Origin of the sequence: Corynebacterium sp. MSK047 (genome assembly GCF_030232285.1) — a bacterium.
GTDB classification, from domain to species: Bacteria; Actinomycetota; Actinomycetes; order Mycobacteriales; family Mycobacteriaceae; genus Corynebacterium; species Corynebacterium jeikeium_D.
This window is the reverse complement of sequence record NZ_JASPJI010000016.1, coordinates 1-57,671: the sequence shown is the minus strand read 5'-3', so window position 1 is coordinate 57,671 and position 57,671 is coordinate 1. Positions and strand designations below refer to the sequence as shown.

Below are 57,671 nucleotides of genomic sequence, written 5' to 3'. Positions count from 1 at the left end.
ATCTGCAGGTATCGGCGGAACCGCATCCGACATCACCATTCAGGCTGAGCAGTTCGCTGCCACCAAGAAGGAGATGGCTCGCCTGATTGCGCAGCACACCGGTCAGCCGGTCGAGCGCATTGAGGAAGACTCGGACCGCGACCGCTGGTTCACCGCGGCTGAGGCTAAGGAATACGGCCTGGTTGACCACGTCGTAACCGCCCTCAAGGACACTGCACGCTAAAAGCGGACAGTAGCGAATAATTAGAGGCGATTTAATCAACATGGAGATGAACAATATGCAGATGCCGCAGTCGCGCTACGTGCTTCCTTCTTTCGTGGAGCACTCCAGCTTTGGTGCTAAGGAATCCAACCCATACAACAAGCTCTTCGAAGAGCGCATTATCTTCCTCGGCTCCCAGGTCGACGACACCGCCGCTAACGACATCATGGCGCAGCTGCTGGTGCTCGAGGGGCTGGACCCGGATCGTGACATCACGATGTACATCAACTCCCCAGGTGGCTCCTTCACGTCGCTGATGGCCATCTACGACACGATGCAGTACGTGCGTCCCGACGTGCAGACGGTGTGCCTGGGCCAGGCTGCTTCCGCGGCAGCCGTCCTGCTCGCTGCGGGTGCACCGGGTAAGCGTGCAGCTCTGCCGAATGCGCGCGTGCTCATTCACCAGCCGGCCACCCAGGGTATCCAGGGCCAGGTTTCCGACCTGGAGATTCAGGCGAACGAGATCGAGCGCATGCGCAAGCTGATGGAGGAGACTCTGGCTCGCCACTCCGGTCGCACTGCAGAGCAGATCCGCAAGGACACCGATCGTGACAAGATCCTGACCGCCGAAGAGGCCGTCGAGTACGGCATCATCGACCAGGTCTTCGAGTACCGCAAGCACAACGCTTAAAAGGGGACATGGTCTCTCTGGAGTGCTGTGCACTGGCCGTCGTAAAGCGCCGAGCGAGATTGCGTGAAATTCGCCTCGCCCTGGCGTGGAAGCCGGTAATTGCGCACTCTCACGGTAGGCTGGTCTGAAGCAATTATTGGCAACGAAGCGGAAAGGCGGCGGCGGGAGCCTCATGGCGCGTATGCAAGAAAGTGCGGATTTGCTGAAGTGCTCTTTCTGTGGAAAGAGTCAGAAGCAGGTCAAGAAGCTGATTGCCGGACCTGGTGTGTACATCTGTAATGAGTGCATCGAGCTCTGCAACGAGATCATCGAAGAGGAGCTCAACACCGGCGGCGAGGCAACTGGCAACGACGACCGCCTGCCGCGGCCGATGGAAATTCGAGACTTCCTCGATGAGTACGTCATCGGCCAGGACATGGCTAAGCGCACGCTGGCCGTCGCGGTCTACAACCACTACAAGCGCCTTCGTGCTGCGGAGACCAAGTCGGACAACGACGTCGAGCTGCAGAAGTCGAACATCCTCTTGCTGGGGCCGACTGGCTGCGGCAAGACTTACCTCGCGCAGACACTGGCTCGCAAGCTGGATGTGCCGTTCGCGATCGCTGACGCCACCAGCCTGACCGAGGCCGGCTATGTCGGTGAGGACGTGGAGAACATCCTGCTGAAGCTGCTGCAGGCTACTGATTTCGACGTCGAGAAGGCACAGCGCGGCATCATTTACGTCGATGAAATTGACAAGATTTCGCGCAAGTCCGAGAACACCTCCATCACCCGCGATGTCTCCGGTGAAGGTGTGCAGCAGGCGCTGCTGAAGATTCTCGAGGGAACCGTAGCCGCCGTGCCCCCGCAGGGTGGGCGCAAGCTGCCGAACCAGGAGTTCATTCAGTTCGACACCTCCAACGTCCTGTTCATCGTCGCGGGTGCGTTTGCCGGTCTGGAAAAGGTCGTTCAGGAGCGCGTCGGCAAGAAGGGCCTGGGCTTCGGCGCAGATGTCACCTCGGCTAACGACGAGGACATGAAAGATCCATTCCGCGACGTGCTGCCGGAGGACCTCGTTCGATTCGGCCTGATTCCTGAGTTCATTGGCCGCCTGCCCGTTATCGCATCGGTCACCAACCTCGATGAGGACGCGCTGGTTCGTGTGCTCACCGAGCCGAAGAACTCTCTGGTCCGCCAGTACCAGCACCTGTTCGACATGGACGGTGTGCGTCTCACCATCGACGATGAGGCACTGCGCGCCATTGCTGCCAAGGCGATTAGCCGCAATACCGGCGCCCGTGGTCTGCGCGGCATCATGGAAGAAATCTTGGTTCCCGTAATGTTCGAGGTACCAGAGCGTGACGACGTTGCGGAGGTCATTGTCCACAAGGAATGCATCACGGACGGTGCAGCGCCGGAACTCGTTGAACGCAGCGAGGATAAGAAGACTGCGTAAAGGTAGCTAAAACCCGGTTAGAGTAGCCGCTCTAACCGGGTTTTTGATGTCTGTATGGAGCCCTAGTCGTCCATGCCGTAGATGTCGCGGTAATCCGGGGCATCGTCAGTGGTCAAGTCCTGAGTCTCTGGGTTGGGCTGATCGCCGTAGACCTCTGCGCCAAGCGCGGACGAGTTCGCGCCATGGGAGGCCAGCAGGGAAGTGTACGAGCTGCCCGGTTCGTTGCGAGGCGAGGCCGTCAACAAGCTGGTCACAGTGTCCTGAGCAAACTCACGCAGCTTGTCCGACAGCACTGTCGATTGCATTTCAATGCCGTAGAGGTTTTCAAAAGTCCGCTGGTGCAGGGTGGGGAAGGTAGCCAGCGACAGCACGAGAATATAAAGATCAAGTGCGGAAATATCAGTGCGGAATGCACCGTAATCGCGGCCGAGCAACAAGATGCGGTCAAACTCCAACACAATAGGGCTCTGACCACCAAGCCCAGTCACGCCTTCTAGCGGCAGGACCGGATGTAGGTTTTCCTGGATGATAAACCGCACGGCGAGCGGGTTCGCCGAGAAGTAGTCGTAGATAACGCCGACCACATGCTGCAGGGCTTCCACCGGCACATTGGAGTGCGGACGCAGGTCGTCGTCGTCAGGCCTTACGGTCTCCAGCACATGTGCCCACGTCGCCCTGTAGAGTCCCAACTTGTCACCACAGTGGTAGTGAAGCATGCGCTTGGAGACACCAGAGGCGGCAGCAATGGCATCCAAACGGGCATCTGCATACCCCTTTGCGGTGAATTCTTGAAGTGCTGCCACCAAGACTGCATGGGGGATTGCATCAGAGGAGCCTGGAGACTTCATGAAAATCCTTTGCTTGGACTAGAGGGCGACTACGGGGTTTTGGCTATCTAACGGGGGTGAATTTGCTCGGTCGCGGACTTCTTTCTAGTGAAATGAGTACATGACCGTAAGTCATGCCTAATGCTATCCGTTTTTCAGAATTGGCCTGAGCCCGTCGCCCCCGTCTGCGCCAATTCTGTAGTCGCATTAGAGTGGGCAGCGAATTGATTCTCTCTCGAGAAAGGCCTGAAGTGAACAAGACTCCCGTAAAGGTTGCAGTTACCGGCGCCGCCGGACAGATCGCTTACTCCCTGCTCTTCCGCATTGCCAGCGGTTCGGTTTTCGGCCCTGAGACCCCGGTTGAGTTGAACCTGCTGGAGATCACTCCGGCGCTGCACGCCACCGAAGGCGTCGCCATGGAGCTGTTTGACTCCGCCTTCCCGCTTCTGACTGGCATCAACATCACCGATGATCCGGCCAAGGCATTCGACGGTGCTAACGCCGCCTTCCTGGTCGGTGCAAAGCCGCGCGGCAAGGGCGAGGAGCGCTCCGCACTGCTGGGCGCCAACGGCAAGATCTTCGGCCCGCAGGGTGCCGCACTGAACGATCATGCAGCAGACGACATCAAGGTCCTGGTTGTCGGCAACCCGGCCAACACCAACACCATGATTGCCGCGTCCCACGCTAAGGACATCCCGGCAGAGCGCTTCACCGCCATGATGCGCCTGGACCACAACCGTTCCCTGTCTCAGCTGTCGGAAAAGATTGGTGTTCCGACCACTGAGATCAAGAACATGATTGTCTGGGGTAACCACTCCGCAGACCAGTTCCCGGACATCACCTACGCCACCATTGCAGGCGAGAAGGTCTCCGACAAGGTGGACGCTGCATGGGTCGAGCAGGACTTCATTCCGCGTGTCGCCAAGCGTGGCGCAGAAATCATCGAGGTCCGTGGTTCCTCCTCCGCAGCTTCCGCTGCCGCTGCCGCAGTTGACCACATGCGTGACTGGGTCACGGGTACCCCAGAGGGCGAGTGGGTCTCTGTCGCCCTTCCGTCCGATGGCTCCTACGGCATCGACGAGGGCCTGGTCGCTGGTGTTCCGTGCTACGCCAAGGACGGCGAGTGGGTTCGCGTTGAGGGCCTGGATCTTTCCGAGGTTCAGCGCGCTGGCATCGAGCGCAACGTCAAGGCACTGCGCGAAGAGCGCGAGGCTGTTAAGGACCTGCTGGTCTAAGAGCTGTTCAACGGCCGTTTAGAGGCGCTCTCTTGTGATGATTTCACAAGAGAGCGCTTTTATTTTGCGCGGTAATCGCGGTTTGGCTTGGAGCGAGAGTAAGGCTTGAATTAGGCGGTGTATAAGTCGCCGATGGCAGATATGGGTGGGGCGCAAGGGCCGTCGTAAAGCCCCTGGAAAACCAAATCCGGGCAAGGCGCTAAGATGTGACGCGTGACTGAGAACAACGTGGACCTAAACAGAGCAGATAAGTTGCCCAAGTCGTGGAACCCGGCTGACGTGGAGTCGGACCTGTACCAGGGCTGGGTAGACGCCGGTTATTTCAAGGCTGATCCGTCTAGCTCCAAGCCGGCTTACTCTATTGTGCTGCCCCCGCCGAACGTGACGGGTCAGCTGCACATGGGCCACGCACTGGACCACACTTTGATGGATGCGCTGGTGCGACGTAAGCGCATGCAGGGCTACGAGGTGCTGTGGCTGCCGGGTATGGACCACGCGGGTATCGCAACGCAGACCAAGGTCGAGGCGATGCTGAAGGAGTCCGAAGGCAAGGACCGCTTTGATTACGGCCGCGAGGAATTCGTGGAGAAGGTCTGGGAGTGGAAGCACGATTACGGCGGACGCATCGGCAACCAGATGCGCCAGATTGGTGACTCCCTGGATTGGTCCCGTGAGCGCTTCACTCTGGACGAGGGCCTGTCCCGTGCGGTTCAGACGATTTTTAAGGAACTGTTTGACCGCGGCCTGATCTACCGCGCCAAGCGCATGGTCAACTGGTCACCGGTGCTGCAGACTGCAATCTCGGATATTGAGGTCAAGTACGAGGACGCTGAAGGCGAGCTCGTGTCCTTCCGCTACGGCGATGGGGAAGACTCCATTGTTGTGGCGACGACTCGTGTGGAGACGATGCTGGGTGACGTGGCAATTGCCGTGCACCCGGAGGATGAGCGCTACACGCACCTGGTGGGCAAGGTTCTGGACCACCCGTTCCGCGAGGACCTGAAGATTCAGGTCATCGCCGATGATTACGTGGATCGCGAGTTCGGTACTGGCGCGGTGAAGATCACGCCGGCGCACGATCCGAATGACTTCGCCATGGGCCAGCGCCACGACCTGGATATGCCGGAGGTCATCGACACCACTGGCCGTATCTTCAACACTGGCACGCGTTTCGACGGCATGGATCGCGCTGAAGCCCGTACTGCGCTGACGGAGGCGCTGCGTGAGCAGGGGCGCATCGTCAAGGAGGTCCGCCCGTACGTTCACTCCGTCGGTCACTCGGAACGCTCGGGTGAGCCGATTGAGCCGCTGCTGAGCCTGCAGTGGTTCGTTAAGGTCGATGAGCTGGCCAAGATGTCCGGCGATGCTGTTCGCGAGGGCGACACGGTTATTCACCCGGCTTCGCAGAAGCCGCGCTGGTTCGACTGGGTCGATGACATGCACGACTGGTGTATCTCCCGCCAGCTGTGGTGGGGCCACCGCATCCCGATCTGGTACGGCCCGAATGGCGAGGTCGTCTGTGTCGGCCCGGATGATGAGGTCCCGACGGGCGAGGGCTGGACGCAGGATCCGGACGTGCTGGATACCTGGTTCTCCTCTGCGCTGTGGCCGTTTTCCACGATGGGCTGGCCGGAAGCCACCCCAGAGCTGGAGAAGTTCTACCCGACATCCGTGCTGGTCACCGGCTACGACATTCTGTTCTTCTGGGTCGCGCGCATGATGATGTTCTCGACCTTTGCTGCCACCCTGCCTGATTCACCGCTGGGTAAGGGCCGTGACGGTCGTCCGCAGGTGCCGTTCAAGGATGTCTTCCTGCACGGTCTGGTCCGCGATGAGCAGGGCCGCAAGATGTCGAAGTCTCTCGGCAACGGCATTGACCCGCTGGACTGGGTCCGCGACTACGGTGCGGACGCACTTCGCTTCACGCTGGCTCGTGGCGCTAACCCGGGCTCTGACCTGCCGGTCGGTAACGACGCCGCACAGAGCTCCCGTAACTTCGCTACCAAGCTGTTCAACGCCACCCGCTTTGCGCTGATGAACGGTGCCCACGTGGGCGAGCTGCCGGACCGTGACCAGCTCACCGACACCGACCGCTGGATCTTGGACCGCCTGGAACAGGTCCGCGCCGAAGTCGACTCTGCGCTGGATAAGTACGAGTTCTCCAAGGCCAACGAGGCCCTCTACCACTTCGCATGGGACGAGGTCTGTGACTGGTACCTGGAGATGACCAAGGTTGACTTCCCACGCCTGGACGACGGCGAGACCATGACCGAGGAGCAGGCCGCCCGCGCCGCCTCCACTCGTCTGGTTCTAGGCCGCGTGCTGGATACGCTGCTGCGTCTGCTGCACCCGTCCATGCCGTTCGTCACGGAGACGCTGTGGAAGGCGCTTACCGACGGCGCGGAGGGCTTCGAGGACTCTCTGGTTATTTCCGCCTGGCCGGATGCCACCATGACCACCGACGGCGCTGCTGTCGACGAGGTTGCCGCACGTCGTATTGCCGATGCCCAGAAGTTGGTCACCGAGCTGCGTCGTTTCCGCAATGACCAGGGCGTGAAGCCGTCACAGCGCGTGCCGGCACGCATGAACCTGGCGGATGCTGATCTGACTGCGCAGGAAGAGATGATTCGTTCGCTGGCTCGTGCTGAGGCACCGGAGGATGGATTCACCGCTACCGCTTCCATTGAGGTGCGCCTGTCTCAGGCCACTGTCCTGATCGAGCTGGATACCTCCGGCACCGTTGACGTGGCCGCTGAACGCAAGCGCCTGGAAAAGGACCTGGCCAAGGCAGAGAAGGAACTGGCCGGCACCGAGAAGAAGCTCGGCAACGAGGCCTTCCTGTCCAAGGCTCCGGAGCAGGTCGTGGAGAAGATTAAGACTCGCCACCAGTTCGCACTGGAGGAGATTGACCGTATTAAGGCTCGTTTGGAGGGACTTCCGCAGGCATGACCGATCCACGGGATGCTGAACCACGTGATGAGGCCGCAGGCGAGATTCGTTTGAATCTTGGCGGCGAGGACGATTCGGTGACGCAGGAAGAGTCTGCGGTGCGAGAAGAGTTCACCGCAGCGCCTGAATTCGAATTCGATCCGGCTGACTCCCAGATCGTCGAGGACCTCGAACCTCGCGAAATCGCCGGTGTGATGGCTGATGACCGCATGCCCGATGACATGCGCCTCGGTGAGGTCTCCGTGTCCGAGGAAGGTCTGAGCCTGCCGGTGGATGTGGATCGCCCAGTCAACAAGCCGGCTCCGCTGGAGGCCACCGCAGAGGAGCTGCGCGAGCTCGCAGAGGTGGAAGCCGAGCTGGATCAGCGCTGGCCGGAGACCAAGATTGACCCGTCGCTCGAGCGGATCGAGCTGTTGATGGACATCCTTGGCCATCCCGAGCGTGCCACTCCGGTCATTCACGTTGCCGGCACGAATGGCAAGACTTCCACTGTGCGCATGATTGAGTCGCTGGTGCGCGCTCTCGGTCGCCGCACCGGCCGCACTACCAGTCCGCATCTGCAGCTGGTTACCGAGCGCATCGCCATCGATGGCCAGCCCATTCATCCACGCGATTACGTGCGCATCTGGCGCGAGATTCAGCCCTACGTGGAAATGGTTGACGCCAAGTCAGCCGAAAAGGGCGGCCCACAGATGAGCAAGTTCGAGGTTCTCACGGCGATGGCCTACGCTGCCTTCGCCGACGCTCCTGTCGATGTTGCCGTGGTGGAAGTCGGTATGGGCGGCACATGGGATGCGACCAACGTGGTGGAGGCCGACGTGGCAGTCATCTGCCCAATCGGTCTCGATCACACGGAGTACCTTGGCGATACCTTGGCTGAAATCGCTGCTGAGAAGGCCGGCATCATCAAGTCGCGGTGGAACAAGGACGACTTGCTCACGCCACCGGACAATGTCGCCATTGTCGGCGAGCAGGAACCGGAAGCAATGGACGTCGTTTTGCGACGTGCCGTGGAAATGGATGCCTCCGTTGCCCGCGCTGGGGTGGAGTACGGCGTTGTCAGTCATCAGCTGGCGGTCGGCGGGCAGAACCTGACGCTCAAGGGCCTGGCAGGCGAGTATGACGACATCCATCTGCCGCTGCACGGTCCGCATCAGGCGCGTAACGCAGCCACAGCACTGGCTGCGGTGGAGGCGTTCTTCGGCGCAGGCCCGGGGCGTCCGCTCAACATTGATGCGGTTCGCGAAGGCTTTGCGACGGTCGCATCGCCCGGCCGCCTGGAGCGCGTGCGCTCGACCCCGACGGTGTTCATCGATGCCGCCCACAATCCTCACGGTGCCCGTGCGTTGCGTGAAGCCCTCTCCGCTGAGTTCGACTTCCGCCGTGTCATCGGCGTGCTGTCGGTGCTGGGGGAGAAGGATGCTCGTGGGCTGCTGGTTGAGCTGGAGCCCTACTTCGAAGAAGTGGTTATTACCCAGAACACCTCGCCGCGTGCGCTGCACTACGACGACCTGGCTGACCTTGCGGAGGAGATTTTCGGCGAGGAGCGCGTGCATCGCGTTTCAACTCTGCCGTCCGCCGTTGAGCTGGCTGTCGCGCTGGCTGAGGAAACCGACACCGGAGACGGTATTGTCTCTGGTTCCGGTGTGATCGTCACTGGATCTGTTGTCACCGCGGGCGAGGCCCGGACACTATTTGGAAAGGACCCGCAATGAGCGAATCTCAGGCGAGCCAGTCACAGGGCAACGGCGCGGAGGATTACACCGCTGCCGACCGCGAGGCCCTGCGCGCTTACCGCGAGGGGCGTGACCTGAGTGAGGGCGGCAAGTATGGCCCGCTCGGTGCGGGACACGATCCGGCTAAGGACCCGCTGAAGGGTCTGCGCGGTGTTATGTCCGGCACGCTGATCATGCAGGCTATCTCGGTGCTGCTTGGTCTGACTGTGGTCACGCGCATTCCCGACGGTCAGATTAACCAGACCTTCTCGGTTACGTACATCACCATCCTGGGCCTGGCTCTGATTGCGATGGCTTTCCTGCAGAAGCAGCCCTGGGCGCTGAAGGCCAACATTGTACTGCAGGTCTTTGGTGTGCTGGCTATTTTCACACACGTGTCGATGGGCGTGGTGGGTATCTTCTTCGCACTAGTGTGGGCCTACATTCTGCACCTGCGGAAGAACCTCATCCAGCGTATGGAGCGCGGTCTGTTGACCACCCAGCACTCGTAGATCTCCCGCGCTCGTAGTCGCGACTTTCACCCCGCTGCACCACCACTCCGGTGCAGCGGGGTTTGTCATAGTATGATGCTCACCATGACTGAACGTACTCTTATTCTGATCAAGCCGGACGGCGTTTCCCGCGGTCTGGTCGGCGAAGTTATCTCCCGCATTGAGCGTAAGGGCCTGAAGCTGGTCGCGCTTGACCTCCGTGTTGCTGACGAGGCAACTGCGAAGGAGCACTACGCAGAGCACGTCGATAAGCCGTTCTTTGGTGAGCTGGTTGATTTCATCACCTCTGCACCGCTGGTCGCTGGTGTTATCGAGGGCCCGAACGCAATCGCTGCTTGGCGTCAGCTCGCTGGCGGCACTAACCCGGTTGAGGCCGCAACTCCGGGCTCCATCCGCGGTGACTTCGCACTTGAGGTTGCTAACAACGTTGTTCACGGTTCCGATTCCCCGGAGTCCGCTGAGCGCGAGATTGGTATTTGGTTCCCGAACCTCTAAACGTTGACGGTTCAGCATTGACCCGTGAGCGTTGAACTGGCGCCGAACTGAGCAAGCAATTGTTTGCCGGTTCGGCGCTTTTTGCTTGTCGACGACCGTGGGGCGGCCCTTCAGCGGGCTGCAAATGTGAATGCGGGCACGGGCTGCAAATGTGAAACTGTAGGAGTTTATGACACTTTCCGGCAATTTTTCAGGCCATTTTTGTCATAAACGCAGTCAGTAACTCGGATTGGCCCGCCGCCACCAATGTCGGTGCGCGCCACCTGCTCGATATGTGCGACAATGGACAGCAGCAGTAGTGCCCGGGAGTTCGCTCCGGTGGATGAAACATTCCGCATGTGATCGCTGAATCCCTGAGTCAGCCGGAAGGCCTGCCAATAAGACTTTCATAATTGTTCATCGTTTTCGGCCCTCTATCTGCGTATTTGGCGCAAATGAAGTGGCTGTCGCAACATCGTTGCTCCGCCTGGTTTCCAAGGCCACAACGGATGTAGGCGCACATGGAATGACAAAGAGTGTGCTTCCTGTTGTCGGGTTTTGCGTGGTGGGGTGTCAAGGAGAAACAAATACAGTGGCAAATTTCAGCCAGGATGTTGTCGCTAAGGCACGCGAATTTAATCGTGAGTCAGCGGCTCTGAAAACCCGAGTCCACCACCTGGCCAAGAGCTTGGGGTTGACCTCGAAGGAAACCATCGAAGCACTGGGGCACGCGGGGATCGTCGTAAAGTCCGCTGCGTCCACCATTAATCAAAATCAGCTCGACGCAGTGCTGAATTTCATCGGCGATCATCCAGAGGATGCCTCGCTTGACGACGGGGCTGCTGCGACCAAGCCAACCGGCGAAGAGCCGGCCGCGAAGGAAAAGCAGTCGGCAGGTAAGCCGAACGCGGCGGATGAGAAGTCGGACGAGCAAACCGCAGCTAAGTCCGAGAAGAAGCCAGCTGCTAAGAAGAACAGCAAGAAGTCGGCTGCGAAGAAGGACACCAAGAAGGCCTCGGCTAGAAAATCCTCGGCAAAGCAGAGCGCAGAGAAGCAGGCTGAAGAGAAGCAGAGCGCAGAGAAGAAGAGCACGACTAAGAAGCGAGCAACGCGTAAGCGGGCTGTGAAGAAGACCGCTGGCGCTCCGGAAGAAACCGCTGCGAAGGACGAGCAGAAGGACTCGAACTCGGTCGTCGAGGAAGCTGTTGAGGCTGTCGTTCAGTCGTCGCCGAAGAAGGCTGCAGATAAGAATGCTTCCGATAAGAATGCTGCCGACGCCGTAGCCGAGACCGACGAGAAAACCTCCGCTGAGGAAGCGCCTGCCGAAGCACCTGCTGCAAAGAGCGCTGCAGCGACCACACGTCGTGGTCGCCGAGTTCGCCGTGCGGTCCGCACGACCAGCGCTCCAGCAGCAGAGGAAATTCAGGAAGCGCAAGAGCCGCAGAAAACGCAAGAGCCGCAGGATACGCAGGCAACTCAGAGCGAAGCCCTGCAGGACATCGAGCCGCCGGTAGTCCCGGAGCCGCCGGTTGCGGAAGAGCAGACCGCGTTTGCGCCTATCTTCCTGGCGCCGCAGGCTGTCCCGGCTACGGCCAAGAATTCGGCCACCGAGGATGCAGCTTCAGCTGACAACGGGGCCTCCAACCAGGGCACCGATGACAACGCGGGGGAGGGGCAGGACGGCTCGTCGTCAAGCGAAACGGAGCGTCAGCCGCGCCCGCGTCGTCGCCGTCGTGGACGTGGGCGTCGTAATGATGACGCGCAACAGGCGGAGAAGACCACCGAAAACACAGAGCGCGAGGAAGAGGAAACCCGCGAAGAGGTCGAGGAACCGCAGGCGATTAAGGGATCGACTCGCCTGGAGGCGCAGCGACGTCGCCGTATCGAGCGTCGTGAGGAATCGCGCAAGCGCCACGTAATCTCGGAGGCGGAATTCCTGGCTCGCCGTGAGTCGGTGGAGCGCACGATGGTGGTGCGTGAGCGCAAGCGCCATGACCACGCGGGCATTGTCACTGAGGTGGGTGTGTTGGAAGACGACCTGCTGGTCGAGCACTTCGTTACCTCTGACACGCAGACCACGCAGATCGGCAATATCTACCTCGGTCGCGTGCAGAACGTCCTGCCCAGCATGGAAGCGGCGTTCATCGATATCGGAACCGACCGCAACGGTGTCATTTACGTAGGTGACCTGAACTGGAAGCTGCTGGGCACGAAGTCGCGTTCGCGCAAGATTGAACATGCGCTGAAGGCCGGCGACCAGATTTTGGTCCAGGTGTCCAAGGACCCGATTGGTCACAAAGGTGCGCGTCTGACCACCCACATTTCGATGGCTGGTCGATTCCTGGTGTACGTGCCGGGCGGCCGTAGCGCGGGCATTTCCCGCAAGCTGCCGGAGCCGGAGCGCAAGCGCCTGAAGTCGATTCTGAGCGAGGTTACGCCGGAGGGCTCGGGCACGATTATCCGCACCGCTGCCGAGGGCGTGTCCAAGGAGGCCATCGAGGCCGACATTAAGCGCCTGGAGTCGCAGTGGCAGGAGATCTGGGAAGCCTCCGAGGCGGCGAAGGCCAAGCGCGGAGCAAAGCCAATCGCGCTGTACGAAGAGCCGGACATGCTGGTCAAGGTCGTCCGCGACGTCTTCAACGAGGATTTCTCGCGCCTCGTGGTGGAGGGCGATCGCCCGTGGAACACAGTGACGGACTACATCGGCGACCTGGCACCGGAGCTGGAGCCGCGACTGCAGCGCTACTTCGCCAAGGAGCACGGCGGCGCCGATGTCTTCGAGCACTTCCGTATCGATGAGCAGCTGGCCAAGGCACTCGACCGCAAGGTCTGGCTGCCTTCGGGCGGCACGCTGGTCATCGACCGCACCGAGGCCATGACGGTCATCGACGTCAACACCGGTAAGTTCACCGGCGCTGGCGGAAACCTGGAAGAGACGGTCACTCGCAACAACCTGGAGGCCGCTGAGGAAATCGTCCGCCAGATGCGTCTGCGGGATCTGGGCGGCATGATTGTCGTCGACTTCATCGACATGGTGCTGCCGGAAAACCAGGATTTGGTGCTGCGCCGTCTGAAGGAGGCTCTCGGCCGCGACCGCTCGCGTCACGAGGTCTCCGAGGTCACATCGCTCGGCCTCGTCCAGATGACGCGCAAGCGTCTGGGCACAGGCCTGCTGGAGACCTTCTCCACGCCGTGTAGCTGCTGCAATGGCCGCGGTCTGATTATCCACATCGATCCGGTTGAGCAGGACAATCAGGGCCGTGGCCACAAGAATGGCCGTCGCAACGACGAGCAGGGTAAGTCCAAGCGCCGCAACAAGTCGCGCTCGGAGCACAATCCGGCCAACCACCCGGCCGCGCTGGCCATGCACCGCGATCAGGGCGACCAGGCAGGCTCTTCCAAGGCAACGCGTGACGACGACACGGAGACCAACCAGCGCGATAAGGACGCAGCCGACAAGCGTGTCGCAGCTGCTGTCGAAGCTGTCATTGTCTCTTCTGAGAACGATGAGCCGAAGCCGCCGCGTCGTCGCCGGGTTCGTAAGAGCCAGGGCCGAAACGATGAGCAGCGACAGAACGGCCGTGGCCGTCAGGAGCGCCGCGAGCGTACTGAGCAATCGGAGAACTCCAATGACCTAGCTGCTCTGGCTGCCGCAGCTGTTGCGGAAGCCCGTGAGAAGGACCCAGAGGAGCCGTCGGATGACCGTTACATGCCGCAGGAGGGGCAGCGCCGCCGCCGTCGGGCTACGCGTCGCAGGGTAGCGGAGCATGTTGCCGTTGATTCGGCTGCACGCGACGCTGATGACCGCGACGAAGAATATGGTGATCGTCGCAAGCGTTCGGAGCGCCCGACCCGTGCTGAGCGTGCCGAGCGCACCGATAACGGTGGCTCCGGTGGAGGCCGTGGCGAGGCTGAACGCTCCAGCAGCGCTAGCGCTCGACGTCGCCGTCGTCGCGCTGTGCGTCGTAGTGCTGTGGATGAAACCACTGCGCCTCAGGCTGAGTCTCAGGCAGCTTCCACCACAGATGTGAGGGAGCCAGCCAAGGATGGCAAGAGCGGCAACGCTAACAAGACCGGTAATGCTGTGGCCGAGGAGTCCCAGACCTATGAGGAGGCGAAGGAGGCGTTCGAGCGTTCTCCACGCCGTCGTCGTCCGACGCGCGGTAACTCCCGCTCGGATCGCGCACCGCGTCGCGAGGACTTCGAGTCCACTAAGCCAAAGGCGGACGCTGAAGGCAGCAAGGGTGGAGATCGTGCGAAAGACAACCGCGATGACAGCAACCGCAGCGCCAACCGCAGTGGCGGTGGACGCCGCTCGGGCAAGTCACGGGTTGAGGTCGTAGCAGTCCAGGGCACGGGAGCTCGCCGTAATCGCCGTCGGGCGGTGCGCAGGGTCTCGTCGCAAAGCGATGCCGAAGCGACTGCGCCGAAGCAGCGACAGGGCGCTTCAAACCGCGCTACTAAGCCAGAGCAGAAGCAGGCTAATCGCGGTGCTGCGGCGCCGGAGACGAAACCGGCCAATCGTCGTCGCCGCGTGCGTCGTGCGGTGCGCCGAAGTGGCCAGAACTAGGTAGCGGAAATCTGGAATAAGGCCAGATAGGAGACTATTTTCCGTTCCCTAAAGCAGGGAGTGGAAAGTGGCTTCGGAAACTGCCCGGGAAGACCGTGAAAACCAATGGGGGACAGGGTCTTACTCGGGCAGTTTGTAATTTAGGGGGATTTTTCGCTACTCTTGACCAGTCGCTGATTAGTAGGCGTATCTGGTCATGCCCACTGGTGCTTGAGGCGCTGGTGGTAAGGAAACGGCCAGAGCGGGGAAATCTACTCGGATTTGGCTTTCGGGTATGTCCCTGAAGTGTTCTGCACACGCAACTAATCGCAATTCCATTGTCCAGTCAAGGAATTACAAAGATTCCTTGAGTCGAGTTTCTCAGATAAAGGGGTAGCCCTCCTATGTACGCGATCGTCAAGACCGGCGGCAAGCAGTACAAGGTTGCCGAAGGTGACCTCGTCAAGGTCGAGAAGATCGAGGGTGAGCCGGGTTCGTCCGTGGCTCTCACCCCGGTTCTGCTCGTCGATGGCGCAGATGTCATTGCGGATGCCGACAAGCTTGCCAACGTTACCGTTAACGCAGAGATCGTTGAGGCCGCTAAGGGCCCGAAGATCCGCGGCATGCACTACAAGAACAAGACTGGCTACAAGCGCCGCTACGGCCACCGTCAGCCGCTCACTGTTCTGAAGATCACCGGCGTCTCCAAGTAAACCGCCGAAATTCCATTTAGCTTTTCCCTAGGAGAAAATCATGGCTACTAAGAAGGGTGCATCCAGCACCAGCAACGGCCGCGACTCCGAAGCTAAGCGCCTCGGCGTGAAGCGCTTCGGCGGCCAGCAGGTTAAGGCAGGCGAGATTCTCGTTCGTCAGCGCGGTACCTCGTTCCACCCGGGTGAGAACGTTGGCCGTGGCGGCGACGACACTCTCTTCGCTCTGAAGGCAGGCGCAGTCGAGTTCGGTACCCGCCGTAACCGCCGCATTGTCAGCATCGTTGAGAATAACTCCTAGGAACAACCCTCGGTTGTCCACATAGGATTACTGCAACGTTGAATTTGAGGCAGGTTTAACTGCCTTGCTGAAGAGCCGATTCCTTTCCCACTGCGAAAGGTAATCGGCTCTTTTGTTGTTTATGTACTGTTTCGCGCTGTTAGGTTGCGAGGCAGCGTTTTGTTACCGCCTAGACTTCTGCCCACCGGCTCGCTTAAATTAGGGCATTACTCCAGGCACTAGATGATGGCTCTCCGCTCGGAAGTGTGTGTGATTTTATGTCTCGTTTTGTAGATCGTGTCGTACTGCATTTGCAGGCCGGCGACGGTGGTCACGGCTGTAACTCGGTGCTGCGTGAAAAGTTCAAGCCACTCGGCGGTCCCGATGGCGGCAACGGCGGCCACGGTGGAGACATTGTGCTGGTCGTCGACCCGCAGATTCACACTCTGATGGACTTCCACTTCCATCCCCACATCAAGGCTGCCAACGGTAAGCCCGGCGCGGGTGACCACCGCAATGGTGCTCGTGGTGAGGATTTGGTTCTCGGAGTGCCGGAGGGCACGGTTGTGATGACCGAGGATGGGGAAGTGCTGGCGGACATGACCGGTAAGGGGGCCCGCTTCATCGCTGCTGAAGGCGGTTACGGTGGCTTGGGTAACGCAGCGCTGGCGAACAAGAACCGCCGTGCGCCGGGCTTTGCTCTTCTCGGTGAGCCGGGTGAGGCCAAGGATCTTGTCTTGGAGCTCAAATCCATGGCAGACGTTGGACTGGTGGGCTTCCCGTCAGCCGGAAAGTCCTCACTGGTTAGCACCTTGAGCGCTGCTAAGCCGAAGATTGGTGACTATCCATTTACCACGCTGCAGCCGAACCTGGGTGTAGTCAACGTTGGCTACGAGTCCTTCACCATCGCAGATGTGCCGGGTCTTATCCCGGGGGCTTCTGAAGGCCGTGGTCTTGGGTTGGATTTCCTGCGTCACATTGAGCGCTGCGCTGTGCTCGTGCATGTGGTTGACGCTGCTGCTCTGGAGGGCGACCGCGATCCGGTCTCTGACATCAAGGCGTTGGAGACGGAACTCGCCAACTACCAGTCGGTGCTGAAGGCCGACGTGGGGCTTGGGGATCTCGCAGAGCGTCCGCGCGTCATCGTGCTGAACAAGATTGACCTGCCCGATGCTCGCGAGATGATTGACATGCAGCGCGAGGAGTTGGAGAAGTTCGGCTGGCCGATTTATGAGATCTCTACGGTGACGCACGAGGGACTCAAGGAGCTGACCTACGGCCTGAAGGATCAGATTGCCGCCTACCGCAAGGCGCATCCGTTGCCAACAGAGCAGGAGCCCCGTGCGGTCATCCGTCCGGAAGGTGTGCGCGGCAAGAAGCGCGAAGGCGCGGACTTCACCATCGAGCGCGATCCGAATACCCCAGATGGGTTCATTGTGCGTGGCCGTAAGCCGGAACGCTGGATTAACCAGACGGACTTCGAAAACGACGAGGCAGTCGGCTACTTGGCTGACCGCCTGGCCAAGCTTGGTGTAGAAGATGCCCTGGCAAAGGCTGGGGCAACGGTTGGCTGCCCGGTGACGATTTCCTATCTCACCTTCGAGTGGTACCCGCAGCAGGTCGCGGGCACCGATGACTTCGTGCCGAGTGGCCGTGGTACCGACGATCGTCTCTACGTCAACGAGCGCACTAGCGCTGAGCAGCGTAAGCGTGCATCGCAGGCCCGCCGTGGTCTGATTGACGAGTACGATTTCGGGGATGGCGAAGAGGCTATTCGCGACCGGTACTCATAGTCGCGGGCGACAGCGTCGTCGGCAAGCGAAGACTTCAAACTTGCATTTTGCCATTGATTGTTTAAACAATTATATAGTCAGAATTACATTAGACCGTCATGTTTTCCATTAGTGAAATGAGTGAGTCAGTTATCCCTTCCGACACCGTTGCCAACGATGTTGACGTCACTGGAGCAGATGCATTAGATGCCCCGGTAGCTACCGCGCCGAAGTCTGGATCGGACGCGCCGATTTCCCGTGAGGAGGTCGACGAGCTACTTCACGACAATCCTGAGTCCACCGTCGCTGAGATTGAAAAGGCGACTGAGAATTTATCTCCGGGAACCAAAGGCGGTTTCGATTCCGAGACTCGTGAGGCAATTCGGACCGCGAAGCGCGTCGTGGTGAAGATTGGTTCTTCCTCGCTGACCGGATCTGACGGTCGTACCGATCCCGAACGCATCGACTTCATTGCCGATGCCCTGGAAAAGCGTATGGGCTTTAGCGATGTCATTGTCGTGTCCTCCGGCGCGGTGGCATCCGGAATGGGGCCACTGGGGCTGACTTCGCGTCCCACTGATTTGGCGACCAAGCAGGCGGCTGCAGCTGTAGGGCAGGTGCGCCTGGCACAGGAGTGGGGACGCTCCTTCCTGCGCTATGGTCGCACTTCTGCGCAGGTGCTTTTGACCTCGGACGATGCAGGTGTGCGTTCGCGTGCCCGCAACGCCCAGCGCACTATCGACCGCCTGCGCCAGCTGGGCGCGGTGCCAATTGTCAACGAAAATGACACGGTCGCGACCTCGGAGTTCCGCTTCGGCGACAACGACCGCCTGGCCGCCCTGGTCAGTCACCTGGCGTACTGCGATGCACTGATTCTGCTTTCCGACGTCGACGGCCTCTACGACCGCAACCCGGCCGATCCAGGTGCGACCTTTGTGCCAGAGGTGCGCAGCGGTAACGACCTACGTGGTGTTATCGCCGGTGACGGTGGGGCACTGGGCACCGGTGGAATGGCCTCGAAGGTGTCTGCCGCACGCCTGGCTTCGCGTGCTGGGGTGCCGGTGCTGCTGACTTCTGCGTCCAACATTGAGCGAGCACTTGACCAGGCAGACGTGGGAACCGCTTTCGCCGCGAAGGACAACCGCCTGAGCGCCTGGAAGTTCTGGATGCTCTACGCAGCGGATAGCTCGGGCCTGCTTCGCCTGGATGCCGGCGCGGTCGACGCTGTGACCCGCATGCGCAAGTCGCTGCTCCCGGTCGGTATCACCTCGGTTGACGGTGAGTTCTCCGCTGGTGACATCGTCGACCTGATTGGCCCGAGCGGTGAGGTCATCGGACGCGGCGAGGTCAACTATGACTCTGAAGAACTGCTGGGCATGATCGGCTACCACACCGAGGAATTGCCGAATGACATGCAGAAGCCTGTCGTCCATGCCGACTACCTGTCGGATTTCGCCTCCCGCGCTTAGGAGAGCGTTGCGCTGAGAGCTGCAGCGCTTAAAGACGCGCACCTGGGCGCGCCCGGACAGAGGTGCCTCGGCAAAGACCGGCTGAGTGGGGACTAGCTGAGTGCGGACTGGCTGGGGGAGGAGTGCCTGAGCGCGGACTGCCTGGATGAGGAACTTTCGGGCATAATCCTAAGTGTGTTATCGAAAATTATTGGCGTCATCGGCGAGTTGCTCTTGACCGCTGGAGTGATGGTGGCGCTCTTCGCCTTTTATCTGCTGTACTGGTCTGGTCTTGAAACCGGGAAAGCTCAGCAGCAGGCTCGTGATGAGCTGCAGCAGGCATGGTCCGCACCGGCATCGGCCTCAGCTCAGGCGCCAGAAGGCACGGAGCCAGCTGTTGAGGGCTCTTGGGTGCCTGGCTCTGCGGTGGCGATGATTTCCGCTCCAAAGGCCGGTTTTAGCGATTTGGTCGTATTCGAAGGTGTCTCTCAGGAAGTTTTGCGCGGTGGCCCCGGCCATTATCCGAGCACAGCCCTTCCGGGGCAGGTGGGCAACAGTTCTTATGCCGCCCATCGTGACGGCCACGGAGCTCCCTTTGACAACATTGACCGCCTGCAGACGTGCGATGACATCACTGTAGAGACGCGTGATGCTATTTACCGCTACAAGGTATTACCGGTCGACGGTATGGCTGGCGCAGGGGAAAGCTTCGACTGCGTGCCAGAAGGAACTAACGTCCCCGAGATTCCCGGCCAGCACATTGTCACTCCAGACCGCGCCGATGTCCTCAATCCGGTCGGTAACGCGACTCTACTTACGCTGACTACCTGCCATCCGCAGTGGGACAACACTCATCGGCTCATTATTCACGCGGTTCTCGCCGGTGTTGAGACCAAGGAGGTCAACTAGATGTACGCAGCTTTTTGGCGATCCCTGCCGGGTCCGTGGTGGGTGAAAGCGATCATCACCATCGTGATTGCCGTCATCGTGTTCCTGCTGTTGATGAATTACATCTTTCCTTGGGTTGCTGAGCTAATTCCCTCAAATGATGTCTCACTCTAGTTATGCTGGTAGGCATGACTGCTCAAACGAACGAAACTGCTAACACCAATCAACAGGGCATTGCCGAGGATTCGGCTCTTAGCCCGGAGCGTGCTGCTGAGCGCGCCGAGGTTTTAGATAAGGCACAGCGTGCCAAGGCTGTCGCGGGAGAGCTGGCTCGCTTTACGTCGGCACGCAAGAACGAGCTCCTGCTGGCCGCAGCAGATGCGCTGGTCGCCCGTACTGAAGAGATTCTGGTAGCCAACGCCAAGGACATCGAGGCCGGTAAGGCCCGTGGTTTTAGTGACTCCCTGCTGGATCGCCTGCGTCTTGACGCCGATCGTGTTGAGGGTATTGCCGGTGGGTTGCGCCAGGTTGCGGCCCTGCCGGATCCGGTAGGCGAGGTGCTGCGGGGCAGCACTCTTCCTAACGGCATTAAGCTTTCCCAGGTCAGCGTTCCGCTGGGCGTGATGGGCATGGTCTACGAGGCTCGCCCGAACGTTACTGTCGATGCCTTTGGTCTGGCGCTGAAGTCGGGCAACGTGGCCTTGCTGCGCGGCTCCAAGTCGGCCGTCCACTCCAACACGCAGCTGGTCGCGGTTTTGCGTGAGGTGCTGGCCAACCACGATGCACCGGAGGACCTTGTTCAGCTGCTGCCGTGTGAGACCCACGATTCCGTGCAAGATCTCATCACTGCCCGCGGCCTGGTTGACGTAGTGATTCCGCGCGGCGGTGCCGGTCTGATTGAGGCCGTCGTGACGAAGGCAACGGTGCCGACCATTGAGACCGGTACCGGTAACTGCCACATCTACATCGATGCTTCCGCCGATATCGACGAGGCGATTGCGCTGATGATTAACGGCAAGACCCGCCGTCCGAGCGTCTGTAACGCCACTGAAACGGTTCTCATTGACTCGGCGCTGTCCACGCAGGATCAGGTCCGCATTTTGGACGCGCTTGCCGACGCGGGCATTGCGGTCCACGGCGATGTCGATAATCTGGCGGCCTCTGGGTGGACCGGTGAGGTCATTCCTGCGACGGAAGAAGACTGGTCGGATGAGTACCTTTCGCTAGACATTGCCGCACGCATTGTCGACGGTGTGGTGGCCGCGACGGATCACATCACTGAGTACTCCTCGGGTCACACGGAAGCTATCTCTGCACGTGACTGGGGCGTGTGCCAGGAGTTCGTCGACCGTGTTGATGCTGCCGCTGTCAGCGTCAATGCCTCCACTGCGTTCACCGATGGTGAGCAGTACGGTTTCGGCGCAGAGATTGGTATTTCCACCCAGAAGCTGCACGCCCGTGGGCCCATGGGGCTGCCGGAGTTGACCAGCAGCAAGTGGGTTCTGGCTGGTCGTGGACAGACTCGTCCGTAGTGCCCGGGTAAAGTGCCAGTCATGATTAAGCGCAAGAAAAGTGTGCGGTCGCGAGTACACGCCGCGTTGACAGCGAAGTCGGCGGAAGCGCCCCGGCAGCGCATTGGCGTAATGGGTGGCACTTTTGATCCCATCCACAATGGTCACCTGGTTGCCGCCAGCGAGGTGGCAGACCGTTTCGACCTTGACTTTGTGCTTTTCGTGCCCACGGGTGAACCGTGGCAAAAGCGCGGCCGGAAGGTCTCTCACAGCGAAGACCGCTACCTGATGACGGTCATTGCCACCGCGTCGAACCCACAGTTTTCGGTTTCGCGGGTTGATATTGACCGGCCGGGTGCGACCTATACCGTCGATACGCTGCGGGATTTGAAGGTCATCTATCCCAACGCGGATCTGTTCTTCATTACCGGTGCCGATGCGCTGCAGAAGATTATGACGTGGAGGGACTGGGAGGAGATGTTCGACGCAGCAACGTTCGTCGGTGTCACTCGTCCAGGGGTTCACCTGCGGGCAGAGGACCTGGAAGGAATCGACGCTTCACGGTTGCACCTCATCGAGATTCCCGCGATGGCTATTTCTTCTACCGATTGTCGAAAGCGTGCGGAGGCAGGACGCCCTGTTTGGTACTTGGTGCCGGATGGCGTGGTGCAGTACATCGCTAAGCGGGGTCTGTACCAGTCTGCTGAGGGCACGGTTGGTTCTGTGGGCCCCGCATCGGTGAACTCGACCTCCGAGGATGCGGCATCGGTGGATGCGAAGTCCGATACCGCGGACTGAAAGTTAGCAAAATCCCGCTGAGACGGTAAGTTACAAGTACAAACGCTGTTTTTCACGACTTTTAATCACAAGGAGCTGAAGTATTTCGTGACTGCACAACCACGCGCCATTGAGCTGGCGACCGCCGCGGCGAAGGCCGCCGATAGCAAAAAGGGTGAGGACGTCGTTGTTCTCGATGTCTCTGGCCCGGTGGTGATTACGGACGCATTCGTCCTGGTCAGTGCTGACAATGAGCGTCTGGTTGCCGCAATCGTCGACGAAATTGAGGACGATCTGCGTGACCTCGGCGCAAAGCCGGTTCGCCGCGAAGGTGTCCGTGAGGGACGTTGGGCGCTGCTGGATTACGGCGACATTGTCGTGCATGTCTTCCGCAGTGAAGAACGCGACTTCTACGGCCTGGATCGACTGTGGCGCGATTGCCCGCGCATCGAGGTCGAGGGCATCGAGCAGCCGAGCAACGAGGACGGCGAAGATTCCGCCCGCAATGCTCGTTCTATCGACGAGATTCCGCTGGCTGCCGAAAACCCGGACACGGACGAGTTTTAATTGTGGCGGGCTCACGCGAGGCACATGTTGCCGCTCGATGTCGCCTGATTATGCTGCGGCACGGGCAGACCTCGTATAACGCTACCGGCCGCATTCAGGGACAGCTGGACACGCAGCTTTCCGACGTTGGTCGCGAGCAAGCCCGTACTGCGGCGCAGTACCTGGCGGAGGCTGAACCGCGAATCACAAAAATCGTGTCCTCTGACCTGACCCGGGCAGCCGACACCGCCCGCGCGCTAGCCGAGGCCACCGGTGCAGAGTTGAGTTTTGATAAGCGCCTGCGTGAGACCAACCTCGGTGAATGGCAAGAGCGCACCTACGACGAGATTGACTCCGCGTTTCCCGGTATGCGTGACCACTGGCGCCATAATCTCAACTGGGCACCCAAGGGCGGCGAGACCCGCTTTGAGGTCTCCAACCGAATGCTGGCGGTCATTGCTGAGCTAGCGGCCAACCCCGATTGGGAGTCGGATACCTTTGTGCTCGTGTCCCACGGTGGTGCCATTGCTGCCGCTACCGCAGCCCTGCTGCAGATGCCGCGCGACTACTTCAGCACGTTCAACGGCCTGGGCAACACTGCGTGGGTCGAAATGGAGCAGCGCACGCGCGTCAATGGTGAGACCTCCTGGTACCTGAATGCTTTTAACGCGAAGGTCCGCGAGCGGGAGTCGCAGGTTTCTGATTCTTCAGGAGGCCGCCATGCCCGGTGACGGTCGCGTTCGCATTGTTGTTGATGACACCGCGTGCCTGATGCCCGAGGTTGCCCGCAAGCTCGACATCACCGTGGTTCCCATCGGCCATGACATCAATGAAGACGCCGTCACCACGTCGGCAGTCAGTCCACTGAAGCTGTGCGCCGCATATGCGCGTGCGCTGGAACGCTCCAACAAGGATGGTTCTGACGCTGGCGTTGTCGCCCTGCATCTTGGCAAGGGAATGTCCGCTACCTGGTCTAACGCTGTCACCGCTGCTGGTGCGCTGGACCGTGTGACCGTCATCGATACCGACACCGTCGGAGCTGGAGTCGGTGCCGCTGCCATCGCGGCGGCCAAGGCTGCGAGGGCCGGGGCCAGTCGTGATGAGGTTGCCGATGTAGCGCGTGATGTGCTGCAGCGCTATCGACTCTGGTTGTTTGTACCAAAGCTTGATTCGCTACGTCGTGGCGGTCGCATCTCCGCGGGCCAAGCGATGCTTTCTACGGCTCTCGCTATCAAGCCCATCGTCGGCATCAAAGATGGCTCACTAGCGCTGGTCGCCAAGTGTCGGACAGAGGCGAAGGTCAAGCAGCGCATGGTGGATTTTGCCACGAAGATGGTGCGGTCCGCGTCATCGGCGAACCGTCCGCCTGCGGTATTGCTGCATCATTCCGATGCGCTTGACGACGTTCACGAGCTCCAGGCCATGCTTGCCGAAGAGCTACCCGACGATACCCGGTTTAGAATCCTGGATTTGCCGGAGTCTCTTACCGCTCATGTCGGGCAGGGAGCCTATGCAGTTGGCATGGTCTCCGGTGGCTCGATTGATTCGAATGCCATGGATTTTGAAACAGAGATGGGCGTGACAGCGCTGCTCCACAGTGTGGAGGAGAGTGACGCGCCTGCTGTTGATGCTGTGGCTGCAGACGCGGTAGACGACGATTCCGGGAACATAGACAATTCCGGTGACTCTGCTGACACGGACGGTTCGGCTGAAAACGCTGGCACCACAGACCCAGGTGAGCCGATCACCGATCAGGCTGCGGTGAAGGTAGTTGAGAATCCGGCTGCCAGTCGCAACCGCAATAAACGAATCCATCGCACAGTAGTGACTAATGAACAGGGAATTCCGCTTTTCACCACGGCGGTTTCTAAATTGCCAACGTGGAGTGAGAATCGCCAAGCAGCTCTGGATAAAGCTGAGCGTCTGGCGAAGGCTATCTCTGATTTGGCGCTGCGCGATAAGTCCGATCCCGAGGGAGCTGTATTTGGCACCGATGGGGAGAAATCGCGGGAGTCGTCGTCAAGCGACAAGCGTGATGATGACGGCGACGAGAAGAAGTAGCGGCTGAACTGCGAAGATGATCTGGCCTGTGGATAACCTCCACAGGTCATTTTTTATCCACAGATGACGCCTTGATGAGTGCTTTCGTCAAGGTGGGGTGTGGTGCGGGGCGCTAGGGTGCGCATCGTGACGAATTTGCGGAATCGGCTGGCGGACTATCTGGAACCGATTGATCAAGACAAGCGCATGGCGGTGGACTTTTCCACGCGCCGGGCGGTGGTGACGCCGCGGGTGGCGATGGCTGCGTGCCTTGTGATTGCGGTGTTGGCTGTTGGAGCAATCGCTGCGGTGGTGTGGCCGTCGACGCCGCAGGTGGAGATGCCTGCGGTGCAGGACGCGGCTGTCGCGGGGACGACACCGGAGACGACCGAAACCCCAGCGGAGGCGCCTGGCGGTCCGGGGCAGGAGACTAACGCTCAGGCACAGGTGGGGCCGTTGATTGTGTCGGTGGTGGGGTTGGTTGTGAATCCTGGCGTGGTGGAGGTGCCAGTGGGTGCGCGGGTGGTGGAGGCAATTGAGCGTGCGGGTGGGCTTTTGCCGGAGGCTAATCCTGCCAGCGTGAACCTGGCGGCACCGTTGGTAGATGGTCAACAGATTGTGGTCGGGACAGAGGCGCTGCCAGCAGGGACGGCGGAGGGCGGTTCCGATGTTTCTGGCGGTTCTGGCGCCGGTGCTGCAGGCGGGGCTGACCCGGGTGGCTCTGACGGAAAGATCAACATCAACACCGCCACTGCTACGCAGCTGGAGGAATTGCCCGGAATTGGACCCGCAACAGCGACCAAAATCATTGACTTTCGTGAAAAGAACGGGCCTTTTGCGAGTATCGACGCACTTGAGGAGGTACCGGGAATCGGCCCGGCGAAGGTAGAGGCTCTGCGCGATGCCACCACCGTCTGACCTGCGCGCTCGTGCTGGGCTCGATGTGCGGCTAGTGCCAGCAGCGGTGTTGGCGTGGGCGACTGCGGTGGCGGTGATCATGCGCCCAGAATGGGCGATAGTTGTGGTACCGAGCTCAATCGCGACTGCGGTGGCGTTGCCGTGGGCGTGGCAGCGTTGGTCGTGGCGATGGGGCAGAGGTGCGGTGACCTCCGGCTGGCGAGCAATCGCCACTATCGTGGTGCCAGCTGTGGCGGTGGCCAGCGTTGCGGTGGCCACGCGAATCCGCATAGCGCAAGCCCGAGCCCATGAGCTCTATGAGGACATTGGTGGGATGGCGAAAGTGCAATTGCGCCTCGTCACCGAGCCGAAAGCAACCGAGTTTGGGGCCAGTGCGAAGGCCCGCATCGAAGGTCTTCCGGGGCAGGTGACGGCTTTCGGCGACGAGTCACTGTTGGCTATCACGAGAGACACCGTAATTGAATCCACAGCCGGTATACGTGTGGCCAGCAAGCCCTGCATTAGTGGTATCCAGCTGAATCTGCGCGGTGATGTTGAGGTCATCGCGCCACCACAGGGGCTGGCAGCTGACGTGAGGCAGCAGCTCTTTGACTCGGCGCAGAATCTCCCCGTTGGTCCCGACCGCCTGATTCCCGCCATGGCCATCGGCGATGAGCGCGGCTTTAGCCTCACCGATGGCGATGTGATGACTGCTTCTGGGCTTTCACATCTATCAGCGGTCTCTGGAGCGAACGTTGCGCTTGTTGTCGGGGCTGTTGTAGCCGTGTTTTCGTGGGCTGGACCGCGGGTGCGCGTCGCAGTCGCCGCGCTTGCCCTGTATGGCTTTGTGGCAATTGTGGGTACAGAACCGTCAGTGCTACGCGCGGTGGTCACCGGCTGCATTGGGCTGTTGGCGATTCTTGTAGGACGAGCTGGCCAGGCCATCGCGGCGCTGTCGGCTGGCATTATTGGGTTGATTCTCCTGGCTCCAGACCTATCGGTATCAGTGGGCTTCGCCCTCTCGGTCGCAGCCACCGCCGGGTTAGTCCTTCTTGCCGAGCCCCTTGCCAGACGCCTGTCCGCCACCACCGTTATGGGTACCTGGCCCGCCCCAGTAGTCCGCGCCGTCGCCGTATCGATTGCCGCACACGTGGTCAACATGCCCGTGTTGGCGCTCCTTATCGGCGAAATTAGTCACGTCTCACTGCTCGCCAATCTCCTCGCCGCGCCCGCCGTCGCACCGGTTACTATCGCTGGTTCGCTCGCTGCCGTTGCCGCCGCACTGCATCTCAATTGGCTGGTCAGTGCGCTGCTCTGGTGCGCCGCGCCGTGCGCATGGTGGATTCATCAGGTCGCACGCCTCGCTGCGGGAATCGTCGCGCCCGCCACTGGGACGGTCACGTTGGTCATCTCCTGCACGCTCACGTTCGCATGCTTGACGGCGCTCTGGGCGTGGCCCCGTCTTGCGCTCCGCGCTGGTTGCTTCGCAGTGGTACTTGCCGTCTGTAGTTACGCGGTTATTTGGGTGTTCGGGCTGGACATTGCGCGTGCCCCACAGGGGTGGAAGGTTGCGGCCTGTGCGGAGAAGAACCAGGTTGTTCTCATTCACGCGGAGGCTGTCGGAGAACCCGCCAACCATGTGGCATCGGTTGGTTACCCTGCACCGACCTCGCTCAGCCGGCAGTGCCGAATTGCACTCGGACTCACCGAGGAAGAGGCGGGGTACGTCCAGGTGCTCGATGACACCACCAATAACCCCACGACAGAAACCGTGGCGGTGGAGTCCCCGTCGTACATCGCTGAATCCGTGAGCGGCCAACCGTCCCAATCAGGCCGCTCACCCCAGTGGTTTATCGCTCGCGAGTGTGGTCCGCGCGTGCGAGAAACCGTAATGACACCCGAGCAGATTCCTGTGGTGTGCCCGCAGCGAGATGGGCCGCAAGCCCTGTATTCCAATGGTGAAGTCTGGCGAGGAAGGTGAAATCCGGGCTGTCCCGTAGGCTAGAAACAACAGTCGCAGGAATTAACGCGGAAAAGAGGTCGGGATTGAGCGCCGTCGCACCCGTGAATTTGATTGTGGGCAAAGAGGAGCTGCTGAAAGACCGCGCCCGCCTCGCCATTGTCGCTGCCGTCCGCGCGCAGGCAGCAACGGAGTCCGATCCGGGTGGACGCTCGGTGCCTGTGACCACCATCCGCGCAGGGGACATGACCACTGTCGATGCCGTGGAGCTCTTCAGCCCTTCGTTGTTTGGAGATGACCGGATCGTGGTTGTCACCGACTGCCAAGACGCCGGCAAAGAGCCTGCCAAGCTGTTGATGGATTCGGTTAAGGATCCCGCGCCGGGCATCACGTTGATTCTCCTTCACAGCGGTGAGGGGCGTCAGAAAAAGATGGTCGCTGACCTGCGCAAGTTGGGGGTCCGCTTTTTCGAAGCTCAACCGCTCAAGCGAAACGACTTGCCCGGTTTTGTTGGCGAAGAGTTCGCCTCACACGGGGTTAAGGTGCGTCGCGACGTCATCGATACCGTCCTGGATGCGGTCGGTTCAGACCTCCGCGAGCTGGCCACCGCCATTTCCCAGCTGTGTGCGGATACCGCGGGCAAGGTCACCTCGGAAGCAGTGCGCACCTACTACGGTGCTTCGGCGGAGGTTTCGGGCTTTGAGATTGCCGAGCTCGCACTGCGCGGCCGGGGTGGGGAAGCGTTGGCCAAGATGCGCCGTGCCTTGCAGCTGGGCATGGCACCGGCACTGCTGTCGGCTGCAATCACGGGAATGGTTGGTGATGTAGCTCGGCTCCACGGTGCACGTGGTGTCAATGCGCGTAGAGATGCCCACCGCTATGGCATGCCGCCGTGGAAGTTGGAGAAAACTCAGCGGTTGGCATCTGCCTGGTCAACCCCGGCGGTTGCTCGCGCTGTGGTTGTCGCGGCACAGCTGGATGCAGACACCAAGGGAGCCTCATCGACGCCGGAACTATCGCTGGAACAGTCGGTGCTTCGTATCGCGGAGCTGGCCCATTCGTCCCATCGGCGTTAAAATTTCCGGGCTGCAAATGTGAAACTGTGTGAGTTTATGACACTTTCAAGCCATTTTTCAGGCCATTTTTGTCATAAACGTAGTCAGTAACTCGCATCGCCCCACCGCCGCCAGCCATAAACGCAGCCACTAACTCGCGTTGGGGTTAAATAATAAAAACCGCCTCCCGCCACATCCGAAATGAAATCGGAAAATAGCAGGAAGCGGTTAATTTCACGGCACAAGCGCCACAAGAACGGCACAGCGCCAAAAGGGAATTAGCCCTCCAGCTTGTTGAAAGCCTTAGCCATACCGGACTTCTTGTTAGCCGCAGTGTTGCGGTGGAAGACGCCCTTGGTGACAGCCTTGTCCAGCTTGCGGGAAGCAACGCGCAGCTGAGCCTCAGCAGCAGCCTTGTCGCCAGCCTCAACAGCAGCCTGGAACTTGCGGATCTCGGTGCGGACTGCAGAGCGGATAGCCTGGTTACGCAGGCGAGCCTTCTCGTTGGTCTTGTTGCGCTTGATCTGGGACTTGATGTTTGCCATCGTGAATACCTCTTGTATCCGTAGTAGTTGGAATTGCTACCGCCCGCCACCAAGAAAAGTCCTGATCACAGTACAAATTTTGGCTCGAATCCCTGCCGTTCAAACTAATTAACCAGCGGGATAAAACCATGCACTGCGCTTATACGGCGATGAAAACGCGAACCCAAGGTCCTGCCCGCGCTCGCCGCAAAGGAACGCAACGGTAAACAACTTGCAGAATCTTAGCAAACAGCGCTGCCTAATACCAGCCGCTGCCTAATTCCAGCTGCGGCTAATTCCAGCCGTAGTCCCCGCGCAGCCGGGCGGCGATGAGCTCAAAGCGCCTACGGGGCATCATCGCACCTGCGCGGCGAATACCCGATTCTGGGATGAGCAAGATACGGTCCATGCGAACCCACGATGGCTTGGGGTCTTCATTCCAGAACCCACTGCCGATAAATAGCCACTCCGGATGCTCACTGTGCTCGCTGCGGGTGGAAATCAGCATGCCCAATAGGTACTGGTCATGGCGCCCAACCACGACCACAGCGCGCTCGCGCAGGGCAGCATTTTCACCTTCGAGCTGCAGCGGAATCCATACCACTTCGCCGGGGTCGGCCTGACCATCCATGTCGGGGCTGTAGACGATTGTACGGGCCAGCTCCGCGGTCGGACGCGCGATGGTCACCGAATCTCGCAGTCGAAGTAGGGCCTCCTTGGACTCGTCGGAAAGCGAGGTGTCCTGGGCGAGTCCTAGCTGCATGTTGAGCTTAAACAGCGCCTCGTCGAGTGTGTCGGGGCCACGGAACCACTCGGTACCGGCGAAAAGACGCGCGCTGATGCGATTACGCAGGCGGCGTGGCCAGCTTTCGCGTTCATTTTGATCGGTGGACGAAGTGGAGCTCATGGAATCTAAGTCTAGAGGTTTAGTGCGGAGGGAATCGATAGGTAAGATTGTGCGTGATTGTATTTAAGCCCGGCTGGTCGGTTTTCGAGGCCGGCGCATATGGGTCGGCCAACGCCGCGCCCCAATGCCCATAACGTCTTTATTTTTCGGAGTAGACCCAACGTGACCAAGAATTTTGCGGAGCAGACTTTTACGGACCCCTCACGGATTCGAAATTTCTGCATTATTGCGCACATTGACCACGGTAAGTCCACCCTGGCGGACCGAATTCTGCAGCTCTCGGGCGTTGTTGAAGCACGCGATATGCGCGATCAGTACCTCGACAACATGGATATTGAGCGCGAGCGCGGCATCACCATTAAGGCTCAGAACGTGCGCCTGCCGTGGGTTCCGCGCACCGGCGAGCACGCGGGCGAAGAGATTGTCCTGCATCTGATTGATACGCCTGGTCACGTCGACTTCACCTACGAAGTCTCGCGTGCGCTAGAGGCGTGTGAAGGCGCGATTCTGCTTGTCGACGCTGCTCAGGGCATCGAAGCGCAGACGCTGGCCAACCTGTACCTGGCCATGGAAAACGACCTGGAGATCATTCCGGTTCTGAACAAGATTGACCTGCCGGCCGCGGATCCGGATAAGTACGCGGAGGAGATCGCGCACATCATCGGCTGTGAGCCGGAGGATGTCATGCGTGTGTCGGGCAAGACCGGTGAGGGCGTTGCGGAAATGCTCGACCGAGTCTGTGAGCTCGTCCCGGCACCGGTCGGCGATCCGGAGGCACCTGCTCGTGCGCTGATTTTTGACTCGGTCTACGACACCTACCGTGGTGTGGTCACGTACATCCGTGTTGTTGATGGGCAGCTCAAGCCGCGTGAAGTCATTCAGATGATGTCCACCGGAACTAAGCACGAGCTGTTGGAAATCGGCATCGTCTCGCCGCAGCCGAAGAAGTGTAAGGGCCTCGGCGTCGGCGAGGTCGGTTACCTCATCACCGGTGTGAAGGACGTCCGTCAGTCCAAGGTCGGTGACACCGTCACGCTGAACGCCACACCGGCGGAGGAGCCGCTGGAAGGCTACGCAGAGCCAAAGCCGATGGTCTACTCCGGTCTGTTCCCAATCTCTCAGCAGGACTATCCTGACCTGCGTGATGCGTTGGAAAAGCTCCAGCTTAACGACGCTTCGTTGACATTCGAACCTGAGACTTCGGTGGCCCTCGGATTCGGTTTCCGCGGGGGCTTCCTGGGCCTGTTGCACATGGAGATCACCCGCGCCCGACTGGAGCGCGAGTTCGACCTGGATCTCATTTCGACGGCCCCGAACGTTGTCTACCGCGTGGTCACTGAGGATGGCACCGAGGTCACTGTTCACAATCCGAGTGACTGGCCGGAGGGGAAGCTCCGCGAGATTTACGAGCCGATGGTTAAGTGCACCATCGTCGTGCCAAGCGAGTTCGTTGGCCCCACCATGGAGCTGTGCCAGCAGAAGCGCGGTGAGATGGGTGGTATGGACTACCTGTCTGAGGACCGCGTGGAACTGCGCTACAAGATGCCGCTGGGCGAGATTATCTTCGACTTCTTCGACATGCTGAAGTCCCGCACCAGGGGTTATGCTTCGCTGAACTACGAAGACGCCGGCGAGCAGATTGCGGATCTGGTCAAGGTGGACATCCTCTTGCAGGGCGAGGCCGTCGATGCGTTCTCCGCTATCGTCCACCGCGACAACGCGCAGTGGTACGGCAACAAGATGACCAAGAAGCTGCGTGAGCTAATCCCTCGCCAGCAGTTCGAGGTCCCAGTTCAGGCCGCAATCGGTTCGAAGATTATCGCCCGCGAGAACATCCGTGCACTGCGCAAGGACGTCCTTGCTAAGTGCTACGGCGGTGACATCTCCCGTAAGCGCAAGCTGCTGGAGAAGCAGAAGGCCGGTAAGAAGCGCATGAAGAACATCGGTTCGGTCTCGGTGCCGCAGGAGGCATTCGTGGCTGCGCTGTCCACCGATGAGGGCGGTAAGTAAAGGGGAAACTGCATGCCACGGAAGCGGAAGAAACTGGTCGAGGACTTCGAAGAGCTGCTCGAAGCCGGTGACATGGATGCGCTGAAGGCCGTCTATGACGCTTGCGCACTCAACGCAGTTTTCGGATACAGCAAGGACACTGCACTAGCGCTCCGTGGCACCCCGCCGGAGCTCATGCGCTGGCTAATCGACCAGGGAATCGACGTCAACACCGAGAACCGCTTCGGTAAAACCGCCCTGGCAGAGCACGCAAGCCGGGGCGATACCGACAAGATGAAAGTCCTGCTCGAATGCGGTGCTGACATCGAAGCTGGCAAGCACTGGCCTCTATTCCAGGCAGCGAAGAGCCATCAGCCCAAGGCCATTGCGTTGCTGTTGGAAAATGGCGCTGACCTTCACCGCGAGAACCGCCTCGGTCACGGCCGGACAGCGTTCAAAGAGGCCGTCGCTACCGCCGATATCGATTCCCTCAGTCGAGTCCTAGCGAGTATCGAGGTGCTCCTGGACGCGGGTTCGGAAATCGACGACGAAGCTCGCGAAGAGTTCACTAAGTTCGGTCGCCGCTACAACCGCCTGTCAGACAAGCAGCGCGACAAGTACCAGCCAGTCATGGATCGACTATATGAGCGCATCGGTGCTGACCGCCCGCAGGAAATCACGCCTCACGACGGCCACAGCGACATTATTGTCCCCGCAGACAAGTCGATCAACGGCCAGTTCCGATACCTCTGGAACTACCTGGTGCCGGGTGGTGGCCCAGCCGCGACTGTGCAGGGCGAAGTTATCCGCATCGTGGGCCGGCTCGGGTACGAAGCGCTGGAGATGGGCTACGTCAACTGGGACGAAGACTATGCCAAGATGATCGACTTCTGGCTGGAGACGGTTGGGGCCGCCGAGGATGCCATGGCCGTCGTAAAGCAGCGCAAAGCTGGTGAGGCGGACATTGATGCGCTGACGGAGGCGACAATCGAGTGGGTTACAGAGCACCCGCAGCCGATTGCGTTGGGCGAGGTCCCGTACCGGCGCTAACTCCCAAGAAGCTAACCCCGGTTTGGTGTTAAAAATCTGTTAATGGTTAGCCACTGCATCAATCGGTAGTGTCAGCTGATATCTTTGATGGGTGGAATCCGTATACCTAACAGCAATACTGTTTTCGATTATCGGCGGACTCGGTGCGTCGTTGCTTCGGCTGCCGCCGCTGATTGGTTTCCTTGGGGCCGGTTTTGCCGTTCATGCAATGGGGCTTGAGGAAATCCCGTTCATTGATTCGCTGGCCGAGCTTGGTGTTACCACCTTGCTGTTCACAATCGGTCTGAAGCTAAATCCGAAGGATATCGTGGCGCCACGAGTGGTCTTTTCGGGGCTTGGCCACGCGTTTTTAAACACGGTAGTTTTTGCCGTGCTGTTCGGTGTCGCCAGTTTCTTGCCGCTGCGTGAGCTCACGGGACTGTCGGTGACCGCGCTAATTTACATCGGCATCGCGACTTCATTTTCGTCGACGGTGTTTGTGATGAGCCACTTGGAGGAGCAGAACCGCGGTGCTTCGGCCATCGGACGTATCGCGATTGGTGTACTCATTCTGCAGGACATCATTGCGGTCGGCGTGCTGGTGGCATCGTCGGGTAAGACCCCGGAGCTGTGGGCGCTGGCGCTGCCACTATTGTTCTTCATTCGCCCGCTGGCGGCGCGGCTTCCCAACCGCATGTTCCGCACTGAGCTGCTGGTTCTCACCGGTATTGGTATTGCAGTGGCTTCTTACTCGGCTTTCGAACTGGCAGGGCTCTCTGGCTCGCTGGGGTCCCTGGTCGCCGGTATTCTGCTGTCTTCGCACCCAATTTCTGACCGTCTGTCGGAAGCACTGATTAGTATTCGTGAGCTACTGCTGGTCGCGTTCTTTATCGAGATTGGTCTCGGTGGTCTGCCAAGCGCGGGCGGCTACGTCATCGCTGCGATTATGGTGCTGTTCCTGGTGCTCAAGGCCACTATCTTCATCTGGATTCTCAAGCGCATGGGACTGTCGCTGCGCACGAGTGCGCTGGCGGGGCTGACGTTGAGTAACTACTCGGAGTTCGGCCTAATTGTGATGGCGGCGGCGACGCAACAGGACATTCTGCCGGAAGAATGGACCTCGATTATGGCAGTCGCCGTGGCGGGTAGCTTCATTGCCAGCTCGCTGATGGCCCCGCACGAAGACAAGATTGTCAGCTTCCTGCAGAAGTTCGTCCCAGAAACCCCAGAGGACCGCCTGGTGCCAGAAGAGGCAAAGGTCATTATTGATAGCGCCGATGCTCTCATCATGGGTATGGGGCGAGTCGGCGTTGGTGTCTACGGCAGGTTGGTCAACGAGTACGGCATGAACGTCTTCGGTGTTGATTTCGACGAGGATCGCATCGAAGAGCTGCGCGAGCAGGGCTACCAGGTCATCCCAGGCGATGTGACAGACCCAGAGCTCTGGCACCACATCGAGCTGGAGAAGAAACCAGCGCTGTACGTGTTGGCGCTGTCTGAGCACGCTGAGACCTACGCGATGATTCAGAACATCCGTAAGCAGGACACCGAAGCCGTGGTTGCTACCACCACTAAGGTGCAGAGGTTTAAGGATCAGCTTCTCAACGTTGGTGCCGACATGGCCGTCTACCTCTACGACGGTGCTGGCGAGGAGCTCGCCGACCGTGCAGTGGAGACGCTTAAGCAGCGGTCTTAGTCGCATCCGTTAAATACGGCAAACAACAAGCCAGCCGATTCGTTCGGCGATAAGCTGATTTCATGTCAGTCACCCAAAACCAGATGCCCGCGAGTCCTATTCGATCCAGTCGCAGTGCGATGTTTCGGATGACCGCGGGCCTTGCTGTTGTCATGCTCGGAACTCTCGTCGGCTGCTCATCTTCAGATTCCGAAGATGCCGCCGCATCACAAAGCAACAATGATCAGAGTGAGGTACAGTCGCAATCGACGTCGGCAAGCGAGGGCGATAATCCGAAGATGCCGTCGCCGACGAAGGGGACAAGCGTCGACAGCATCGGATTTGATGAAAGCGCCTACCAGAAAATTGACGTTCAGCGGTTTAGCCAGAACGGAATCAAGGCGTTCTACGTCACGCTAGACGGGAAAAAGAGCGAGTGTTTCTACTCAGACGGCGCGGTGACGTGCATCGGTAAGGCTGATTCGTCGATTCCCGACGTGGAGGTTCCGCCGTTCCCACCACAGTCGCCGGGCGCAATCATGCTGAATACTTCAGGTGCCGCGTACACGCTCGTCGAAGGGGTACCGCCGGCTCAGGAAGAGCTTGACGACGGCCAATGGACGAGCTTCGGCACCGCTGCGTGTGCGAAGACGGATGCGAACAAGCTGGTGTGCCAGTCGGATAACGCGGCCTTTACCATCGAAGGCAAGGACAAGAATATTCGCACCTCCGGCAAGGTTTTCGATTCCGCCGAGGAACTCATGGCCCAGGGGAGTGAGCCGGCGAGGGGCTACAGTCAGGGCACGGATGCACTTGTTCAGGGGCCGATGATGTGCGGTGCCATGGAGGGCCATCGTCTGGCGGAAGTGGTCAAGGGTGAGATGACCTGCGCTGAGGCCATGGATGTGTTGGATCGGTACGACGCAATCAAGGACACTGAGGGCGGTGGCAACACCCTGACCGCTCAAGTAGGGGACTGGACCTGTAGCTCTCCGACGGCGGCGAGGTCTGAGGAGTTGGGAGCGGTAACGGTGTGTGAGGACCCGGAGCATGGCTTGGAAGTCCGTGACCCCGTGATGGGCTAGCAGGGTTACCGCGGCTAACAGCATTTTCAAATAAGCCTAAGCTGGAACTATGACTGATTTATATCTCGTGCGGCACGGTGAAACTGAGTGGTCGCGCACTGGGCAGCACACATCGGTAACTGATCTTCCGCTGACTGACAACGGTCGGGAAGAAGCCAAGGCCCTCAACGGCTGGCTGGATCCGAAGGACTTTGGGCTAGTGCTGGCATCACCCCGTCAGCGCGCCCAGGAGACCGCTCGATTGGCGGGGTTCCACGACTTCGAGGTCGAAGAGGATCTCGCGGAATGGTTCTATGGCGACTACGAGGGGATTACCTCGAAGGAAGTGCAAAAGACCGTTCCCGATTGGCAGATTTGGACTCACGGTGTGCCCAATGGCGAAACCGCGGAGGAAGTCCGTGAGCGAGTTGAGCGAGTGGTGAAAAGGGTGCGTGAATCGGGCGAAGACAAGGCGATTCTGTTCGCCCACGGTCACTCGCTGCGTGCGCTCACCACAGCCTGGTTGGAACTGCCCATTGCACTTGGCCAGTCCTTCCCATTGAATACCGCATCCCTGTCCGTGCTCGGTCGCTACCATGACCGACCTGCGGTTCTGCGCTGGAACCTCTCGCGGGGATTGTAGCGGCGTTGTACAGGTGTCTCGGTGAATTCGCCGATGCCATTCAAGCCGCCAACGCCGTCAAGCTCTGTAAGAGGTGCCTGTGAATCACAATTCCGATGCTTTCGCCCGCGTAGTCGACCGTGCCCGCGGCGTGCTCTATGGCCAGGTCATCGGCGATAACCTCGGCGCGCTAGTGGAGTTTTGTAGTGCCGAGGAGATTGCACAGCGCTACCCACACGGTGTCTGTGAACTTGCCGATGGCGGCACCCACAACATCGCCGCCGGCCAGCCCACTGATGACTCCGAAATGGCGCTGGCGCTGGCACGCTCACTGGTGCGCTGCGAAGGCTACGATGCCGCCGATGTCCGCGAGTCCTATGTGCGCTGGGCAAACTCCGACGCTTTCGACATCGGAGAGGCCACCACGGCAGCGTTGCTCCGGCGCGCGCCGAACCCGAACTCCCAGGCTAACGGCGCGCTCATGCGTATCTCACCGCTGGCTATCGTGTACTGGCGCAACCCCGCACGTGCTGGCGAACTCGCCCGCAAGGACGCCGCCATCACGCACCCGCACCCAGTGTGCATAGAGGCCAATTCACGTTACGCATCCGCGCTTGCCGACGTCATCAGCGGCGGCCTCCACCAGCCGCGCCGCGGCATTGGCGTGAGTGCGCTGATGGAGTGGCTGGCTTCCCAGCGCGCGCAGTGGGAAACCGAGTGGCAGGCCAGCGGTGCCGTGGTGGATAGCGGGGAGCCGGATTTCTCGGTGCATCAGGGATGGCTGCGCTTTGCGCTGTGGGCACTGCATGAAGAACTGCGCCGGGTAGAAGACAAAACCACGACCTTTGAGGACTCTCTGGTCCGAGTCATTGGCCGTGGCGGCGACACCGACACTAACGCGGCCATTGTTGGTGCTTTTCTCGGTGGCGTCTTTGGGGCCTCCGGCATTCCGCAGCGGTGGCGGGATGTCATTGATTCCTGCTCGCCGAAGCGAAACCGGCCCGCGCAGTATCACCCAAACGATGTTGCGGAGTTGGCGGAGAAACTGGTGGGCATGGAGAGCTAATATTCGGCGACGCACTCACTAATGAGTGGACGTATCGTCAGATTTCTTTCCACTTGACGCCGTTTCTTCTCGTCGTCCACGCCGAGTCTCCTTGGTTTACTTTTTATCCAGTTAACTCTCTTTCCCGAAGATTTTCTTCATTTAGATAGTTGGCGTGGGCATTAGGGGACTCGGTGAGTCCAGCCCTCCGTGCCGTATTTGGTGTCAATAAGATGCTGCGCCGCAGCGAAGTCCTCATCGGAAAGCGATGCCTCGGCGGCACCGTAGCGGTTGATGAATGTCTGCTTCATCGTGTCAATGACTTCCGCGCGGCTGGCACCGGTCTGGCGACGGAGCGGATCGACGCGCTTCTTCGCGCTGCGCAGGCCCTTATCGGCAATCTTGGCCTTGCCAATGCGCAGGACTTCCATCATTTTGTCAGCGTCGATGTCATAACTCATGGTGACGTGGTGAAGCACTGTTGAGCCACGGCGCTTCTGTGCGGCACCACCAATCTTGCCGCCATCGGAGGTGATGTCATTGATGGGGACATACCACGCATTGACCCCGAGCTGCGCAAGTGCAGCGATGACCCAGCGGTCGAGGAATTCATAGGATTCGACGTAGCTAAGACCAGCGACCAGCTTCTCTGGTACATAGATCGAGTAGGTGACGCAGTTGCCGCCCTCCATGAACATCGCGCCACCGCCGGAGAGACGACGCACCACTTGCACATCGTGCTTCTCTACACCCTCGGGCTCGAGTTCGTTGACATAAGACTGATATGAACCGATCACAGTGGCACGATCATCCCAATCCCAGAAACGCAGAGTCGGTCCGCGCTGCCCGGAATTGACTTGATCAAGAAGGACCTCGTCGAGCGCAACATTCATCACCGTCGGCAGGACACCCGGCTGCAAAACCTCCCACTCCAAATCAGTGAAGTCGACGGCCTGTGTCAGTGCACGTCGAACGACTTGCGCAATGATGTGGGTATCAAAACCGTGCAGTCGCACCTCGCGGCCAGACTGATCCTCAAAATCCTTCAGCGCCGCATCGAGGCGAGCCTGTAGGCGTTCCGTATTGTCCCCGGCAGGCGCACCGAGGAGAGCGTCATTAATAATGTCGTAGGCTTCATCGGGTTCGAGGAAAAAATCGCCCGAAATGCTTATCGACGAAATCGTGTCACCTGTGGTCTCGCAGTCGGCAACAACCAATTTGCCGCCGGGAACCTTCATTTCTGAGTGAAATTTCTGTGCGGGGGTCATGGGTTTCGATGGTACTCGTGCCGGGCGTTACGATGCCCCCCGTGTTTACCTCATCGACTTTGGATCACCGTGCCCGCAAAATTGTTGCGTGGGTAGCAGGCCTGAATCTTCTCGGATTCTTCATTGAATTAATTGTTGCCTCAATTATTGGCTCCGCAGCGCTGTTCGCCGACGCTGCAGACTTTCTTGAAGATTTCCTCATGAACCTGCTGGTTCTCACCGCATTGGGTTGGTCGCTGGCGAGCCGTCGTAAAGCAAGCTTCGGCCTTGCCGGGCTGATTCTGATTCCGGCGATCGCGGCGTTCGGCACTGCCATTTGGAAGATGATTAGCGGTGAGCCACCAGAGCCGCTAACTCTGTCGGTGACGGCGATTATTGCGATGGTCATCAACCTGGTCTGCGCGATTTTGCTGATGAACCTGCGCAAGGCCGACAGTGCGCTCATGCGTGGCGCGTGGTTGGCGGCGCGTAACGACGTCCTGGCAAACCTGCTCATCCTCGCCGCCGGAGTAGTCACCGTTTTCTGGTTCAGCGCATGGCCGGACATCGTCGTGGGACTTGTCATCGGCGTCATTAATCTCACGGCCGCGAAGGAAGTTTACGAGCAGGCGCGTGCCGAAGACCCCGAGCTAGAGATGGATGATGACGACTAGCGCTGACTAGTCGTGGGAGGCAGGGGAAGGGGAGGCTGGGGCCTTACTTCCACATATCCTTCTGCCACTGCGGCTTATGAGCGTAGGTGAACTCGTAGTATTCCTTGTTCTTCAGCTCACTGGCTGCGGCTTGGTCAATCACAACCGTGGCCCGTGGGTGCAGCTGCAGCACGGAAGCCGGCATTGAAGCACTCAGCGGCCCCTCGATGGAGGCGGCGATAGCGTGTGCCTTTGCGGTGCCGGTGGCCAGCAGCAGGAGGTGCCCCGCACGTGAAATGGTGCCAAGCCCTTGGGTGACCACGTGGTATGGCACGTCTTCTGCAGAGTCGAAGAACCGGGCGTTATCCAGCACGGTCTGCGGGTGCAGCGTCTTAATGCGAGTCAGAGAGCCAAAAGAGCTGGCGGGCTCGTTAAAACCAACATGCCCATTGGTGCCGATGCCCAGCAACTGAATGTCAACGCCGCCGGCCTCGATGATCTTTCGCTCGTAATCCTCGCAGGCCGCGCCGATATCGTCCGCGAGGCCATCGGGAATATGGACCCTCGCCGGGTCAACATCCACGTGATCGGAAAACTCATTGTGAATCACGTGGTAGTAGCTCTGCTCATGCTCGATGGGCAGTCCCACGTATTCGTCGAGTGCGAAGAAACTGCAGTCCTTAAAAGTGACTTCACCAGCCCGATGGCGACGAATCAGTTCCCGATACGTCGCAAGCGGAGTCGATCCTGTCGCTACACCGAGGTTTCCACCTTTGTTGGCGTAGTGAGCGAGGTAGTCCGAAGCGATGCTCGCGACTTCGGCCTCAGAATCGACGATGATGATTTCCATGGTGGAACACTCCTGAAAACGAGGGCTCGTGGCAGAAATTGCAAAAGGTGCGAGACAGAGTACCAGTGACTCCACAACGCTAAGCGCTATAGCCCTATTCAGATGAGGTTAATCTGCCACGGGGTGAGACCTGTAATTGAGCCCTGTTTTTCCTGCGTAGGCTACTTCACCCAGAAGTTGCCGTCTTCATCCTTGTAGATGATGTCGCCAGCGTGAGCGACCTGGGTGTCGTTAACCTGAAGCTCAACCAAATCCAGCGTTTCGACCATTGGTTCAATGTAGACGCCACCGTTAAACCAAACCTTGAAAGCATCTGCTGAAGTCGAAGAACCGGAGAAACGGTGTTCTTCATACTTGTGCACTGGTGCAAAGGGGCAACCAATAGCCTGTGCGACAGCTGGAGAGGCAGCAACAGCGCCCAGCACAGTAGCGGCACCGATGGCGACAGCGGCGATAGAGCGAGAGAATTTCATGAGGCAATTCTATGCCGATTCAGTCCCGGATGGGAAGGCCGGGCTGAACGGCTGCTTCCCTGTATTTACCGCCACTCGGCAGTTGCCGGGTCAATGCCTTCCTTACGGGCCTGAGCTTCAATCAGCTCCAGCAGGTAGCCAGCATTGCCGCGGTAGTACCGATCAAACCGGGAATCAGCGACGTACATGCGAGCCAACAGAATCTGCTTTTCTCGACCAGCCTCGTAGAAGCGAGTAATAGAGGCCAAGTGACGGTCAACTAGCTCGGCCGCCTCAGCGGAACCGGGCTCGACGTGGCGCTCGGCGGCGTCGGCAAGCGCATCGGCAAAATCCTTAGCCTCTGCTTCAAGCTCGGCCCAGTCGCTGTCCTTCATCTTTTCCTGAGCCTGCTGAGACTGCTCCCACTCAGTGGTGTCGCCCCAGCGCTCCTCAGCTTCGGCTTCTAGATTCTGCCAGTCGCGGCCCAAGAGCTCCGCTTTCGTCTTTGCTTTCATGGTATTTCCTTCCTCAATCAGTTTGTCCAAGGACTGCACCATGTGGTGCAGGTCAGCGATCTTCTCGGTGAGAACAGTTCGCTGTGCGAGTAAACGATCTTTCCGACTTCTCGGGGAGGAATCGCCGTGGATGAACTCCTCGATAGTCTTCAACGGCACACCGGCGGCGCGGTAGACCAGAATCTCCAGCGCGGTGTCGATGTCCTCATCGGTGTAGAGGCGGTAATCGGACCACGTGCGATACTGCGGGCTGAGTAGTCCGATGGCATCCCAATGCCTCAGCGTGCGCGTGGTAACGCCCAGGAGCTCGGCTGCCTCGCCGATGGTGTACTCGTTGTCGTTGTTGCTCACGGGAATCATCTTTCTGTTTGACGCCGCGTCAAGGTCAAGACCTGACGCCGAAATCCGTCGAGGAAGTTAGCTGGGGCAGCCGCAGGGGAGGGAGCGGGGCCGGGGTCCGCCAATCTTCGAGGCTCTACCGCAAGAGCCGAAGCCGATTGATTGCCGCTGCGACCTCCTGGACGCGAGGCTCGGCCAGATGACCAGAGTTGGTGAACTCAGCTGTCACATCGAAGAGTGAATGACAAAAGTTGTCGTACTCGCGCTGGATTAGGTCGGTGAGGTCAGTACGCCCATCGAGCTGCTTTACGACGGCCCCCAGAATCCGGGCAATTGCTTCTGTTTGGGAGGAGTCCATCAATTGGCTGACAGCGCGCAAATCAAGATTGTCCTTGCCCACCTGAATCAGCTCTAGACCACGAGCACGCGGTGGCTTAGGTGGTTTCGCACCGCCACCGCGCCCACCGCGACCGCCGCCGCGGCCGCCATGCCCACCACGGCCACCACCGGTAGGGAAGTCAGCCTGCAGAAAACGCTCACCGATCTGCGCAAAAGCAGGCGAAGGCTCAGCCGGAGTAGCCGATTCGCGAAGTTCACGGGCGCGCTCGGTGACGTCGTAAGGCGTGTACGCATCCATAGCAATCACGGTGTCCGCGACATCGATGAATGCGCCGGACCCACCAGCGACGATGACCGTGGAGATTCCGTGGTTTTCCCAGAGCTCGCGGACCCGTGCGACCAGTGGAGTAATCGGCTCGCGGTCATCGGGGATGAGGCGGCGCATGCGCTCATCGCGAATCATGAAGTTGGTTGCGGAAGTGTCCTCGTCGATGAGCAGCACTCGCGCACCGGAACCCAGCGCCTCCATCAGACCCGCAGCTTGGGAGGTCGACCCCGACGCGTTCGCCGTGGAAAACCGGGTCGTGTCATCACCGGAGGGAAGGCCGTTGATAAACGGCGAGATATCCACACCAGTGATGGCTCGGCCGTCCTCGGCACGCAGCGCAACCGCAGTCTCGTCGGCGACCACAAACTCGCGGCCATCGCCAGCGACATGGTTATATACGCCCGTGACCAGGGAGGACAGCAGCGTGGACTTACCGTGATAACCGCCACCGACAATCAACGTCACGCCCCGCGGGATGCCCATGCCGTGCACCGTTTTCCCCGAAGGTAGCTGAAAACTGTGCTGCAACGATTCCGGCGAGGTAAACGCAGTCGCACCGGGCTTCGGCAGCTGGCTATTTCCCGCCTGACGGGGCAACACCGACCCGTCTGCCACAAACCCAATCAGGTCCGCGTCCGCCACTGCACGGCGCAATGAGTTCTGGTCATACTCCAATTCCGCGGCTGCCTCGAGCGCATCGATGGGTGCGTTCACAATGGCGTCGTCAAGCGCGTCCAACAAATCCTCACAGATCAGACGCGCTGCCTCACGGCCGAGAATGCGTCGGCCGCGGGCGGGCAGTTGGATTTCCAGGCAGATCTGGAGGGCATCATCATGCTTATCGACGTCGTGCGCATCCCCACGGAGCTCAGCGACAGCTGCTCGGCGCAAGACCTGCTGACCTGGGGAATCAATGAACAGCCCGCGACCATACTTCTTCAAAGCGCGCACGAGGCGGCGGTTCAGCAAATCGAGCTCCGCCGTGCTGAACCTGCCGGGTTGTGACCGGGAGGCGCCGCGATAGTCCAGTACGGACAGCGGAATATGGACGCGTGCCCGTGATGCCGGGGCATAGGGGTCGGATTGGACCTTGTCGATAAACAGCGTCGCGTCCAGATCCGGGAGGTCGTGGGAGCCACGCAAAGATTTGTATGCACCGTAGCTCTTGCCATCGAGGTTGGAGAGACGCCGATAAAGGTCAGCGGGCATATTTCTACTTTCGTTGAAGATGTTAGATGTTCTTCCCGCGAGTGTAGTGGCTGAGGGGACAAGCGCGATTCGGTCTTTGACTGGCCTGGGCAGACAGCCACGTGCGGTAGCGCCGTTGCTGCGGACAGGTAGCGTAAAAGGTATGACGGATAGCTCGGAAGCTGACAAACCCGCAGGGGAGAACCCAGAGTCGGTGCAAAAACACGCCAGCACCAACGCCAAGCGCTACGTTTGGGCGCACGGCCTGCAGAATATTGGCGATCAAATCGTCGCGGCAAAGACGTTGTTGCCATGGTTGCTGCATTCGGCTGGAGCGCCGGGCTTCTTCATCGCCATGCTTGTGCCGGTGCGTGAGTCTGGTTCGATGCTTCCGCAGGCAGCGCTGACACCGTGGGTGAAATCTCGGTCTCGCCGCACCACCGTCTGGATTGCCGGGGCGTTGGGGCAAGCGGTCGCGGCAGCGCTGATTGGTCTGGCGACGTTGTTCCTCGAAGGTGTGGCGCTTGGTGTCGCAGTCATCCTCGCGCTTGCAGGCTTTGCGACGGCCCGAGCACTGTGCTCAATGGCCTCGAAGGATGTCCAGGGCCGTACGATTCCGAAGGGGCAGCGCGGGCAGATCAGCGGCCGAGCTGCGATGTTGGGTGGTGTCGCCGCAATTATCGTTGGTGCGGTGTTGTGGATCATCCGCGACAACGTCACCAAACCAATCGTGGCAGGGCTCATCTTTGTTGCGGCACTGTCGTGGGTGGCAGCGGTTTTGATTTTCCGCGGAATTGTCGAGCCCACCAATGAAGGTGACAAGGAAGAGCCGAATAAAACCTGGTGGCAGGACACCTGGCGGCTCTTTGCAGAGGATAAAAACTTCCGCGACTTTGTAATCGTTCGAAGCTTGTTGCTGGTCACAGCGCTATCTACGTCGTTCATCGTGACCTTGAGTGCGCAGGTGGGTGCTGATCTGGAAGCTTCAGACGGTAGCGGCGGGGGAGTGAACGCAAACGTCGGCATCTTCATGCTCGCTGCGGGTTTCGCTTCTCTGATTGGTGGAAAAGTCGCCGGAATCTGGTCGGATAAATCCTCAAAGAAGGTCCTGACCTACTCTTCGCTGGTCGGTTCGATTGTGCTTTTCCTGCTGGTCGCAAGTGCGCACTGGCTTTCCACCAGCGCCAATGCCTGGATTTTCCCACTCGGTTTCTTCGCAATGTCGGTCGTCCACGCCGGTGTTCGTGTGGCTCGTTCGACCTATGTTGTTGACATGGCAGAAGGCGACAAGCGCACCGAGTACGTCGGAGCGGCCAACACCATCATGGGTGTTGTCCTGCTCATCGTCGGTGCGCTGTCGGGTGTTATCGCTAGCTTCGGCCCTGCGGCGGCTCTAATCTTCCTGGCGCTGATGGGACTGGTTGGTGTCGCTATGTCCAGCAGGCTGAAGGAAGTCTCGGCTCCGCGCAGGGCAGTTCTTTAGTTCGTTAGAACTCTACGACCATCTTGCCGGTGTTGCCTCCGCTAAACAGCTCGAGGAATGCAGCTGGCATGTTCTCGATACCGTGGCGAGTGGTGACATCGTAAGCGACCTTACCGCTGACGACCAGCGGAGCCATTCGCTCCTGGAATTCACCTGCCAGGTGCAGGTACTTGCCCAATACGAAGCCGCGCAACGTAATGCACTTGCCAATGGCCAGAGCTAGGTTGCGTGGTCCGGTCGGAGCTCCGGTGTTGTTGTACTGGGAGATTGCGCCACACATAGCGACACGGCCAAAGGTGCGCATCGCGCCGATGGCTGCCTCCAGGTGGTCTCCACCAACGTTGTCGAAGTAGAAGTCAATGCCCTCCGGAGCTGCCTTTGCTAGCTGCTCTGCAACCGGGCCGTCGTTGTAGTTAAAAGCGGCATCAAAGCCGAGTTCGAGCAGGCGCTTAACCTTCTCGTCCGAGCCGGCGGAGCCAATGACGCGGGATGCGCCCATCTGCTTGGCGAACTGACCAGCAGCCGAGCCGACCGCACCAGCAGCGCCAGAGATAAAGACGACGTCGCCTTCCTTCATCTCTCCGACAGCCGTCAGACCAACGTAAGCAGTAAGACCAGTAAGACCAAGGATGCCCAGGTAGGCAGCAGCCGGTGCAACGTTGAGGTCAACCGGCGTTGCCTCGGAATCGGCGATAACAGCATTGGTCTGCCAGCCGTAAGAGTGGCGGACAGCGTCGCCAACCTGGAACCTATCCGACTTGGACGCAAGGACGGTGCCTACAGCACCGCCAGTCATTGGCTGGTCGAGCTGGAATGGTGGGATGTACGACTTGGTGTCGTTCATGCGGCCGCGCATGTATGGATCGACGGTAGCGACCGAGTTGGCTACCAAAATGTCGCCGTCGTTAAGCTCTGGCAAATCGACGGTCTCGAGGCGGAAATTCTCGTCAGTTGGCAGGCCAGACGGACGAGAAGCTAAAACCCACTGCTGAGTGGTGGTGGTGGGCAGTTCGGACGTGGATGAAGTATTAACGGAAGTCACGATTATTCTCCTGTTGCGTATTCGCGGATTTATTGTCGGTTTAATTGCTGAATCGCAGGTTACGCCTCTTGTACCCAGGAATCGAGGCGCTCAATAAGAACGCCCAGGTCCGCTAGCAAAGGCAAGTCGGGCAGTCGTTCGGCAATCACGTTGCGGACGCTTGTGTACCACCACAGTTGCTGGCTCGGAGTTGACCGAAAGCGTCGCCACAGGGAGTGGCCTTCGCGGTCTAAATCCTCCAGAGTTTGGCTGAGATTGTGGAACTTATCCGCGGCGGCCACGATGATTGACTCCGCGCTGCCACGAGAAAGTTGCTCCAGGTAGGCATCGGCACGCTCCTGCCAGGAGGGCAAGGAAGAATTCTTGGTGACGCCCTCGACGATCGTGGCCACGCGAGGCCCGAACTCATCTTCCATCTCGGCACGTGAGTAGTTTTCCGGCACGTCTTCCAAAATGTCGTGGAAGAGGGCTGCCAACAGCACGTCTTCGTCGTTAGTCACGCTCGCCGCAATCAACATCACTGACATCGGATGGCTGATATAGGGAACGCCAGAGCCCTTTCGGTAGTGCCCATCGTGTGCGCGGGAAGCAGTTGCGATGCCGCGCATGAGCCTGCTGCTGGGGCGTGCTGAAGCAAAGGTGTCAGCGTTTTGCATGGGTATCCCGACCTTTCGTTGATGCTTGAAAAATAGCAGCGTCTAAGCTTGAACATCATGAACGTCGCAGAAGTAGATCCGCTCATCGAGTCGATGTACCGGTGGTCCGATGTCAGTGGTGTCCTGCTCATGGGCATCATCGGTGGCACCATCGCCCGGCAACGAGGCTACGACATCATCGGGTTCTTCTTTATTGCGTTGTTCTCCGCACTGGGTGGCGGCATGATTCGCGATGTTCTGATTAACCAGGGCACCGTCGCCGCAATGAGCCAGCCGGAGTATCTAATTCTGGCGTTTACTGGTGCGCTCATTGCGCGATTTTTCTATTTCAAAGGAAAGACCTGGGAATACGTTCAGGTCCACGGTGACGCTGTGGTCTCGGGACTCTGGGCAGCTACGGGAACGGTCAAAGGCGTCACTTATGGTCTGCCCATTCTGCCGTGCATCATGATGGGCGTTTTCACCGCCACTGGTGGTTCCATGATCCGCGACATTGTGACCGGGCGAGTACCCGCTGTTTTCGGCGGCAACCAGCCCACGGTCATCCCGGCCGTGGCTTGCGCGGTCATTGTCATCGGAGGCCACCATTTGGGGTTTATGGCCGTGTCCATGGTCATTGGTCCTATCGTCAGCATCCTGCTTTCGCTGCTGGGGTACTGGGGTAATTGGCGAGTGTCGGCACACTCGGAGTGGGCGCCACTGAACGACACCGCGGCGCAGATTGCGGTCCTCGCACGTCGAGCAGAGGGCAAGAGTCGCGAGGTTGGTCGACGTTTCGAGCCCGCACGCCTCCGCAGCTGGCGTCACCGTCAGATGGAAAAGGCGCTGCAGCGTCGCATTCAGTCTGAGGTTGATAGGGGAGTGTCTCGTTCCGACGCCGAGGCCAGCGCGGAGGAATTCCTGGAGGAGTTCAATGCGGACTTTCCAGCGGATCTGCACATGCCGACGGCACAGCAGGAGACAGTGCAGGATGACAGCGACGAATCCGATTTCGGTGTGGACCTATCCGGTGATTCCTATGATGACTACGGAGAAGATACGGCACTGCGGCAGCGGGAATACCGGGAGATGTTGGATCAAATTCTTGCTGACGATGAGGCGACCGATTTACTCGTCGCAAAGCTGATGAAGAAATACGAGCAGCGGGATTAGAGGAGCGGTAGAGACATGGCATCGACGAGTACTGCAAGCAGGCATTTTGGGCACATTATTAAGGAACACACCGTTGAGGTGCCCTGGGATCCTTTTACCGAAGCTGCGAATGCCGCGACATTTGAGCTTTTCGCCAGGGAAATCTATGCGCCAGGAAATGAGGATGCGCCGGCAATTGTCTATTTGCAGGGCGGCCCGGGATTTCCGGCACCGCGTCCGGTAGGTGCCAGCGGAGTAATCGGTGAGGCGCTGAAGGAATTCCGCGTCATCCTGCTGGATCAGCGCGGCACTGGGCGCTCGCATCGAATTGATGCGACCAATATTGCAGATGTTCCGGCCGAGCGGCTTGCCCAATTGCGTCAGGAATACATCGTCGAAGACGCGGAAGCATTGCGAAAGCATTTGGGCATTGCCAAATGGTCACTGTATGGCCAGTCCTTTGGCGGGTTTTGTATTACTTCGTATCTCAGTTGGTATCCGGAATCCGTGGAGCACGCCTACCTCACAGGTGGTTTACCTGTTCTGGACCGTGGTGCTGACGACCTTTATCGCACGACATATGCGAAGCTGCGCACCCGACACGAGCGTTTTTATCGCGAGTATCCGTGGGCCGAAAACCGAATTCGAGAAATCTGCGCGCACCTGGAGCAATCTGCAGAAACTCTCCCTACCGGTGAGCGACTGAGTTCTCGCCGATTCCGCACCATCGGAATTGAATTGGGCCGCGGAGATGGATTCCACAATCTGGCGTATTTGTTGGAAGAGCCATTCCACATTCGCAATGGCGAAAAGCGATTGCGCACCGATTTTCTGGCCGATGTAGGATCCCGCGTGAGTTTCGCCGACGGTCCGCTATACGCCGCGATTCACGAATCTATTTATGGTGGCGTCGGGGACCACCCCACAACTAATTGGGCAGCTCACCGCATTCGCGAGGAAGTTCCAGGTTTCGAAGAAAATGCCAATCCCGCAGGAGACGAGCCGTTTTACCTCACCGGCGAGCACTTTTTCCCCTGGCAATTCGACGAAGATCCCGCGCTTATTCCGTTCAAGGGAAAGGCCGAAGAATTGGCGCAGCACACCTGGGAAAGCTCACCGTATGATTCCGCGCGTTTGCTTGCCGACGCCCCGACCTCGGCAGCCGCGGTTTACCTCGACGATATTTTCGTGCCGTTCGAGTACTCCATGGAGACAGCCAACTGCTACCGGGACCTGCGGCCACATGTGACCAATGCATTCCAGCATGACGGCATTCGCCACGATGGTGCGGCAATCTTTGCCCGGCTCCGCGAGCTCGTCGAGGATCACTAGGCGAGTATCCGGGTGTTGCGGAAGACCTGCGCGGAGAGCTAGAAGGAGCCTAGACCTCGGCGCGCGCAAGTCGAGCAAATGCGCCGTCTGCGTTCAGGAGGTTGTCATACGTGCCGCGTTCGATGAGCTGGCCGTTTTCGATGACCAGGATGTCATCGGCCTCGGCCAGTGTCTGAAGTCGGTGCGCAATAAAGATGCAGGTCGCTCCACATGCGCGGGCATTGTCTACGATACGAGCCTGCGTCAGTGGATCCTGGTGGCTGGTGGCTTCGTCGAAAATAACAATCTTTCCGGCGAGGTGTGCAGCGAGGTCATTGGGCTTAGTGCCGTCGGCTAGTACCGCGCGTAAGTAGGTGCGGGCCAGCGCCAGACGTTGACGCTGACCACCGCTGAGCCGCTGCGCGCGGCGGCCAATGGGCCTGTCCAACGGCATCTCAGCAGGGTTGATGGCGGCGAGTTCGAGCGCCCAGTGCATCAGTGATTCGGGAACCTCGCAGCCATCAGGCGTGCCGAGACATAGATTCTCAGCGATGGTGGCCTCCATGAGAAAGGGATTCTGATCTGCGACAACAACCGTTCGGCAGACATTGGTTGAGCCGAGGTCACGGGCATTGTGGCCATTGATGATGACCTCGCCGACATCCGGATCGACATGCCGCTGGATTAGCCGGGAGAGTGTGGACTTGCCCGAACCAGTTGGGCCGACCACACCGATGAACTGGCCTGAGGCAATACGCAGATTGATATTGGTCAGTGCAGGGTTATCGGCGCCAGGGTAGCGGTAGCTGACATCGCTCAGTTCGAGGGCAGGGACTGAGTCGCCGGAGTTGGCCCTCGCGGTCTGCGCGTGGTGCAGGTCCAGCGACTCCGGCTGCTTCGGCTCTTCCACAGTCGGCGGCTGCGCGGCCAGCTCCCTGATCCGAGTGACTGCATTGAGTCCTGCTGGCAGAGAAGATGCCAGGCGCTCGATCGAATCCATTGATGAAGCAGTCCCCGCCACCAGGGACGTCGTCACCAAAACAGCAGGGAGCATACGGTAGTCGGCTGAAAGCGCCGGGATACCAGCACAAAAGACGGCAATGCTGCCACCCCAAATCCGAAGTCCGGTCGCGCCAGAGCGCAGTCCAGCCCGCTTGCCGCCTGCACGCATTTTTTGAGCAAGCTGTTCATCGAGCTCACGCAATCCCCGCAGCCGCTGCTCGGCTGCGCCGTAGATGAGGATTTCCTCCCGAAGGCGCAGCGTATCGGCAATGTACTGCGCAATGTCCGTGCGTGTGGAGTTCGTTGCGGAAGCCTCCGCAGTCGCCTTCTTAGAGCCCGCGAGTGCAATCACAAAGCCAACCGCGAAGGTCAGCGTCAGAGCAATCGCAGGCAGGGCTCCAGCAGTCAATGCCGCTGTCATGACCGCCATCAGCGGAATTAGTACGGCCGTCACCGCGGGCGCAATTGTGTGCGCGAAGAAGACTTCCACACGGTCAACATCACGAATCGCAATCGTGTGGATTCTGGCAGTACCCAGCCCATCGGTTACCGCGGGCGCCTGCGGGATAAGACGCTCGACGATCCACAACCGCAGCTCACCAAGCAGCCGAAATGCAGCCAGATGCCCGAGGTACTGCTCGACATACCGCAGAATCGCTTTCAACAGCGCCAGCCCTGCAACCACGCCAATGACCGCCCACGTCCGCTGCATGCTCAAGCTTTGCGATGAGTCGGTTGCGTCCCACTTCGACAGCGCAATTGTGGCAATTGCCCAGGCGGGCACAGCCAGCATCAATGCACCCAGAATGTGCCCAGCCACGCGTGCGAGGATAGATGCACTGAGCGCTCCGCGAGCCTGTGCGGAAAAGCGCAGCAACCAGATGATGTTGTTCATGTCAGCTCTCCTCGGTCAGCGCTCGTGCGTAATACTCATTGCTTGTGCTCAGTTGGTCGGGTTTGCCCGCAGCCACGATCCGGCCTTCGGCGACGACAATGACCAGATCAACGTCCGATAGCGCTTCCATGCGGTGAGCGACCATGATGCTCGTTCGTCCTTCAGCAAGGCGGGTCAAGGACTCCTTGATGAGACCTTCCGTCCGACGATCGATGTCCGCTGTCGGCTCGTCGAGAAGCACAATCGGAGCGGCGCCGAGCAGACCACGCGCAATGGCCAGGCGGCGTCGTTGCCCGCCTGAGAGCCAATTGCCCTGATCACCGACCTCCGAATCGAGACCACCAGGGCGCTGCTCGATTTCAGCGAGTAAGTGCACGTCGCGAAGTGCTTTTCGCATATCGACGGCCGTTGCGTCCGGGCATGCGATGCGAAGATTGTCCGCGACGGTGGTGCCGAAAATGGCTGGCTGCTGGGAGATGAGCAGCGAGTTGGCGAGCAACTCCGGGGTCGAAAGCGCGTCGCCGTCAAGGCAGACTTCCCCGGAATGCGGCTGCAGACCTGCGAGTACACGCAGGAGTGTGCTCTTTCCAGAACCGCTGGGGCCAACGATGCCGACTCTGCTGCCGGCTGGAATTGTCAGGTTGATATCGGAGAGAATGCGCTTTTCGCCGACGTCAACGCTCACATTGCGGAGAGCAACTTCCGGTGCCTGCGGTGCGGTGGCCTTGGTGGAATGCGCTGTTGCGGCTGTGGACGCTTCAGCTGCAGGCTCGCCGAATACCTCCACAATTCCATTTCGATGCGTGCGCCCACCGAGTCCGATGTAGAAAGTGCGGCCGACGCGATTCACGGGCTCATAGAGCAGAACGGATAGGAAAACACCTGCGAGGGCCGTGCCCACACTGATTGCATCTGCCTGCAAACGCAGCAGGACAAGACCGATTGCGGTCGTCGACATTGCAATGCCAAAAACCGCGTCGTTGACAATGATCATCAGCTGATTGCGGGCGAGCAGAGCGGTGAGCTCAGCCATCGCAGTGCGAGTTTGGCTGGCAAAACGCGCCATGACCCGGTCAATTGCTCCAAGAACTTTGAATGTGCCCAGCCCTTCGAGCATTTCCAAATATGCATGCGTGGCCTTCGCTTGCTTTCGGCGATACGTCGCATTGGATTTCCGCAGAATTTTTCCCGCACCAATAATGATCAACGGCGTGAAAATGAAAAATAGTGCCAGCCACAAGGCGGTTTTCGTATCCACCCACAAAGCCCAGACTGCCAAAATAATCAGTGGAGCACTAAACGAGGCCAACGTGGGAGCGAGAAATGTTGCTCGGTAATTCGCGGTCTGTTCGACGCTTGTGGTCGCGGCATCGAAGAGTAGGCCCTCGCCAGTGTTGGAGGCGCTTCGGTGTGCGTGACCAGCTTTCCCGGAGCCGTGCCCTCGTCCATGCGCACGCTTCGGGGCCTGTGCAGGAGCAGAAAACTCCGGCTTCAGCACACTGCCAACCACATGCGAGCGCCACAGCCTTTCCTGCTCACCAGCAAGCCGTGGTGGCAATGCCTCCGTGACATAAGCACAGAGGCTTCCCAGAATGACCGCCACAATTGCAGCGGCCAGGGATTCATGAAGTCCCCACTGCCCAAACCAGTTGCCGCCACTGGTGTCTGTGACACCGCCGTGCAAACTGCTGAGAGCATCGAGCGTGTATCCAAGAGACACGGCGCTGAGAGCGAAGAAAAAGCTGCGCCCCCAGCTGGATAACAAAACCCAGTGCATTCCGCGGGGTGGGGAAGTCAGTGCTTCATGAATCCACATAGCGACGTGAAAACCTATTTTCTATTTAGCCAGTGCGTCAGCGATCTCACGCAGTCCATCGGGCATGTGCATTCCGGCGGTGCCAGAGGTCGTCTTCGCATCAATTAGTTGCACTCGATCATTCTTGACCGCAGCGACGTCGGCAAGCGCCGGGTTATCCAGCAACTCCTGGAATGGAGCCTTGCCCTGGCCGTGGAAATCCTGAATCAGAATGACATCCGGATTCAGCTGCACAATTGTCTCCGGATCAGCGGGAACGGCACCCGGACGCTTGCCCTTTGGCGAGATCGGCTCGCCACCGGCCAGCTCAACGAGATTCGTCGTCGCCGACTGCATGCCCATAATCATCTTCTGACCACCGCGGGCAAACAGGACCAGCGTCTTTGGCTTAGTTGTGGAGTCAATTTCCGAGAGAATCTCTTCGGTTTCCGATTCAATCTTGGCAACCATTTCAGCCGCCTTATCTTCGGCTCCGAGCAACTTGCCGAGTTTGGTCACCGACTCTGCCAGCGCCTTCGGCGAGGCGAAATCACTGCTGGCAAACGCCGCGGTCGGAACATCGCTGGCACCCAGCAGCTCACTTGCCGACTGCTCCTGATCATGGCGGCTGGTCATCAACACCATGTCCGGCTCATAGGACAGAATCTGCTCCGGATCCGGCTTCGTGGAGTTGGCAATCGCGTTGGGCACCTGACGCGCCAGCTCAACCTGATTACCCGAGCTCTCATCGAGCGCATTCTTCGTCACGGCTACGACACGCTCTGGCCCAACCAGTTCCAACGCCAGATCCGCAACCTCAGTCGACAGTGCAACGATGCGCTTCGGCTGACTCTGCACCGTAACGTCGTGGTCGCCGACGGTAACAGTACGCGGCCACTGCGCCTGCTGGCTCGTCGCAGTTTCGCTTGACGACGACTGCTGCGCCGTCTCCTCCGAGGAAGAACAAGCGACCACCGCAGCGAGGGGGAGTGCTGCAATCAACGGCAGAGTGACGGCCTTTTTAGAGTTTCGCTTCAAGGCAGAGATAGGAGAAGTTGGTGAAAACACGAAAGTACTTCCTTGAGTGTTGAGTTTTGATTGTTGGGGAGTTTTCGGTTGCGTTGGTGCTAGCTGGAATCAGACAGTGTGAGCCAGACAGTCTGAAACAGCCAACTGCAATCAGTCAGCCGGGCGAGCCCGAGCCAACGCCGTCACTCGCACCGAACCGGTATGTGGATCGGTATCGACAGCGCTGGAGATGCGATAAATCGCATCTATTCGGGGAGGCGTCAGCACTTCTTCGGCGGAACCAGTGACTTCCAATCCGCCGTTGTGAATCACACTGAGCCGGTGGCAGCTGCGGGCCGCGAGGTTGAGGTCATGAAGGACGACTCCGATACCGTGGCCCTCGTCGGCAAGCTCGCCGAGCAGCTCGAGGATTTCCAGCTGAAACCCGATGTCCAAGGCCGCAGTGGGTTCGTCGAAAAGCATGACCTTGGCCTGTTGTGCCAATAGTTTTGCGATGAACACCAATTGTCGCTGCCCGCCGGACAGACCCGTGATAGGGCGGTCGGCGAGTGCGGTGACACCAACGCGGTCGAGGGCGTAAGCGACGATATCGTGATCCGTGGAGTTTAGTGAGCTGCGGAAACGGTCACGCCGACGGTGGTGCGCGTACCTGCCGAGTGCCACGACAGTTCGAACGTCAATAGCGGCATCGGCCGGTGTGTGCTGCGGCAGGTACGCCAACCGGGTGGCGCGTTCGTGGGCACGAAGCTTCGTCAGCGGCGCACCGAGGAGCTCAACCTGCCCCGAACTCGGTGTCACAATGCCCGCCATAGCACGGAGCAAGGAGGATTTTCCGGTGCCGTTGGAGCCGATGATGCCGTGGACTTCGCCAGGTCGAATAGCAAGGTTCACGCCACTTACGACGGTCCGATTGCGGTAACCGACACTGAGATCGGTAGCCCGCAGCAGCGCGGTGCTGTCGTTGTCTGGCTTAGTGACGTGGTCGGTGAGATTTTGCGTCTGCTGACTCATGACTGGCGACCACCTTGCCGAAGAATCAACGCGAGTAGCGCAGGTGCGCCAAGGAACGCGGTGACTGTGCCAGTTTGCAGAGCAACTGGGGAAAAGAGACTGCGGGCGACGAGATCGGCGAGAATGAGAAACACTGCGCCGAGGCACATAGAAATGGGCAGCAGGCTGCGGTGATCGGGGCCGATGGCAAGGCGAATCAGGTGCGGGACGACCAATCCGACAAAGGAAATAACGCCAGTGACAGCGACGCCCGCTGCCGTGACTAACGTAGCCAGGGCGAGCAGCAGTTGCCGGATCCACACTGTGCGCATACCAGTGGCAGCGGCCTGTTCTTCGCCGAGGAGGAACAGGTTGAGTTCGGGAATGAGCATCATCAAGATAACCGTGCCGACGGTGATGGGGCCGACTGCCAGTGCAATGTCCTGCCAATTCGAAGCAGTTAAATCGCCGTTGAGCCAGAACATGGCCTGTTGAGCGTCATCGCTGTGTGGCGCGTTCGCGATGGTGGCGGAGATGACTGCGCCGAGGAACGCGTTGAGTGCAATACCGACGAGCAACAGGGTGGCTCCACTGCCGCCATTGAGACCGGCGACGATCTGGACAAATATGACAGCCAGCAACGCGCCTATGAATGCGCCAGCCGAAAGAACCCACGGCGCTTTCGCGGCCACGCCAGTGACGATGAGAATGACTGCTACCACTGCTGCACCGGAGGAGACGCCGGTAACACCGGGTTCGGCCAGCGGATTGCGAAAGACTGCCTGCATGGTCGCACCTGCGACAGCGAGCGAGGCGCCGACCAGTCCCGCAAGGAGGACACGAGGCAGTCGGATGCTCCAGACAAGTGATTGCGTGGCGGGGGATATCTCTGGCAGAAGGTGGTTGAGAGCCGGGAGGTCGTCGGAAAGCGTATTGATAAGCGGGGTGAGCAGCGCGACGATGCCGTTGCTGAAACCTGTTCCCGCGGGGCCGATGGAGATCGCCAGGAGGATTGTGGCGGGGACGGCCAGGAAAAATAGAAAGCCGAAGAGCCTGGCTCGAAGTTTTTGTTTTCGAGTGCGCGGAAGAGAAGCTCTATCGACAATAGTTTTCACTTGGTTAATGATGGACAATTTGAAAATAATTGTCAATAAAGGCGCGTCAGTGGGTCTGTGGGGTCTCCTAAGAACAGCAAAACCCCGCACCAGCTCCCTTGTGAAAACAGGGTGCTAATGCGGGGTGAAGAAGCTCTGTAGCTTACTTCTTGTCGCCCAGGCGCTCGTCTGCCATGTCGCGAACCTTCTTGATCTGGTCGGCCTTGTCCTCGCCGAGCTTGTCCTTGCCCAGCTGCTCAGCCTTGTCCAGAACCTTGTCGGTGTTCTCTTCGTTGCTCAGTGCTTCCTTGGCCTTGTCCATAAGTCCCATGGTGAAGACTCCTTCCATTTTTAATGTCTATTCGCGTTTTTTCGTTTGCGGCATAGAGTGTACCGATGAATTGGCGACGTTGCGACCGTTTTGGACTCACGGAGCGAATCCGGGATTCGACTAGCAGCACCGTGACTGAAGGCTATTAAGCTGTCTTGGTGCGGGCTTCATCTGCCTTGTGCATGACTTCGCGCTCGTACTTGCCGACGAAAATCATAAGGACAAACGCAATAGCGACAACGCCAATGAGGGTTGCGAATGTGACATTCCAGCCTGCGAAGTCGATCAAGAGACCGACACCAGTGGAGGCGAGTGTTGCGCCGAGAAGGTATCCGAACAATCCAGTGAAACCAGCTGCGGTTCCCGCAACATACTTAGGCGAGAGGTCGATGGCCTGCAGTCCGATGAGCATGATTGGGCCGTAAATGAGTGCGCCGATCAGGGAGATGAGCACATAGAACATCCACAATGGTGCCGTAGCGGGTAGCTGCCAGTATGCGAAAATGGTGATGCCGGTGCCGATCAGGAAGAGCATGCCGGCGCCTGAGCGCCAACCCTTGAAGACCTTGTCGGAGACCCATCCGCACAGCAGGGTGCCCACAATTGCTGCGCCCTCGTAGAGCATGAATCCGATGATTCCGCCCGTGACGTTGGTCTTGTGCAATTCGTTTGTCAGGTAAATCGGAATCCAGTTGAGAACGCCGTAACGAAGTGCGTAGACGAACACATTGGCCAGCGCGAGCATGACGATAACCGGATTGGTAAGAACATGGTTCTTGACGATTGTGAACCAGGGTTCTTGTGCCTCGTCATTAGTTCCTTCGACCTTGTCTGGGTCGTTACGGTATTCCTCTACCGGAGGCAGTCCCATGGATTGCGGGTTGTCTCGAATCAGCAGGAATGCGATGGCAGCAATCACGAGCGCGACAATCGCCGGTAGCCAGAATGCGGGAGTCCAGTCGGCATCGGAAGTGGCGAACGAATGCAAGCCCCAGGCTGCCAGAGCGCCACCGACGGCGGCACCGACATTGTGGGCAGTGTTCCAGATCGACATCAAAGTGCCACGCTCGGATGTCGAGAACCAGTGGACGACAACGCGTCCAGAAGGAGGCCAGCCCATGCCTTGGAACCAGCCATTGATGAACATGACTGTCGCGAAAATCGCAACAGAGGCACTAATCGCTGGGACGAACGCAACAAAGAGGTTTACGACCGCGGACAGCGCTAGGCCAAGCGGGAGGAAGTACCTGGCATTGGCCCTGTCGGAGAGCATGGCCATGAAGAACTTGGATAGGCCGTAGGAGAAGAGAACCGCATTGGCTACGATGCCAATTCCGGCTGCACCCAGTAGGTCGTGCTTTTCCAGCACAGCGGACACCAGGGGGATGTTATTTCTGATGAGGTAGAAGCCCGCGTAGCCGATGAAGATGCCCATGAAGACGTTGAACCGCCAGGTCCGGTAGGTCGGGGCAATCTTTTCCTCGGGAAGGGGAGCTGCTGGGCCGGGGGCGCTGAGCCAGCCGAGCCTCTGACTGCTCATAATGAGAGTCCTTTCGCTGAAGGCCGCCGTTGCCTCTAGCGCAACCTGTGCGGGTGGCTAGGTGTGATGTCCAGGGACGTTGTTGAGTCGGTCGAAGGGTACGCCGCCAATCGCAGAGTGGTGTCGGTGGTGG

General features: G+C 59.3%; 51 protein-coding genes (1 of these 51 running past the window's edge). 33 read left to right on the top strand and 18 right to left on the bottom strand.

Features of this window, described 5'->3' with window-relative positions:
• From QP981_RS07815 to clpX, 3 genes are all read left to right on the top strand, one after another.
• A protein-coding gene (locus QP981_RS07815) for an ATP-dependent Clp protease proteolytic subunit (protein ID WP_016422302.1) crosses the window boundary here: on the top strand, positions 1 to 223 show its 3' end. The gene continues 350 nt to the left of window position 1, outside the view; the window shows 223 of its 573 coding nt (coding positions 351-573); the start codon falls outside the window, past its left edge; the stop codon is at positions 221 to 223.
• 46 nt (positions 224 to 269) lie between these two features.
• Positions 270 to 893, top strand: a complete 624-nt coding sequence (locus QP981_RS07810) for an ATP-dependent Clp protease proteolytic subunit (RefSeq protein WP_369707172.1) — start codon at positions 270 to 272, stop codon at positions 891 to 893.
• A 172-nt stretch (positions 894 to 1,065) separates the two neighbouring features.
• Positions 1,066 to 2,328, top strand: a complete 1,263-nt coding sequence (gene clpX / locus QP981_RS07805) for an ATP-dependent Clp protease ATP-binding subunit ClpX (RefSeq protein WP_042388518.1) — start codon at positions 1,066 to 1,068, stop codon at positions 2,326 to 2,328.
• 62 nt (positions 2,329 to 2,390) lie between these two features.
• On the opposite strand, the gene QP981_RS07800 is transcribed toward clpX, so the two are convergent.
• Positions 2,391 to 3,176, bottom strand: coding sequence for a TetR/AcrR family transcriptional regulator (locus QP981_RS07800; RefSeq protein WP_284857747.1), 786 nt, complete (start codon positions 3,174 to 3,176; stop codon positions 2,391 to 2,393).
• A gap of 230 nt (positions 3,177 to 3,406) precedes the next feature.
• Here QP981_RS07800 and QP981_RS07795 point away from each other — a divergent pair, with 230 nt between their 5' ends.
• The 5 genes from QP981_RS07795 to ndk all read left to right on the top strand — a co-directional run bounded on the left by QP981_RS07795 (position 3,407) and on the right by ndk (position 10,061).
• Positions 3,407 to 4,390, top strand: a complete 984-nt coding sequence (locus tag QP981_RS07795) for a malate dehydrogenase (RefSeq protein ID WP_016422306.1) — start codon at positions 3,407 to 3,409, stop codon at positions 4,388 to 4,390.
• Positions 4,391 to 4,603: 213 nt separating this feature from the next.
• Complete coding sequence (locus QP981_RS07790; RefSeq protein WP_284857748.1) at positions 4,604 to 7,339, top strand: valine--tRNA ligase; 2,736 nt, start codon at positions 4,604 to 4,606, stop codon at positions 7,337 to 7,339.
• A 194-nt stretch (positions 7,340 to 7,533) separates the two neighbouring features.
• Positions 7,534 to 9,054, top strand: coding sequence for a bifunctional tetrahydrofolate synthase/dihydrofolate synthase (gene folC / locus QP981_RS07785; RefSeq protein WP_502869558.1), 1,521 nt, complete (start codon positions 7,534 to 7,536; stop codon positions 9,052 to 9,054).
• On the top strand, positions 9,051 to 9,566 hold the full coding sequence (locus tag QP981_RS07780; RefSeq protein WP_070643656.1) for a DUF4233 domain-containing protein: 516 nt from the start codon (positions 9,051 to 9,053) through the stop codon (positions 9,564 to 9,566). Before folC ends, QP981_RS07780 begins: the two co-directional genes overlap by 4 nt.
• 84 nt (positions 9,567 to 9,650) lie before the next feature.
• Positions 9,651 to 10,061 carry a nucleoside-diphosphate kinase gene (ndk, locus tag QP981_RS07775; RefSeq protein WP_038629458.1) on the top strand — a complete coding sequence of 137 codons (411 nt, stop codon included), beginning with the start codon at positions 9,651 to 9,653 and terminating at the stop codon, positions 10,059 to 10,061.
• Between the two features lie 167 nt (positions 10,062 to 10,228).
• On the opposite strand, the gene QP981_RS07770 is transcribed toward ndk, so the two are convergent.
• Entirely contained in the window at positions 10,229 to 10,399 is a 171-nt protein-coding gene (locus QP981_RS07770) for a hypothetical protein (protein ID WP_284857749.1), read from the bottom strand.
• A 233-nt stretch (positions 10,400 to 10,632) separates the two neighbouring features.
• Here QP981_RS07770 and QP981_RS07765 point away from each other — a divergent pair, with 233 nt between their 5' ends.
• The 15 genes from QP981_RS07765 to holA all read left to right on the top strand — a co-directional run bounded on the left by QP981_RS07765 (position 10,633) and on the right by holA (position 28,494).
• The gene (locus QP981_RS07765) at positions 10,633 to 14,610 is read left to right on the top strand and encodes a translation initiation factor IF-2 N-terminal domain-containing protein (RefSeq protein WP_284857750.1); all 3,978 of its coding nucleotides are present in this window, start codon (positions 10,633 to 10,635) and stop codon (positions 14,608 to 14,610) included.
• 383 nt (positions 14,611 to 14,993) lie between these two features.
• Entirely contained in the window at positions 14,994 to 15,302 is a 309-nt protein-coding gene (gene rplU, locus QP981_RS07760) for a 50S ribosomal protein L21 (RefSeq protein WP_005511541.1), read from the top strand.
• A gap of 40 nt (positions 15,303 to 15,342) precedes the next feature.
• The gene (rpmA, locus tag QP981_RS07755; protein ID WP_016422312.1) at positions 15,343 to 15,600 is read left to right on the top strand and encodes a 50S ribosomal protein L27; all 258 of its coding nucleotides are present in this window, start codon (positions 15,343 to 15,345) and stop codon (positions 15,598 to 15,600) included.
• Between the two features lie 257 nt (positions 15,601 to 15,857).
• A complete protein-coding gene (gene obgE / locus QP981_RS07750) occupies positions 15,858 to 17,372 on the top strand; it encodes a GTPase ObgE (protein ID WP_070429496.1) in 1,515 nt (504 codons plus the stop codon).
• A 98-nt stretch (positions 17,373 to 17,470) separates the two neighbouring features.
• Positions 17,471 to 18,820 (top strand): glutamate 5-kinase, encoded by a 1,350-nt coding sequence (gene proB / locus QP981_RS07745; protein ID WP_049190854.1) that lies wholly within the window; start codon positions 17,471 to 17,473, stop codon positions 18,818 to 18,820.
• A 174-nt stretch (positions 18,821 to 18,994) separates the two neighbouring features.
• On the top strand, positions 18,995 to 19,708 hold the full coding sequence (locus QP981_RS07740) for a class E sortase (protein WP_016422315.1): 714 nt from the start codon (positions 18,995 to 18,997) through the stop codon (positions 19,706 to 19,708).
• The gene (locus QP981_RS07735; protein ID WP_016422316.1) at positions 19,709 to 19,861 is read left to right on the top strand and encodes a hypothetical protein; all 153 of its coding nucleotides are present in this window, start codon (positions 19,709 to 19,711) and stop codon (positions 19,859 to 19,861) included.
• Positions 19,862 to 19,875: 14 nt separating this feature from the next.
• A complete protein-coding gene (locus tag QP981_RS07730) occupies positions 19,876 to 21,219 on the top strand; it encodes a glutamate-5-semialdehyde dehydrogenase (RefSeq protein ID WP_246815117.1) in 1,344 nt (447 codons plus the stop codon).
• Between the two features lie 21 nt (positions 21,220 to 21,240).
• The gene (gene nadD, locus QP981_RS07725; protein WP_049171017.1) at positions 21,241 to 21,996 is read left to right on the top strand and encodes a nicotinate-nucleotide adenylyltransferase; all 756 of its coding nucleotides are present in this window, start codon (positions 21,241 to 21,243) and stop codon (positions 21,994 to 21,996) included.
• A gap of 87 nt (positions 21,997 to 22,083) precedes the next feature.
• Entirely contained in the window at positions 22,084 to 22,542 is a 459-nt protein-coding gene (rsfS, locus tag QP981_RS07720; RefSeq protein ID WP_005511538.1) for a ribosome silencing factor, read from the top strand.
• A gap of 2 nt (positions 22,543 to 22,544) precedes the next feature.
• Positions 22,545 to 23,252: a histidine phosphatase family protein gene (locus QP981_RS07715; protein ID WP_284857751.1), complete on the top strand. Its 708-nt coding sequence runs from the start codon at positions 22,545 to 22,547 to the stop codon at positions 23,250 to 23,252.
• A complete protein-coding gene (locus QP981_RS07710; protein WP_070546419.1) occupies positions 23,242 to 24,582 on the top strand; it encodes a DegV family protein in 1,341 nt (446 codons plus the stop codon). Before QP981_RS07715 ends, QP981_RS07710 begins: the two co-directional genes overlap by 11 nt.
• Positions 24,583 to 24,708: 126 nt before the next feature.
• Positions 24,709 to 25,479: a ComEA family DNA-binding protein gene (locus QP981_RS07705; RefSeq protein WP_242451371.1), complete on the top strand. Its 771-nt coding sequence runs from the start codon at positions 24,709 to 24,711 to the stop codon at positions 25,477 to 25,479.
• Positions 25,463 to 27,439, top strand: a complete 1,977-nt coding sequence (locus tag QP981_RS07700; RefSeq protein WP_284857752.1) for a ComEC/Rec2 family competence protein — start codon at positions 25,463 to 25,465, stop codon at positions 27,437 to 27,439. Before QP981_RS07705 ends, QP981_RS07700 begins: the two co-directional genes overlap by 17 nt.
• Entirely contained in the window at positions 27,436 to 28,494 is a 1,059-nt protein-coding gene (gene holA, locus QP981_RS07695) for a DNA polymerase III subunit delta (protein ID WP_005511539.1), read from the top strand. Before QP981_RS07700 ends, holA begins: the two co-directional genes overlap by 4 nt.
• A gap of 257 nt (positions 28,495 to 28,751) precedes the next feature.
• Here the strand turns inward: holA and rpsT are convergent, their stop codons facing one another.
• Both rpsT and QP981_RS07685 read right to left on the bottom strand, forming a co-directional pair.
• A complete protein-coding gene (gene rpsT, locus QP981_RS07690; protein ID WP_016422323.1) occupies positions 28,752 to 29,018 on the bottom strand; it encodes a 30S ribosomal protein S20 in 267 nt (88 codons plus the stop codon).
• A gap of 271 nt (positions 29,019 to 29,289) precedes the next feature.
• Complete coding sequence (locus QP981_RS07685; RefSeq protein WP_070643684.1) at positions 29,290 to 29,904, bottom strand: type II toxin-antitoxin system PemK/MazF family toxin; 615 nt, start codon at positions 29,902 to 29,904, stop codon at positions 29,290 to 29,292.
• Between the two features lie 162 nt (positions 29,905 to 30,066).
• Here QP981_RS07685 and lepA point away from each other — a divergent pair, with 162 nt between their 5' ends.
• From lepA to QP981_RS07655, 6 genes are all read left to right on the top strand, one after another.
• On the top strand, positions 30,067 to 31,914 hold the full coding sequence (lepA, locus tag QP981_RS07680; protein WP_070429490.1) for a translation elongation factor 4: 1,848 nt from the start codon (positions 30,067 to 30,069) through the stop codon (positions 31,912 to 31,914).
• A gap of 12 nt (positions 31,915 to 31,926) precedes the next feature.
• Positions 31,927 to 32,943, top strand: a complete 1,017-nt coding sequence (locus QP981_RS07675; protein WP_038628151.1) for an ankyrin repeat domain-containing protein — start codon at positions 31,927 to 31,929, stop codon at positions 32,941 to 32,943.
• Between the two features lie 91 nt (positions 32,944 to 33,034).
• Positions 33,035 to 34,618 carry a cation:proton antiporter domain-containing protein gene (locus QP981_RS07670; protein ID WP_070429489.1) on the top strand — a complete coding sequence of 528 codons (1,584 nt, stop codon included), beginning with the start codon at positions 33,035 to 33,037 and terminating at the stop codon, positions 34,616 to 34,618.
• A gap of 128 nt (positions 34,619 to 34,746) precedes the next feature.
• Positions 34,747 to 35,682, top strand: coding sequence for a hypothetical protein (locus tag QP981_RS07665; RefSeq protein ID WP_224786603.1), 936 nt, complete (start codon positions 34,747 to 34,749; stop codon positions 35,680 to 35,682).
• Between the two features lie 49 nt (positions 35,683 to 35,731).
• Positions 35,732 to 36,304, top strand: coding sequence for a histidine phosphatase family protein (locus QP981_RS07660; RefSeq protein WP_005511515.1), 573 nt, complete (start codon positions 35,732 to 35,734; stop codon positions 36,302 to 36,304).
• Between the two features lie 79 nt (positions 36,305 to 36,383).
• The gene (locus tag QP981_RS07655) at positions 36,384 to 37,349 is read left to right on the top strand and encodes an ADP-ribosylglycohydrolase family protein (protein WP_016422328.1); all 966 of its coding nucleotides are present in this window, start codon (positions 36,384 to 36,386) and stop codon (positions 37,347 to 37,349) included.
• Positions 37,350 to 37,510: 161 nt separating this feature from the next.
• Here the strand turns inward: QP981_RS07655 and QP981_RS07650 are convergent, their stop codons facing one another.
• Positions 37,511 to 38,596, bottom strand: coding sequence for a lipoate--protein ligase family protein (locus QP981_RS07650; protein WP_038628161.1), 1,086 nt, complete (start codon positions 38,594 to 38,596; stop codon positions 37,511 to 37,513).
• A 32-nt stretch (positions 38,597 to 38,628) separates the two neighbouring features.
• On the opposite strand from QP981_RS07650, the gene QP981_RS07645 reads away from it, so the two are divergent.
• A complete protein-coding gene (locus QP981_RS07645) occupies positions 38,629 to 39,249 on the top strand; it encodes a cation efflux transmembrane domain-containing protein (RefSeq protein WP_284857753.1) in 621 nt (206 codons plus the stop codon).
• 43 nt (positions 39,250 to 39,292) lie between these two features.
• Here the strand turns inward: QP981_RS07645 and nagB are convergent, their stop codons facing one another.
• From nagB to QP981_RS07625, 4 genes are all read right to left on the bottom strand, one after another.
• Entirely contained in the window at positions 39,293 to 40,078 is a 786-nt protein-coding gene (gene nagB, locus QP981_RS07640) for a glucosamine-6-phosphate deaminase (RefSeq protein WP_284857754.1), read from the bottom strand.
• Between the two features lie 161 nt (positions 40,079 to 40,239).
• Complete coding sequence (locus QP981_RS07635; RefSeq protein ID WP_284857755.1) at positions 40,240 to 40,551, bottom strand: hypothetical protein; 312 nt, start codon at positions 40,549 to 40,551, stop codon at positions 40,240 to 40,242.
• Between the two features lie 65 nt (positions 40,552 to 40,616).
• The gene (locus QP981_RS07630) at positions 40,617 to 41,405 is read right to left on the bottom strand and encodes a MerR family transcriptional regulator (RefSeq protein ID WP_049172640.1); all 789 of its coding nucleotides are present in this window, start codon (positions 41,403 to 41,405) and stop codon (positions 40,617 to 40,619) included.
• Positions 41,406 to 41,520: 115 nt separating this feature from the next.
• Positions 41,521 to 43,260, bottom strand: a complete 1,740-nt coding sequence (locus QP981_RS07625; RefSeq protein WP_284857756.1) for an ABC-ATPase domain-containing protein — start codon at positions 43,258 to 43,260, stop codon at positions 41,521 to 41,523.
• A 142-nt stretch (positions 43,261 to 43,402) separates the two neighbouring features.
• Here QP981_RS07625 and QP981_RS07620 point away from each other — a divergent pair, with 142 nt between their 5' ends.
• Positions 43,403 to 44,722: an MFS transporter gene (locus tag QP981_RS07620; protein ID WP_284857757.1), complete on the top strand. Its 1,320-nt coding sequence runs from the start codon at positions 43,403 to 43,405 to the stop codon at positions 44,720 to 44,722.
• Between the two features lie 4 nt (positions 44,723 to 44,726).
• Here the strand turns inward: QP981_RS07620 and QP981_RS07615 are convergent, their stop codons facing one another.
• Entirely contained in the window at positions 44,727 to 45,764 is a 1,038-nt protein-coding gene (locus tag QP981_RS07615; RefSeq protein ID WP_187405256.1) for an NADP-dependent oxidoreductase, read from the bottom strand.
• Positions 45,765 to 45,823: 59 nt separating this feature from the next.
• Positions 45,824 to 46,420 (bottom strand): HD domain-containing protein, encoded by a 597-nt coding sequence (locus QP981_RS07610; protein WP_187405257.1) that lies wholly within the window; start codon positions 46,418 to 46,420, stop codon positions 45,824 to 45,826.
• Positions 46,421 to 46,477: 57 nt separating this feature from the next.
• Between QP981_RS07610 and QP981_RS07605 the strand changes: the two genes are divergently transcribed.
• Positions 46,478 to 47,572, top strand: coding sequence for a trimeric intracellular cation channel family protein (locus tag QP981_RS07605; protein ID WP_187405258.1), 1,095 nt, complete (start codon positions 46,478 to 46,480; stop codon positions 47,570 to 47,572).
• Between the two features lie 15 nt (positions 47,573 to 47,587).
• Positions 47,588 to 48,883 (top strand): alpha/beta fold hydrolase, encoded by a 1,296-nt coding sequence (locus QP981_RS07600; RefSeq protein WP_284857758.1) that lies wholly within the window; start codon positions 47,588 to 47,590, stop codon positions 48,881 to 48,883.
• Between the two features lie 49 nt (positions 48,884 to 48,932).
• Here QP981_RS07600 and QP981_RS07595 read toward each other — a convergent pair whose 3' ends face one another.
• The 7 genes from QP981_RS07595 to QP981_RS07565 all read right to left on the bottom strand — a co-directional run bounded on the left by QP981_RS07595 (position 48,933) and on the right by QP981_RS07565 (position 57,538).
• Entirely contained in the window at positions 48,933 to 50,759 is a 1,827-nt protein-coding gene (locus QP981_RS07595; protein ID WP_284857759.1) for an amino acid ABC transporter ATP-binding/permease protein, read from the bottom strand.
• Between the two features lies 1 nt (position 50,760).
• Positions 50,761 to 52,479, bottom strand: a complete 1,719-nt coding sequence (locus QP981_RS07590; protein ID WP_257877149.1) for an ATP-binding cassette domain-containing protein — start codon at positions 52,477 to 52,479, stop codon at positions 50,761 to 50,763.
• 117 nt (positions 52,480 to 52,596) lie between these two features.
• The gene (locus QP981_RS07585; RefSeq protein WP_284857760.1) at positions 52,597 to 53,622 is read right to left on the bottom strand and encodes an ABC transporter substrate-binding protein; all 1,026 of its coding nucleotides are present in this window, start codon (positions 53,620 to 53,622) and stop codon (positions 52,597 to 52,599) included.
• A gap of 111 nt (positions 53,623 to 53,733) precedes the next feature.
• Complete coding sequence (locus tag QP981_RS07580; protein WP_284857761.1) at positions 53,734 to 54,594, bottom strand: ABC transporter ATP-binding protein; 861 nt, start codon at positions 54,592 to 54,594, stop codon at positions 53,734 to 53,736.
• Complete coding sequence (locus tag QP981_RS07575; protein ID WP_284857762.1) at positions 54,591 to 55,688, bottom strand: FecCD family ABC transporter permease; 1,098 nt, start codon at positions 55,686 to 55,688, stop codon at positions 54,591 to 54,593. Before QP981_RS07575 ends, QP981_RS07580 begins: the two co-directional genes overlap by 4 nt.
• A 142-nt stretch (positions 55,689 to 55,830) precedes the next feature.
• Positions 55,831 to 55,998, bottom strand: a complete 168-nt coding sequence (locus QP981_RS07570) for an antitoxin (protein ID WP_016422348.1) — start codon at positions 55,996 to 55,998, stop codon at positions 55,831 to 55,833.
• A 145-nt stretch (positions 55,999 to 56,143) separates the two neighbouring features.
• On the bottom strand, positions 56,144 to 57,538 hold the full coding sequence (locus QP981_RS07565) for an MFS transporter (RefSeq protein WP_149421091.1): 1,395 nt from the start codon (positions 57,536 to 57,538) through the stop codon (positions 56,144 to 56,146).
• Positions 57,539 to 57,671: the final 133 nt, after the last annotated feature.

Excerpts from the sequence above, each read along its gene's own strand:
- QP981_RS07810 (WP_369707172.1), top strand. The coding sequence starts at position 270 with ATGAACAATATGCAGATGCCGCAGTCGCGCTACGTGCTTCCTTCTTTC.
- clpX (WP_042388518.1), top strand. The coding sequence starts at position 1,066 with ATGGCGCGTATGCAAGAAAGTGCGGATTTGCTGAAGTGCTCTTTCTGT.
- QP981_RS07800 (WP_284857747.1), bottom strand. The coding sequence starts at position 3,176 with ATGAAGTCTCCAGGCTCCTCTGATGCAATCCCCCATGCAGTCTTGGTG.
- folC (WP_502869558.1), top strand. The coding sequence starts at position 7,534 with ATGGCTGATGACCGCATGCCCGATGACATGCGCCTCGGTGAGGTCTCC.
- QP981_RS07780 (WP_070643656.1), top strand. The coding sequence starts at position 9,051 with ATGAGCGAATCTCAGGCGAGCCAGTCACAGGGCAACGGCGCGGAGGAT.
- ndk (WP_038629458.1), top strand. The coding sequence starts at position 9,651 with ATGACTGAACGTACTCTTATTCTGATCAAGCCGGACGGCGTTTCCCGC.
- QP981_RS07770 (WP_284857749.1), bottom strand. The coding sequence starts at position 10,399 with ATGCGGAATGTTTCATCCACCGGAGCGAACTCCCGGGCACTACTGCTG.
- rplU (WP_005511541.1), top strand. The coding sequence starts at position 14,994 with ATGTACGCGATCGTCAAGACCGGCGGCAAGCAGTACAAGGTTGCCGAA.
- rpmA (WP_016422312.1), top strand. The coding sequence starts at position 15,343 with ATGGCTACTAAGAAGGGTGCATCCAGCACCAGCAACGGCCGCGACTCC.
- obgE (WP_070429496.1), top strand. The coding sequence starts at position 15,858 with ATGTCTCGTTTTGTAGATCGTGTCGTACTGCATTTGCAGGCCGGCGAC.
- proB (WP_049190854.1), top strand. The coding sequence starts at position 17,471 with ATGTTTTCCATTAGTGAAATGAGTGAGTCAGTTATCCCTTCCGACACC.
- QP981_RS07735 (WP_016422316.1), top strand. The coding sequence starts at position 19,709 with ATGTACGCAGCTTTTTGGCGATCCCTGCCGGGTCCGTGGTGGGTGAAA.
- QP981_RS07730 (WP_246815117.1), top strand. The coding sequence starts at position 19,876 with ATGACTGCTCAAACGAACGAAACTGCTAACACCAATCAACAGGGCATT.
- nadD (WP_049171017.1), top strand. The coding sequence starts at position 21,241 with ATGATTAAGCGCAAGAAAAGTGTGCGGTCGCGAGTACACGCCGCGTTG.
- QP981_RS07710 (WP_070546419.1), top strand. The coding sequence starts at position 23,242 with ATGCCCGGTGACGGTCGCGTTCGCATTGTTGTTGATGACACCGCGTGC.
- QP981_RS07700 (WP_284857752.1), top strand. The coding sequence starts at position 25,463 with ATGCCACCACCGTCTGACCTGCGCGCTCGTGCTGGGCTCGATGTGCGG.
- rpsT (WP_016422323.1), bottom strand. The coding sequence starts at position 29,018 with ATGGCAAACATCAAGTCCCAGATCAAGCGCAACAAGACCAACGAGAAG.
- QP981_RS07685 (WP_070643684.1), bottom strand. The coding sequence starts at position 29,904 with ATGAGCTCCACTTCGTCCACCGATCAAAATGAACGCGAAAGCTGGCCA.
- QP981_RS07675 (WP_038628151.1), top strand. The coding sequence starts at position 31,927 with ATGCCACGGAAGCGGAAGAAACTGGTCGAGGACTTCGAAGAGCTGCTC.
- QP981_RS07665 (WP_224786603.1), top strand. The coding sequence starts at position 34,747 with ATGACCGCGGGCCTTGCTGTTGTCATGCTCGGAACTCTCGTCGGCTGC.
- QP981_RS07660 (WP_005511515.1), top strand. The coding sequence starts at position 35,732 with ATGACTGATTTATATCTCGTGCGGCACGGTGAAACTGAGTGGTCGCGC.
- QP981_RS07650 (WP_038628161.1), bottom strand. The coding sequence starts at position 38,596 with ATGACCCCCGCACAGAAATTTCACTCAGAAATGAAGGTTCCCGGCGGC.
- QP981_RS07645 (WP_284857753.1), top strand. The coding sequence starts at position 38,629 with ATGCCCCCCGTGTTTACCTCATCGACTTTGGATCACCGTGCCCGCAAA.
- nagB (WP_284857754.1), bottom strand. The coding sequence starts at position 40,078 with ATGGAAATCATCATCGTCGATTCTGAGGCCGAAGTCGCGAGCATCGCT.
- QP981_RS07635 (WP_284857755.1), bottom strand. The coding sequence starts at position 40,551 with ATGAAATTCTCTCGCTCTATCGCCGCTGTCGCCATCGGTGCCGCTACT.
- QP981_RS07630 (WP_049172640.1), bottom strand. The coding sequence starts at position 41,405 with ATGATTCCCGTGAGCAACAACGACAACGAGTACACCATCGGCGAGGCA.
- QP981_RS07625 (WP_284857756.1), bottom strand. The coding sequence starts at position 43,260 with ATGCCCGCTGACCTTTATCGGCGTCTCTCCAACCTCGATGGCAAGAGC.
- QP981_RS07620 (WP_284857757.1), top strand. The coding sequence starts at position 43,403 with ATGACGGATAGCTCGGAAGCTGACAAACCCGCAGGGGAGAACCCAGAG.
- QP981_RS07610 (WP_187405257.1), bottom strand. The coding sequence starts at position 46,420 with ATGCAAAACGCTGACACCTTTGCTTCAGCACGCCCCAGCAGCAGGCTC.
- QP981_RS07605 (WP_187405258.1), top strand. The coding sequence starts at position 46,478 with ATGAACGTCGCAGAAGTAGATCCGCTCATCGAGTCGATGTACCGGTGG.
- QP981_RS07600 (WP_284857758.1), top strand. The coding sequence starts at position 47,588 with ATGGCATCGACGAGTACTGCAAGCAGGCATTTTGGGCACATTATTAAG.
- QP981_RS07595 (WP_284857759.1), bottom strand. The coding sequence starts at position 50,759 with ATGAACAACATCATCTGGTTGCTGCGCTTTTCCGCACAGGCTCGCGGA.
- QP981_RS07580 (WP_284857761.1), bottom strand. The coding sequence starts at position 54,594 with ATGAGTCAGCAGACGCAAAATCTCACCGACCACGTCACTAAGCCAGAC.
- QP981_RS07570 (WP_016422348.1), bottom strand. The coding sequence starts at position 55,998 with ATGGGACTTATGGACAAGGCCAAGGAAGCACTGAGCAACGAAGAGAAC.
- QP981_RS07565 (WP_149421091.1), bottom strand. The coding sequence starts at position 57,538 with ATGAGCAGTCAGAGGCTCGGCTGGCTCAGCGCCCCCGGCCCAGCAGCT.